Origin of the sequence: Variovorax raffinosi (assembly GCF_051216615.1) — a bacterium.
Lineage (GTDB): Bacteria > Pseudomonadota > Gammaproteobacteria > Burkholderiales > Burkholderiaceae_C > Variovorax.
The window spans coordinates 1-55,370 of record NZ_JBPJZR010000001.1; the positions used below are offsets into that span (position 1 = coordinate 1).

General features: G+C 66.5%; 54 protein-coding genes (1 of these 54 running past the window's edge). 22 read left to right on the forward strand and 32 right to left on the reverse strand.

What is annotated here, in order from left to right; translation table 11 throughout:
- Positions 1-111: 111 nt before the first annotated feature.
- Positions 112-492 carry a DNA-binding protein gene (locus ACSFB7_RS00005; protein WP_435465863.1) on the reverse strand — a complete coding sequence of 127 codons (381 nt, stop codon included), beginning with the start codon at positions 490-492 and terminating at the stop codon, positions 112-114.
- A 480-nt stretch (positions 493-972) separates the two neighbouring features.
- Between ACSFB7_RS00005 and ACSFB7_RS00010 the strand changes: the two genes are divergently transcribed.
- The gene (locus ACSFB7_RS00010; protein ID WP_435465865.1) at positions 973-1,482 is read left to right on the forward strand and encodes a hypothetical protein; all 510 of its coding nucleotides are present in this window, start codon (positions 973-975) and stop codon (positions 1,480-1,482) included.
- A 246-nt stretch (positions 1,483-1,728) separates the two neighbouring features.
- Here ACSFB7_RS00010 and ACSFB7_RS00015 read toward each other — a convergent pair whose 3' ends face one another.
- The 7 genes from ACSFB7_RS00015 to mltG all read right to left on the reverse strand — a co-directional run bounded on the left by ACSFB7_RS00015 (position 1,729) and on the right by mltG (position 7,000).
- The gene (locus tag ACSFB7_RS00015) at positions 1,729-2,214 is read right to left on the reverse strand and encodes a DUF2726 domain-containing protein (RefSeq protein WP_435465867.1); all 486 of its coding nucleotides are present in this window, start codon (positions 2,212-2,214) and stop codon (positions 1,729-1,731) included.
- 134 nt (positions 2,215-2,348) lie between these two features.
- Positions 2,349-3,029 (reverse strand): ankyrin repeat domain-containing protein, encoded by a 681-nt coding sequence (locus ACSFB7_RS00020; protein ID WP_435465869.1) that lies wholly within the window; start codon positions 3,027-3,029, stop codon positions 2,349-2,351.
- On the reverse strand, positions 3,026-3,832 hold the full coding sequence (locus ACSFB7_RS00025) for a TatD family hydrolase (RefSeq protein ID WP_435465870.1): 807 nt from the start codon (positions 3,830-3,832) through the stop codon (positions 3,026-3,028). The genes ACSFB7_RS00020 and ACSFB7_RS00025 overlap by 4 nt, the downstream gene beginning before the upstream one ends.
- A gap of 84 nt (positions 3,833-3,916) precedes the next feature.
- A complete protein-coding gene (locus ACSFB7_RS00030; RefSeq protein ID WP_093240048.1) occupies positions 3,917-4,297 on the reverse strand; it encodes a PilZ domain-containing protein in 381 nt (126 codons plus the stop codon).
- Positions 4,294-5,313, reverse strand: a complete 1,020-nt coding sequence (locus tag ACSFB7_RS00035) for a DNA polymerase III subunit delta' (RefSeq protein ID WP_435465873.1) — start codon at positions 5,311-5,313, stop codon at positions 4,294-4,296. The genes ACSFB7_RS00030 and ACSFB7_RS00035 overlap by 4 nt, the downstream gene beginning before the upstream one ends.
- Entirely contained in the window at positions 5,310-5,981 is a 672-nt protein-coding gene (gene tmk / locus ACSFB7_RS00040; protein WP_435465875.1) for a dTMP kinase, read from the reverse strand. The genes ACSFB7_RS00035 and tmk overlap by 4 nt, the downstream gene beginning before the upstream one ends.
- Positions 5,978-7,000, reverse strand: coding sequence for an endolytic transglycosylase MltG (mltG, locus tag ACSFB7_RS00045; RefSeq protein WP_435465877.1), 1,023 nt, complete (start codon positions 6,998-7,000; stop codon positions 5,978-5,980). Before mltG ends, tmk begins: the two co-directional genes overlap by 4 nt.
- 135 nt (positions 7,001-7,135) lie before the next feature.
- Between mltG and ygfZ the strand changes: the two genes are divergently transcribed.
- Positions 7,136-8,062, forward strand: a complete 927-nt coding sequence (ygfZ, locus tag ACSFB7_RS00050) for a CAF17-like 4Fe-4S cluster assembly/insertion protein YgfZ (RefSeq protein ID WP_435465879.1) — start codon at positions 7,136-7,138, stop codon at positions 8,060-8,062.
- A gap of 441 nt (positions 8,063-8,503) precedes the next feature.
- The gene (locus ACSFB7_RS00055) at positions 8,504-9,403 is read left to right on the forward strand and encodes a hypothetical protein (RefSeq protein WP_435465881.1); all 900 of its coding nucleotides are present in this window, start codon (positions 8,504-8,506) and stop codon (positions 9,401-9,403) included.
- A 26-nt stretch (positions 9,404-9,429) separates the two neighbouring features.
- Here ACSFB7_RS00055 and ACSFB7_RS00060 read toward each other — a convergent pair whose 3' ends face one another.
- Both ACSFB7_RS00060 and ACSFB7_RS00065 read right to left on the reverse strand, forming a co-directional pair.
- The gene (locus tag ACSFB7_RS00060; RefSeq protein ID WP_435465883.1) at positions 9,430-10,305 is read right to left on the reverse strand and encodes a YbgC/FadM family acyl-CoA thioesterase; all 876 of its coding nucleotides are present in this window, start codon (positions 10,303-10,305) and stop codon (positions 9,430-9,432) included.
- On the reverse strand, positions 10,302-11,267 hold the full coding sequence (locus ACSFB7_RS00065; protein WP_435465884.1) for an alpha/beta hydrolase: 966 nt from the start codon (positions 11,265-11,267) through the stop codon (positions 10,302-10,304). Before ACSFB7_RS00065 ends, ACSFB7_RS00060 begins: the two co-directional genes overlap by 4 nt.
- 143 nt (positions 11,268-11,410) lie before the next feature.
- Between ACSFB7_RS00065 and ACSFB7_RS00070 the strand changes: the two genes are divergently transcribed.
- From ACSFB7_RS00070 to ACSFB7_RS00080, 3 genes are all read left to right on the forward strand, one after another.
- Complete coding sequence (locus ACSFB7_RS00070) at positions 11,411-12,547, forward strand: iron-containing alcohol dehydrogenase (RefSeq protein WP_093240065.1); 1,137 nt, start codon at positions 11,411-11,413, stop codon at positions 12,545-12,547.
- A gap of 164 nt (positions 12,548-12,711) precedes the next feature.
- Positions 12,712-13,410 carry a CC0125/CC1285 family lipoprotein gene (locus ACSFB7_RS00075; RefSeq protein WP_435465887.1) on the forward strand — a complete coding sequence of 233 codons (699 nt, stop codon included), beginning with the start codon at positions 12,712-12,714 and terminating at the stop codon, positions 13,408-13,410.
- Positions 13,411-13,420: 10 nt separating this feature from the next.
- Complete coding sequence (locus tag ACSFB7_RS00080; RefSeq protein ID WP_435465889.1) at positions 13,421-14,467, forward strand: S1C family serine protease; 1,047 nt, start codon at positions 13,421-13,423, stop codon at positions 14,465-14,467.
- A 14-nt stretch (positions 14,468-14,481) separates the two neighbouring features.
- Here the strand turns inward: ACSFB7_RS00080 and ACSFB7_RS00085 are convergent, their stop codons facing one another.
- From ACSFB7_RS00085 to ACSFB7_RS00095, 3 genes are read right to left on the reverse strand one after another with little or no spacing between them, the layout of a single operon-like run.
- Positions 14,482-14,781: a YciI family protein gene (locus ACSFB7_RS00085; RefSeq protein WP_435465891.1), complete on the reverse strand. Its 300-nt coding sequence runs from the start codon at positions 14,779-14,781 to the stop codon at positions 14,482-14,484.
- A gap of 33 nt (positions 14,782-14,814) precedes the next feature.
- The gene (locus tag ACSFB7_RS00090) at positions 14,815-16,224 is read right to left on the reverse strand and encodes a sensor histidine kinase (RefSeq protein WP_435468030.1); all 1,410 of its coding nucleotides are present in this window, start codon (positions 16,222-16,224) and stop codon (positions 14,815-14,817) included.
- Positions 16,217-16,903: a response regulator transcription factor gene (locus ACSFB7_RS00095; RefSeq protein ID WP_435465893.1), complete on the reverse strand. Its 687-nt coding sequence runs from the start codon at positions 16,901-16,903 to the stop codon at positions 16,217-16,219. The genes ACSFB7_RS00090 and ACSFB7_RS00095 overlap by 8 nt, the downstream gene beginning before the upstream one ends.
- 191 nt (positions 16,904-17,094) lie before the next feature.
- Here ACSFB7_RS00095 and ACSFB7_RS00100 point away from each other — a divergent pair, with 191 nt between their 5' ends.
- From ACSFB7_RS00100 to ACSFB7_RS00120, 5 genes are read left to right on the forward strand one after another with little or no spacing between them, the layout of a single operon-like run.
- On the forward strand, positions 17,095-18,246 hold the full coding sequence (locus ACSFB7_RS00100; protein ID WP_435465895.1) for an efflux RND transporter periplasmic adaptor subunit: 1,152 nt from the start codon (positions 17,095-17,097) through the stop codon (positions 18,244-18,246).
- The gene (locus tag ACSFB7_RS00105) at positions 18,239-21,334 is read left to right on the forward strand and encodes an efflux RND transporter permease subunit (protein ID WP_435465897.1); all 3,096 of its coding nucleotides are present in this window, start codon (positions 18,239-18,241) and stop codon (positions 21,332-21,334) included. Before ACSFB7_RS00100 ends, ACSFB7_RS00105 begins: the two co-directional genes overlap by 8 nt.
- 16 nt (positions 21,335-21,350) lie before the next feature.
- On the forward strand, positions 21,351-22,883 hold the full coding sequence (locus ACSFB7_RS00110; RefSeq protein ID WP_435465899.1) for an efflux transporter outer membrane subunit: 1,533 nt from the start codon (positions 21,351-21,353) through the stop codon (positions 22,881-22,883).
- Entirely contained in the window at positions 22,880-23,251 is a 372-nt protein-coding gene (locus ACSFB7_RS00115) for a RidA family protein (RefSeq protein ID WP_435465901.1), read from the forward strand. The genes ACSFB7_RS00110 and ACSFB7_RS00115 overlap by 4 nt, the downstream gene beginning before the upstream one ends.
- Complete coding sequence (locus ACSFB7_RS00120; RefSeq protein ID WP_435465903.1) at positions 23,248-23,619, forward strand: hypothetical protein; 372 nt, start codon at positions 23,248-23,250, stop codon at positions 23,617-23,619. Before ACSFB7_RS00115 ends, ACSFB7_RS00120 begins: the two co-directional genes overlap by 4 nt.
- 11 nt (positions 23,620-23,630) lie before the next feature.
- Here ACSFB7_RS00120 and ACSFB7_RS00125 read toward each other — a convergent pair whose 3' ends face one another.
- The 5 genes from ACSFB7_RS00125 to ACSFB7_RS00145 all read right to left on the reverse strand — a co-directional run bounded on the left by ACSFB7_RS00125 (position 23,631) and on the right by ACSFB7_RS00145 (position 30,070).
- Complete coding sequence (locus tag ACSFB7_RS00125) at positions 23,631-24,611, reverse strand: tripartite tricarboxylate transporter substrate binding protein (protein WP_435465904.1); 981 nt, start codon at positions 24,609-24,611, stop codon at positions 23,631-23,633.
- Between the two features lie 105 nt (positions 24,612-24,716).
- Positions 24,717-25,790: a patatin-like phospholipase domain-containing protein gene (locus ACSFB7_RS00130; protein WP_435468032.1), complete on the reverse strand. Its 1,074-nt coding sequence runs from the start codon at positions 25,788-25,790 to the stop codon at positions 24,717-24,719.
- Positions 25,791-25,827: 37 nt separating this feature from the next.
- On the reverse strand, positions 25,828-28,203 hold the full coding sequence (locus ACSFB7_RS00135; RefSeq protein WP_435465905.1) for a Tex family protein: 2,376 nt from the start codon (positions 28,201-28,203) through the stop codon (positions 25,828-25,830).
- Between the two features lie 80 nt (positions 28,204-28,283).
- Positions 28,284-29,267, reverse strand: a complete 984-nt coding sequence (locus tag ACSFB7_RS00140) for a sensor histidine kinase (RefSeq protein ID WP_435465906.1) — start codon at positions 29,265-29,267, stop codon at positions 28,284-28,286.
- Positions 29,268-29,275: 8 nt separating this feature from the next.
- A complete protein-coding gene (locus ACSFB7_RS00145) occupies positions 29,276-30,070 on the reverse strand; it encodes a LuxR C-terminal-related transcriptional regulator (RefSeq protein WP_435465908.1) in 795 nt (264 codons plus the stop codon).
- Positions 30,071-30,452: 382 nt separating this feature from the next.
- Between ACSFB7_RS00145 and ACSFB7_RS00150 the strand changes: the two genes are divergently transcribed.
- From ACSFB7_RS00150 to ACSFB7_RS00185, 8 genes are all read left to right on the forward strand, one after another.
- Positions 30,453-31,145, forward strand: a complete 693-nt coding sequence (locus ACSFB7_RS00150; RefSeq protein ID WP_435465910.1) for a hypothetical protein — start codon at positions 30,453-30,455, stop codon at positions 31,143-31,145.
- A gap of 76 nt (positions 31,146-31,221) precedes the next feature.
- Positions 31,222-32,148, forward strand: a complete 927-nt coding sequence (locus ACSFB7_RS00155) for a hypothetical protein (RefSeq protein WP_435465912.1) — start codon at positions 31,222-31,224, stop codon at positions 32,146-32,148.
- A 16-nt stretch (positions 32,149-32,164) separates the two neighbouring features.
- A complete protein-coding gene (locus ACSFB7_RS00160; protein ID WP_435465914.1) occupies positions 32,165-32,503 on the forward strand; it encodes a hypothetical protein in 339 nt (112 codons plus the stop codon).
- 82 nt (positions 32,504-32,585) lie between these two features.
- A complete protein-coding gene (locus tag ACSFB7_RS00165) occupies positions 32,586-33,080 on the forward strand; it encodes a hypothetical protein (RefSeq protein ID WP_435465916.1) in 495 nt (164 codons plus the stop codon).
- A 114-nt stretch (positions 33,081-33,194) separates the two neighbouring features.
- Complete coding sequence (locus ACSFB7_RS00170; protein ID WP_435465918.1) at positions 33,195-33,503, forward strand: GIY-YIG nuclease family protein; 309 nt, start codon at positions 33,195-33,197, stop codon at positions 33,501-33,503.
- Entirely contained in the window at positions 33,500-33,940 is a 441-nt protein-coding gene (locus ACSFB7_RS00175) for a MarR family winged helix-turn-helix transcriptional regulator (RefSeq protein ID WP_435465920.1), read from the forward strand. Before ACSFB7_RS00170 ends, ACSFB7_RS00175 begins: the two co-directional genes overlap by 4 nt.
- Before the next feature lie 62 nt (positions 33,941-34,002).
- Positions 34,003-34,575, forward strand: a complete 573-nt coding sequence (locus ACSFB7_RS00180) for a DUF2239 family protein (RefSeq protein ID WP_435465922.1) — start codon at positions 34,003-34,005, stop codon at positions 34,573-34,575.
- On the forward strand, positions 34,572-35,987 hold the full coding sequence (locus ACSFB7_RS00185; RefSeq protein WP_435465924.1) for an MATE family efflux transporter: 1,416 nt from the start codon (positions 34,572-34,574) through the stop codon (positions 35,985-35,987). The genes ACSFB7_RS00180 and ACSFB7_RS00185 overlap by 4 nt, the downstream gene beginning before the upstream one ends.
- A 27-nt stretch (positions 35,988-36,014) precedes the next feature.
- On the opposite strand, the gene ACSFB7_RS00190 is transcribed toward ACSFB7_RS00185, so the two are convergent.
- Positions 36,015-36,491 carry a VOC family protein gene (locus ACSFB7_RS00190; protein ID WP_435465926.1) on the reverse strand — a complete coding sequence of 159 codons (477 nt, stop codon included), beginning with the start codon at positions 36,489-36,491 and terminating at the stop codon, positions 36,015-36,017.
- 145 nt (positions 36,492-36,636) lie between these two features.
- On the opposite strand from ACSFB7_RS00190, the gene ACSFB7_RS00195 reads away from it, so the two are divergent.
- Complete coding sequence (locus ACSFB7_RS00195) at positions 36,637-37,986, forward strand: serine hydrolase domain-containing protein (RefSeq protein WP_435465928.1); 1,350 nt, start codon at positions 36,637-36,639, stop codon at positions 37,984-37,986.
- Positions 37,987-38,002: 16 nt separating this feature from the next.
- On the opposite strand, the gene ACSFB7_RS00200 is transcribed toward ACSFB7_RS00195, so the two are convergent.
- The 4 genes from ACSFB7_RS00200 to ACSFB7_RS00215 form a co-directional block, all read right to left on the reverse strand.
- Complete coding sequence (locus ACSFB7_RS00200) at positions 38,003-40,420, reverse strand: TonB-dependent siderophore receptor (protein ID WP_435465930.1); 2,418 nt, start codon at positions 40,418-40,420, stop codon at positions 38,003-38,005.
- Between the two features lie 116 nt (positions 40,421-40,536).
- Complete coding sequence (locus tag ACSFB7_RS00205) at positions 40,537-41,586, reverse strand: FecR family protein (protein ID WP_435465931.1); 1,050 nt, start codon at positions 41,584-41,586, stop codon at positions 40,537-40,539.
- A gap of 108 nt (positions 41,587-41,694) precedes the next feature.
- Positions 41,695-42,213 (reverse strand): RNA polymerase sigma factor, encoded by a 519-nt coding sequence (locus ACSFB7_RS00210; RefSeq protein ID WP_435465933.1) that lies wholly within the window; start codon positions 42,211-42,213, stop codon positions 41,695-41,697.
- Positions 42,214-42,316: 103 nt separating this feature from the next.
- A complete protein-coding gene (locus tag ACSFB7_RS00215; protein ID WP_435465935.1) occupies positions 42,317-42,655 on the reverse strand; it encodes an antibiotic biosynthesis monooxygenase in 339 nt (112 codons plus the stop codon).
- Positions 42,656-42,744: 89 nt separating this feature from the next.
- Here ACSFB7_RS00215 and soxR point away from each other — a divergent pair, with 89 nt between their 5' ends.
- Positions 42,745-43,218 (forward strand): redox-sensitive transcriptional activator SoxR, encoded by a 474-nt coding sequence (gene soxR / locus ACSFB7_RS00220; RefSeq protein ID WP_435465937.1) that lies wholly within the window; start codon positions 42,745-42,747, stop codon positions 43,216-43,218.
- On the opposite strand, the gene ACSFB7_RS00225 is transcribed toward soxR, so the two are convergent.
- Genes ACSFB7_RS00225 through ACSFB7_RS00245 form a run of 5 tightly spaced genes read right to left on the reverse strand, consistent with a single transcriptional unit; the run spans position 43,215 to position 49,152 of the window.
- A complete protein-coding gene (locus ACSFB7_RS00225; RefSeq protein ID WP_435465939.1) occupies positions 43,215-44,036 on the reverse strand; it encodes an amidohydrolase family protein in 822 nt (273 codons plus the stop codon). The two genes, soxR and ACSFB7_RS00225, sit on opposite strands and share 4 nt — an antisense overlap.
- Before the next feature lie 40 nt (positions 44,037-44,076).
- Entirely contained in the window at positions 44,077-45,078 is a 1,002-nt protein-coding gene (locus ACSFB7_RS00230; protein ID WP_435465941.1) for an NAD(P)-dependent oxidoreductase, read from the reverse strand.
- 40 nt (positions 45,079-45,118) lie between these two features.
- Positions 45,119-46,159, reverse strand: a complete 1,041-nt coding sequence (locus tag ACSFB7_RS00235; protein WP_435465943.1) for a LacI family DNA-binding transcriptional regulator — start codon at positions 46,157-46,159, stop codon at positions 45,119-45,121.
- A 41-nt stretch (positions 46,160-46,200) separates the two neighbouring features.
- Positions 46,201-48,111: a TRAP transporter large permease gene (locus ACSFB7_RS00240; RefSeq protein ID WP_435465945.1), complete on the reverse strand. Its 1,911-nt coding sequence runs from the start codon at positions 48,109-48,111 to the stop codon at positions 46,201-46,203.
- Positions 48,112-48,117: 6 nt separating this feature from the next.
- The gene (locus tag ACSFB7_RS00245; RefSeq protein ID WP_435465947.1) at positions 48,118-49,152 is read right to left on the reverse strand and encodes a TRAP transporter substrate-binding protein; all 1,035 of its coding nucleotides are present in this window, start codon (positions 49,150-49,152) and stop codon (positions 48,118-48,120) included.
- 170 nt (positions 49,153-49,322) lie between these two features.
- Between ACSFB7_RS00245 and ACSFB7_RS00250 the strand changes: the two genes are divergently transcribed.
- Complete coding sequence (locus ACSFB7_RS00250) at positions 49,323-49,832, forward strand: HD domain-containing protein (RefSeq protein ID WP_435465949.1); 510 nt, start codon at positions 49,323-49,325, stop codon at positions 49,830-49,832.
- Between the two features lie 323 nt (positions 49,833-50,155).
- On the opposite strand, the gene ACSFB7_RS00255 is transcribed toward ACSFB7_RS00250, so the two are convergent.
- The 4 genes from ACSFB7_RS00255 to ACSFB7_RS00270 form a co-directional block, all read right to left on the reverse strand.
- Positions 50,156-51,634: a flavin-containing monooxygenase gene (locus ACSFB7_RS00255; protein ID WP_435465950.1), complete on the reverse strand. Its 1,479-nt coding sequence runs from the start codon at positions 51,632-51,634 to the stop codon at positions 50,156-50,158.
- A gap of 12 nt (positions 51,635-51,646) precedes the next feature.
- Complete coding sequence (locus ACSFB7_RS00260) at positions 51,647-53,257, reverse strand: MFS transporter (protein ID WP_435465951.1); 1,611 nt, start codon at positions 53,255-53,257, stop codon at positions 51,647-51,649.
- Between the two features lie 160 nt (positions 53,258-53,417).
- Positions 53,418-54,047, reverse strand: coding sequence for a PqiC family protein (locus ACSFB7_RS00265; protein WP_435465952.1), 630 nt, complete (start codon positions 54,045-54,047; stop codon positions 53,418-53,420).
- Positions 54,044-55,370: the 3' portion of a PqiB family protein gene (locus ACSFB7_RS00270; protein WP_435465953.1), read on the reverse strand. The gene runs 338 nt beyond the window's last position; only the last 1,327 of its 1,665 coding nucleotides appear in the window; its start codon lies beyond the right edge, outside the window; it ends in the stop codon at positions 54,044-54,046. Before ACSFB7_RS00270 ends, ACSFB7_RS00265 begins: the two co-directional genes overlap by 4 nt.

Here is a 55,370-nt window from a genome sequence, read left to right on the forward strand (position 1 = left end):
GGACCCACCGAGGCATCCAACCTATAGTTATTCACAGTTGGCTCCTAGCGGAACCAGCTCCAGCCCCTGGTCAATGTTCGATTGGCACCGCTGATCACGATTGCACTGGCGCTAACACGCTTCACTTGCGACGACCTGAGCGTCGACCACCGAGCGATTGGCATCAAGGTTGGCTCGTATGGCGACCTCTGTCGCCGCTGCCCATAACTGCTGAAACGACACAGAGACTCGATACATCGCTTCGACCATCGCCGCAGGAAGGGTGTCGATGTCGGTGTCGGTGTCCGGCTCGCCAGGCAGCCGCAAGCGCTTTCCCAGGTTCGCGTACCACCTGTTTAACATTGGTTGAACGGTATTCGGTGAGCCTGTGCCCAATTCGACTCGAACCCGTTCAGTGGTCGGCCTCTCCTGGTTGCGCAGCAATCGGTCCGCCGCATCCCACACTTCCTGTTCTGTGACACCGCGACGACGTGGCTGCACTCGAGCGTTCATAACTGCCTCCGTTCTGAATCGACATACGCGCCAATAAACCAAAGCGCAAAGCGCTGACCCCTTTCATGCTCAATCAATCCTACATAACAAGAGGAGGGGGCGTTAGTTGGAATTGGTGGTCTGCAACACTCTCGACTTATTGTTAGGACACCAAAAAGTCTTGATGGTATGAATCGTCTGAGCGCGTATGAAGTCAAGCGCTGAAAGTGTTCAATCCAAGGCTCCCGCGTCGTCGGATGGTGAGAGTCACCATCTGCACGCCAGTCGGCGGTCGAGTTGCTGCGAGAGGTCAACAATGAGCCAGGCCGAACTTACTGACCAAGAGAAAATTGAATTGATGCGCGAGCAAGTGGCAGCCTGCGCCGTTTCGATGCTTGCCGAGGGGCTTGTACCGACAACTATGGAGATCCGGAGGAGGCTAGGGGGGGAAGCGTCGAACAGGTACGGCTCCACCTACAAGAATGGATGTCGCGTTCGAGCATGCTATTCAAGCAAGCGGCGGAAGATATGGCTCTGAACGCGCAACGGGATGCGCTCGAGCGGACGCTCGAAAGGATGACGGCCGTTCAGAAGGATATTCAAGTAACCTTTGCCGCGCTCAAGAACACCTTGAAACTCGACATGGCTGCAATCCTCGAGGGGTTGCGGGCTGAACGTGGAGCCTGGGAACCGCTGCTCGCTGCCATTCAGGGGCTGAGTACGCGCACGGAAGCGGAATGGAAATCGTTGGAGCAAAGAGCGCAGGGAGAGTCTTGGAAGGCGATCGAGGCCGAGTGGAAAAAAGTCACAGTCGTTAAGGCTTGGTATGCAGCTCAAGAGCGAACGCACATATTTCTGTCCAAGGATCCAGTGCTTGCGGAGGTAGCACAGGAAGCCGCTAGGCATTTCAGAGAGAAAAATAGGGAAAGCTCAAAACCTGCTGACGAGAATTCACGAGAAAGTTCAGTATCCACTCCTGAAAATGCGCGGAAAGAGCGTCGAAGTTCATAAGCGGCCGCCGCTTCGGCAGGTTCTTAACTTTAGCGTCCGAATTTAGCGAGTTCTATTGCACCTGCTGTCTGCTCACTTTCAGCACGAGAGCGCTTGAAGCCGTGCGCTTGAGGGCAGGGTGCGCAGTCATCCGCGCAGCCACGTCACAAGCGCCCAAGCAATGCAAGTGGGGATTTGATTTTACATAATGCACATTGTGTTATCCAAATGGATAGGCCGAGCGAGATCCCAGCCTCCCATTCGCCATCACCCCAAAGGACTCACCGAAGCCAACGAAGGATCGAAATCGGCCTCGACGCGACCAATGTCTGGAACCCGTTGATATCGCAGCACGCGGTATCCAGCCTCCGTCAGCAACGCATCGCGTTCCGCATCCCGCTGCGACGTACCTGTCCGGCTTTTCTTGTCTCCAAGTTCGATCACAGCCACGACCTTGAATGCCCGGTCGCACACGACAAAGTCAGCAATCTTGCGGCTGAACGTGCTGCGTGCCGCACGTGTGCGGGCCGTGAGCAACGCGCCGAAGCTGACCTGTGGAAGCACCACCAAGTCAGGCAGCGTTTGCACCAACCGGTTGTACATGGCTTGCTCGCGCGCCGTGAGCGGCGGTCGGGCCTTGGGCCTGTCGACAAAGCCACCGCTGCTGTTTTGCGCCGATCTTTTCCTGGCGACCACTGCGAACACAAGCAGTCCGGCAACCAGCAAAAAGACCATGAATAGAAACGTATTCATCTCTGCTTCTCCTTCTCTGCAGAGTCTCGCACGAGTGCAAAGACGCCCTTTTCTCGCGTCTCGCCGGACGCGTCGGGGCGATGAATTCAGCGCTCAACGCGCAGGCAAATCTCCAGTGATCGAGTCGGCAAAACTCACCACTTGCCGTCCTTCGGCACGGCCTTGGGCGCATTGGCTCTTGCCGTAGCCGCGGCCGTGATCATTGCAGCGGCATCCGGCCGATTCGCCTTGTTCGCGAAGTCGACAGCGGTCATGCCGAGCTGGTTCTTCATCGTGATGTCCGCGCCTTCGTCCAGCAGCAGCTTCACGGCATCGCTCGATCCGTACATCGCGGCCATCATCAGCGGCGTGGTGCCGTTGGGCGATTGCGCGTCGATGAAGGCGAAGTTCTCGAGCAGCACCTTCATGATGGCCAGTTGGCCACTGGTGGCCGCGTAATGCAGCGGCGTCCAGCCCGTCTTGTTGACGGCGGCATCGCGCTTCAGCAGTTGGGCGACCAGGTCCTGCTGGCCTTTGATGGCGGCCAGCATCAGCGGGGTTTCGTCCTTGGCGTCGGCCAGGTCAACATCGGTCTGTGGCGACTCCAGCAACGCCTGGATGGCCTTCGGCGACGGCTCCCGCAGCGCGATGAGCAAGCCGGTCTGGCCATGTTCGTCACGCGTATTCGGATCGAAGCCGCGCTTGAGCAGGCTGCGCACGCCGCTGCCGTTGTCGCCACGCACGGCGCGGAAGAAATCCTCGAACGAGCCTGCGTGCGCTGCAAAAGATGCAGCAATGACAACAAGATAAATTGACTTCTTGAAGTAGTTCTTCATGATTTGACGTCCCTGAACAAAGTTTCGAAGTTGTCGCTCGTTGCCTTGGCGATGTCCTCTACGGGGACTTTTCGCAGCTCGGCAATCTGACGCGCCACGAAGGGCACGTACGACGGATTGTTGGTCTTGCCACGGTACGGCACAGGCGCCAGGTAGGGGCTGTCCGTCTCGATCAGCATGCGGTCGAGCGGCACAAAAGCGGCCACGTCGCGCAGGTCCTGAGCCTTCTTGAAGGTCAGGATGCCCGAGAACGAAATGTAGAAACCCAGGTCGAGCGCCGCACGCGCGACCTCGGCGGTTTCGGTGAAGCAATGGAACACGCCGCCTGCTGCGTTGCCGGCGCCGTCCTCGCCCTCCTCTTTCAGGATCGCCAACGTGTCGGCCGACGCCTCGCGGGTGTGGATGATGAGCGGCTTGCGCGTCTGCTGCGCCGCGCGGATGTGGACGCGGAAGCGATCGCGCTGCCATTCCATGTCCGCGATGCTGCGGCCGCCCTTGCGCTCTTCCATCTGGTAGTAGTCGAGACCGGTTTCGCCGATGGCGACCACGCGGGGCCGGGCCGACAGCCGCAGCAGGTCTTCGACGCTGGGTTCGGCGATGTCTTCGTTGTCAGGGTGCACGCCCACGCTGGCCCAGAAGTTGTCGTAGCTGGCGGCCAGGGCCTGCACGTCATCGAATTCTTCGAGCTTGGTGCAGATGCAAAGGGCCCGGTCGACCTGCGCGGCGGCCATGGCGGCGCGGATCTGCGGCATCTGGTCCGCGAACTCGGGAAAGGTCAGGTGGCAATGGGAGTCGGTGAACATCGGAAATGGTGTGGTGCGCGGCGCGCACGCCTATGGGAGGCCGCGCCGTGTACGGAGTTCCGCGTCACGAAGACGGCAGAGAACTCAAATGGTCTGGGTCGGGCGGTCGGAGGCCATGGAGCCACCCAACGCAGTCTCGATGCGCGCCTTGAGCTGGCGCGACTTTTCGTCGGACGGAAAACGGATGCCCACGCCGGGCGCCCGGTTGCCTGCGGCACGTGCCGGCGTGATCCAGGCGACCTTGCCGGCCACCGGGTAACGCTGCGGGTCTTCAGGCAGCGTCAGCAGCACGTACACGTCGTCACCCAGGCGGTACTCGCGCGAGGTCGGAATGAAGATGCCACCCTCGGCAAACAACGGGATGTAAGCCGCGTACAGCGCGCCTTTTTCCTTGATGGCGAGCTGGATGACGCTCGGCCGGGCGGGCGTGGGGGCGGATGCAGCAGGGGCGACAGGTTGGTTCATGACGGGCGACGAGCGGCTGAGTTTAGGGTGCTTCGCGCTTCGCTCACAAGCGCTTCCAGCATGAGGCCCGCATTGAACGGGTGTTCCGCGGTCCTCGCGGCATTCGCGAGCGACTTCGACCAGCGCGCCAGCGCAAGCCGTGACGGCGCCGCAGGCAGATCCGCGGCATCGAAAAAACGGGGATCGGCACCGTTGCCGACGGCCATCAGGTCATGGCAGAGCTTTTGCAGCGCACCGACAGCCTGCGCCGGCGCGTGATCAGCCAGCGCGCCCACGTCGCCACGCGTCATGGCCTTCGGCAGCAAGGACCAGGCCTTGGGCGACTGGCCCGAACGTGCCAGCCGCAAGGCATCGCTGGGGCGGCCACCGGCGGCGCGCAACAGAGCGGTCGCATCCGCAGCGGGCACGTCTTGCGCCACGAGCCACGCTTCGGCCTCGGCGGTCTCGGGCCACGGCAGCGTGAAACCCAGGCAGCGGCTGCGAATGGTCGGCAGCAATTGCCAGGCGGCCTCGCTGGCCAGCACGAAACGCACGTCGCCGACCGGCTCTTCCAGCGTCTTGAGCAGCGCGTTCGCGGTGATGTTGTTCATGCGCTCGGCCGGATACACCAGCACCACCTTGCCTCGGCCGCGCGCACTGGTGCGCTGGGCAAAGCCGACCGCGTCGCGCATCGCCTCGACGCGGATCTCGCGGCTGGCCTTGCGTTTCTTGTCGTCGATGTCGGCCTGGGCCTTCTCGTCGAGCGGCCAGCCGAGTTCGCCCATCGCGACTTCAGGCATCAGCACGCACAGGTCGGCATGGGTGCGGACCTCGATGGCGTGGCAGCTCGGGCAATGGCCGCAAGCGGCACCGCCCTCTTCCGCCGGCTGCTCGCACAGCCACGCGGCGGCGAGCGCCAGAGCGAGTTCGTATTGGCCGATGCCCGACGGACCTTGCAGCAGCCAGGCATGGCCGCGCTGGCGCAGCAGTTCCGCCAGCGGCTGGTGCAGCCAGGGAGAAAGTGCCGGAATACTCATCGGGCCGCTCCGCCCAACGGCGCCAGCATGCCGCGCGCCACCAGCGCGGTTTCGACCTGCTGCCAGACCTGGTCACGCGCCTGGCTGGCGTCGATGCGCACAAAGCGCTGCGCATCGGCGGCCGCGCGCGCCGCATAGCCCTGCGCCACGCGGCGGAAGAACTCGACCGGCTGCGCCTCGAACTTGTCGGGCACGCGTGCGCCGGCCAGCCGCTGCGCCGCGATTTCCGGCGCAAGGTCGAACCACAAGGTGATCTGCGGCTGCAGCAATTCCGACGCGGGCAGCGACGCCCTGCCCGCCTGCGCCCATTGCTCCAGCGTCGACAGCACGGCTTCGTCGAAGCCGCGCCCCGCGCCCTGGTAGGCAAAGGTGGCATCGGTAAAACGGTCGCACAGCACCACGTCGCCGCGCGCCAGTGCCGGCTCGATGACCTGCACGATGTGGTCGCGCCGCGCGGCGAACACCAGCAGCGATTCGGTCAGCGGGTCCATCGCCTCCTCGAGGATCAGCCCGCGCAGCGTTTCGGCCAGCGGCGTGCCGCCCGGTTCGCGCGTGCGCACGACCTCGCGGCCCTGCGCCCTGAACAGCGCTTCGAGCGCATCGAGGTGGCTCGACTTGCCCGCGCCGTCGATGCCTTCCAGCGTCAGAAACAGGCCGTTGTCACTCATTGGTTTGCCTTGGGTTTGGAGTCGCCGCCACCGCGCTGGTAGCGGTTGACCGCACGATTGTGGTCGTCGAGCGAGCTGCTGAACTGGCTGGTGCCATCACCGCGCGACACGAAATACAGCGACTTGCTCTGCGCCGGCTGCACCGCCGCCAGCAGCGCGGCCTTGCCGGGCATGGAGATCGGCGTGGGCGGCAGCCCGCCGCGCGTGTAGGTGTTCCAGGGGGTGTCGGTCTGCAGGTCTTTCTTGCGCAGGTTGCCGTCGAAGGCCGTGCCCATGCCGTAGATCACGGTCGGGTCGGTCTGCAGCGGCATGCCGATGCGCAGGCGATTGGCGAACACGGCAGCGATTTCCGCACGGTCATTGGCCTTGCCTGTCTCCTTTTCGACAATGCTGGCCAGAATAAGCGCCTCATCGGCCGTCTTGATCGGCAAATCGGCGGCCCGGGCTGCCCAGGCGGCTTCGAGCTTCTTGTCCATGGCCCGCATCGCGCGCTGCAGCAGGACGATGTCGGTCGAGCCTTTGGAGTAGGTGTAGGTGTCCGGGAAGAAGCGCCCTTCGGGATGCACGCCCGGCTTGCCGAGCTTGGCCATCAGGGCTTCGTCGGTCAGGCCCACGCTCTCGGGCTTGAGCTGGTCGGCCTTGGCGAGCGCGGCGCGCACCTGGCGGATGTTCCAGCCCTCGACCAGCACCAGACTGCGCGTGGCCTCTTCGCCGCGCACCAGGATGTTGAGCAGCAGCTTGGGTGTGACGCCGCGTTCCAGTTCGTAGCTGCCCGCGCGCATCTGGCGGTCTTGCCCCGACACGCGGAACCACAGGTAGAGCAATTGCGGCTGCACGTCGACACCCGCATCGGCCACTGCCTGCGCAATGCCGCGCGGCGTGGTGCCGGGTTCGACCGACAGATCGACGCTGGGCGCCGACAGCTTCAGGGGCTGGTGCACCCACCAGAGGCCACCACCGCCAAGCGCGAGCGCGACAAGGGCGGCGAGCAGGAAAAGCGTGAGGAAAAAGCTGCGCACGAGTCCGATAGGAAGTTGGGGGAAACGGGAGAAAAGAAAGAGCGTCCGGGGACAGAAAAAACGGCGGCCCTGCGGGCAACAAGGAGGGAGCCCCTGCCGCCCCGAAGGAACAGGCCCGGCCATGATAATTCAGCGATGACCACAGTCGTTCTCAATGGGGTGACCGCCCTCTCCCACCTCGGCGTGATCCGCGCCGAAGGCCCCGATGCCGCCAGCTTCCTGCACGGCCAGCTCACACAGGACTTCTCCCTGCTCGGCGCCACCGAGGCGCGATTGGCCGCGCTGTGCACGGCCAAGGGCCGGGTCATCGCGAGCTTCATCGGCATCCGGCCGCAGCCCGAGCTGATCCTGCTGGTGTGCAGCCGCGACATCCTCGCCGCCACGCTCAAGCGCCTGTCGATGTATGTGCTGCGCGCCAAGGTCAAGCTGACCGACGCCACCGAACAGTTCGCATTGCATGGCCTTGCAGGCACCGCACTGACAGCCAACGGTCTTGATGCCGCCACGCCGCCGGGCAAGCGCACGGCCATCGGCGACGACATCAGCGCGGTGTCGCTGTACCCGGCAGACGGCGTGCCGCGCGCGCTCTGGATCTCTCCGGCCGGCCATGCAGCGCCTGTCGGCCCGGCGATCGACCTGGCCTTGTGGCAGTGGAGCGAGGTGCGCAGCGGCATCGTCACGCTGACCACGCCGGTCATCGAGGCTTTCGTGCCGCAGATGATCAATTACGAGTCGGTGGGTGGCGTCAACTTCAAAAAGGGCTGCTACCCCGGCCAGGAGATCGTGGCGCGCAGCCAGTTTCGCGGCACGCTCAAGCGCCGCACCTATCTCGTGCAGGCCGATGCGGCGCTGTCCGCCGGCCAGGAAGTCTTTGCCGCCAATGACGCCGAGCAGCCCGTGGGCACCGTCGCGCAATCGGCGCCCGCTCCTGATGGCGGCTGGGCCGCGCTGATCTCCATACAGATCGCGGCGCTCGAAGCCGGTGGCCTGCGTGCTGGTGCGGCCGATGGCGCATCGCTCACAGTTGAGCCGCTGCCCTACGCGTTGCTCGAAGACATCTGAGTTTTTCGCCACGCTGACACGTGACCGGGGCGGGATTCGGGTTCATTCAGGGCGAGTGCGAATGACACCGGGTGCTCCCCTCCGCGAATGTCCCCCGGGGCGCTACGCGCCCCTCCTCCTTTATTTCGCTGCGGGGAGCACCCGGCGTCATTCGCACTAGGGCACGCGGCTGGTGAATCGCTGATCAACCAGCGCTCTGTCCAACGCTCACGTCGATGCGGGGCTCTTTTTCGCGAAATAAAGGAGGAGCGAAGCGGGGGACATTCGCGAAAAAGAGCACCGTGTCGGCGGGAGCGTCGCCCTGAACAGCAACGCCTCCAAACGACCACGTGGCGCCATCCAAAAAAGATGGCGCCATTTTTTTTGCGCGTCGTTTAACCCCGCCCGCGTCGCTGCCCCGTAGAAGCCTGCATCGATCAACTCCTGGCAAGGAAGACCTCCATGAAGCGCAGACTCTTTTCCACCGTCCTGGCACTCACTGCGTTGTCGGCCGCCGCGGACAGCCCGGCCCGGCCCTACATTCCGCAGTCGCCCTCGGTCTCCATCGGCATGCTGATGCAGATCAGCGTGGTCGACCGCAGCAGCGGCGCCGAGCTGCCGATCTACCTCCATCGCGGCGAGTACTGGGTGGCTGGCCGCCCCGGCGCGCGCTACGCGATCCGGGCCCGCAACGTGGTCGACGAACGCGTCATGGCCGTGATGTCGGTGGACGGCGTGAACATCGTCACCGGCGAAACCGCAGGCGTCGGGCAGAACGGTTATGTCTTCGGCGGGCGCGAGCGCAGCGACATCACGGGCTGGCGCAAGAGCGATTCGCAGATCGCGGCCTTCCAGTTCGCATCGGCCGGCAACTCCTACGCCAGCCGCACGGGCCGCCCCGATGACGTCGGCGTGATCGGTGTCGCGATGTTCCGCGAGCGCCGGCCCGAGCCGCCACCGCCGCAGATCGCGCCCTACTCGCGCCGCGGCGACTATGGCCCCGATCGCGAGCAGCGTGAGCCTTCATCGATGGCCGATGCGCGCGCCAAGTCCAGCGCCGCCGAGCGTTCGGCCGCCGCCGAAGCGCCCGCGGGCGAATTGGCGCGCCAGCAGGCGCCCAGCCCGAGCCTGGGCACGGCCCATGGCCGCCGCGAGAACTCGTATGTCGGCAAGACCACCTTCGAGCGCGCACAGTCGACGCCCGACGATGTGGTCCGCATCCGCTACGACAGCCGCGAGAACCTCATCGCCGCCGGTGTGATCCCGCCCGCGCCCCCGCCGCGCTGGACACGTCCTGCCAACCCGTCGCCCTTCCCCGGCTCGGACCCCGGCTACGTGCCGGACCCACCCCGCCGCTACTGAAGAAGAAAAGAAGATGCGGGCTTAGCTCAGCGCAGCGCGCGGCGCATCTCGATGTGCGGGATGCCGGCTTCCTCGAAGCCGTCGCCGTGCGGCGCATAGCCCAGCCGCGCATAGAAGCGCTCGGCGCTGCGCTGCGCATTCAGCGCCACCTCGCGGTCGCCGCGTGCCCGGGCCGCTTCTTCCAGTACCTTCATCACGGCGGCGCCATGCCCGCCGCTGCGCAGGTTGCGGTGCACCGCCACGCGGCCGATGTGCGAGACACCGTCTTCAGCGGCCAGCAGCCGCCCCGTGGCGATGACCTGCCCGAGCCGGTTGCGGGCCACCGCATGCAGCACGACCGCATCGTGTGCGTCCCACTCCATCGGTTCGGGAATGTTCTGCTCTTCGATAAACACTGCGCGCCGCAAGGCGCCCGCGCCTTCGCCCAGCGTGTCCCAGCTTCCCGTCTCGACGGTACGCATTGGCTCGCCGGCCTCGAAGCCCATGAGCGCATCACGCAAGGCGGCCGGCACGGGCTTGGAAGTCTGCGTGGTCGGGTCGGCAAACACATAGACCAGCTCGCAGCCGACCAGGAACTGGTCTTGCCGGAACAGCCCGCCCTCGAACGTCATCGACGAATTGCCGATGCGCGCACACCGCATGCCCACGTCGATCACATCGTCCATGCGCGCCGACCCGCGAAAGTCGATGGTCGCCTTGCGCACGTACAAGTCACCGCCCAGCGAGTGCATCGCCTCTTCGTACGGCAGCGCCATCGCGCGCCAGTAGTCCGAGATGGCCGTGTCGAAGTACATCAGGTAGTGCGCGTTGAAGACGATCTTCTGCATGTCGACTTCGGCCCAGCGCACGCGCAGGCGATGGAAGAAACGGAAGTCCTTGCGTTGAGGTGTGGTGTCGGTCATGGGTTCAATGCTTCCTTCAGAGCCAGGGCCGCGTCGTTCTGCGCCTGCAGCGCCTCGGGGATTGCGCGGCCCATCTTGATGAATTCGTGGATCACGCCACGGTAGATTTCGAGGTCGACCTGCACGCCGGCAGTGCGCAGCTTGTCGGCATACGCGATGCCTTCGTCCACCACCGCATCGCATTCGGCCAGGCCGATCCAGGCGGGCGCGACGCCATCGACGTCGTCGGCCAGCAGCGGCGCGAATCGCCAGTCGTCGCGGTCGGCCGGCGTGCGCACGTACTGGGCGAAGAAGAAATCGATCATGGCCTTCGTCAACAGCGGGCCGTTGGCGTGGCGAAGGTGAGAGGCCGTGTCCTGGTGCGCGGTGGTGCCGGGGTAGATCAGCATCTGCAGCGCGAGCGGCAGGCCGGCATCGCGCGCGAGGATGGCGCACACGGCGGCCAACGTGCCGCCGGCGCTGTCGCCGCCCACCGCCAGACGACTCGAATCGAGGCCGAGGCTTGCGCCCTCCTTCGCGATGAACTGGAAGGCGTCCCACGCATCGTTCGACGCCGTCGGAAATTTGAACGCGGGCGCCAGCCGATAGTCGACCGACACCACCGCGCAGCCGCTCTTGTGGCTCAGCACGCGGCACAGCGTGTCATGCGTGCGGATGTTGCCGACCGTGAAGCCGCCGCCATGAAAGTAGATGAGCACCGGCAGCACGTCCGACGACGGCGCATAGAGCCGCGCAGGTATCGCGAAGCCGTCGCGCGCGGCGATGCTGAAGTCTTCGATGCGCGCCAGCTCGGGCTTGGGCACTTCAAGCACGCCCGCGCCTTTTTCGTACGAGGCCTTGGCCTCGTCGGGCGTGAGCTGGTCGAGCGTGGGATGGCCGGCGCGCGCCATGCGCTCGACCACGCTGGCCATCTTCGCGGTGAGCGGCGGCTGTGCCGGTGTCGTTGGAGGATTCGTCGTCATGAGAACTGAAAGTGCATCTGCGCCATTGCGTCCCACGGTGTGCCGGGCGCGACAGCGGCAAGGGTTTTGTTCATGTGCAAGACTGCCCCTGCTTGTTAGATTTGGGTGGTCAGCAATCGTACTGCCCCAGGCACCCCCACCTCATGGCCCTCATCCAATACCTCACCCAGATCCAGTTCGAATTCGGCGCCATCAAGCTCCTGTCGAGCGAATGCGCGCGCATCGGCATCAACCGCCCGCTGATCGTGACCGACGCCGGCGTGCGCGCGGCCGGCGTGCTGCAAAAGGCGCTCGATGCCATTGCCGATCTCGAAGTCTCGGTGTTCGACCAAACCCCCTCCAACCCGACCGAAGCGGCTGTGCGCGCCGCCGTCGAGCTGTACCGCAGCGGCCGCTGCGACGGGCTGATCGCCGTGGGCGGCGGCTCCGCCATCGATTGCGCCAAGGGCGTGGCCATCGCGGCCACGCATGAAGGCCCGCTCAAGACCTACGCCACCATCGAAGGCGGCTCGCCACGAATCACCGAACGCGCGGTGCCGCTGATCGCAGTGCCCACCACCAGCGGCACCGGCAGCGAAGTGGCACGCGGCGCCATCGTCATCGTCGACGACCACCGCAAGCTCGGTTTTCATAGCTGGTTTCTGATGCCCAAGGCCGCCATCTGCGACCCCGAACTCACGCTCGGCCTGCCGCCCCGGCTCACGGCCGCGACCGGCATGGACGCCATCGCGCACTGCATGGAAACCTTCATGTCGGCCGCCTTCAATCCGCCCGCCGACGGCATCGGCCTCGACGGCCTGGAGCGCGCCTGGGGCCACATCGAACGCGCGACCAAGGATGGCAGCGACCGCGAGGCGCGCCTGAACCTCATGAGCGCGTCGATGCAGGGCGCCATGGCTTTCCAGAAAGGCCTGGGCTGCGTGCATTCGCTGAGCCACAGCCTCGGTGGCGTCGATCCACGCCTGCACCACGGCACGCTCAACGCCCTCTTCCTGCCTGCGGTGATCCACTTCAACGCAGGAGCGGAATCGGTGCAGAAAGAACAGCGCCTGCAGCGCATGGCACAGGCCATGCACCTCGACTCGGCCGGCGACCTGGGCGACGCGATCCGCGACATGAATGCCCGCCTGGGCCTGCCCAAGGGCCTGGCCGAAGTCGGCGTCACGCCCGCGCTGTTCGAGCAGATCATCGACGGCGCCATGGCCGACCACTGCCACAAGACCAATCCGCGTCTTGCCTCGCGCGACGACTACAGGGCGATGCTCGAAGCGTCGATGTAGGCGGCTGCCCGCGCCGCCCGTGGCGCATGGCGGGGTGTGGGTCAGCTTCCCGTAAGGGCGCGCGTCATATTTTCATACGTTGAACCGGTCCCGCTGGGGCCTGCGGTCCATCGTCATGAGGGCTGCGTGAGCTGCATCCAATCGACAACAAGGGAGACCACGCCATGGGGGGAGGAATCACGCGCCGCGCGTTCCGATGTGCGATCTTGTCCGTCCTGGCGCTGGGCGCTCTGGTGGCTTGCGGCACCACACCGTATGGGCCGCGAGGCCTGACCGGTGGGTACGTGGAGACGCGCGTGGCCGACGACACCTACGTCGTGGCATTCCACGGCAACGGCAAGACGTCCGGCGACATGGTCTGGCGCTACTGGATCTACCGTTGCGCCGAACTGACCCGGCAAAAAGGCTACGAGCTGTTCACGCTCGCGCCCGACAAGGCTGCGACCCAGCCCACCGGGAACGGCTTGACCCTCATGACGCTCGAAGCAGCGCAAGGCGACCCGCCGACGCCTCCGGACCTGCTCAAGGGCGGTGGCGGCAGCAGCGGTGGGAGCACTCGTTCCGTGTACATCCCGAGCTATGCGGGAGGTGGCGGCACCATCACGAGCTGGCATGCGAGCGCGACGATCAAGATGTTCCGCAACGCGAGCGAAGCCGGCGCAACCTATGCGCTGCGTGCCAGTGCCGTCCTCGACATCCTGAAGCCCTACGTTGCCAGCCAGGGCCGCAGCGGCGCGCCCTCCAGACAAGACTTGATCGAACGCACCGTGGCCACGCCGCTTCCCGAAGCGGCAGGGTCCGCGTCGGCGAAGCGACAGGAACCGGTCCAGATGAAGGACCTCGACGGCCTGATTCATCCATAGATCGAATGCCATGCAGATGCAGCGACGCAGCCCCATGAAGAACTTCCCGCGATACCGGGCCGCGCTCGGCCTGGCGGCCCTGGCCCTCCTGCCGGTGCTTGCCCGCGCAATGCCTGCCGAAGAACTGTTCAGGCGCATCTCCCCGTCTGTCTGGGTCGTGCGCCCGCTCGACGCCCAGGGCAAGCCCCTGGGCACAGGGAGCGGCGTGGTGATCGAGCCGGGGCGACTCGTCACCAACTGCCACGTGCTTGCGAAAGCGGCAGCGATCCAGGTGAAACACGAGAACGTGAGTTTCCAGGCCGAGTTGGAGTTTCCGGACACCGAGCGCGACCTGTGCTCGATCAAGGTGGCGAACTTCAGCGCACCGGCCGTGCAGATTGCACCGCTAGACACGGTGAGGGTCGGGCAAAAAATCTACACCATCGGCACGCCGTTCGGCCTCGAACAGACGATGAGCGACGGCCTTGTTTCCGCACTGCGCCGAGGCCGGGATGGCGCCGTCGAGAACATCCAGATCTCGGCGCCCATCTCGCCCGGATCGAGCGGGGGCGGCTTGTTCGACGAACAGGGCCGGCTGGTGGGAATCACCACCTCGGGCCTCTCGGCGACTGCCGGCAACGCCCCTGCCCAGAACCTCAATTTCGCCCGACCGGCCCAGTGGATCTTCGATCTGCCTGAACGCGGCCGCCTCGCCCTGGCCTCCTACAAGAAACCGGCCAGCACGGCCGTGGCATCGGCCGCAGCATCGGCGCCTGCCGTCGCAGGAAAACAGCATCTCGATGCGCCGATGATCGTCAGCAAGACCTGGAGCTATCCGCACCCGCGCGATGAGGCGACCTTCGGCACTGTCGAAATGACGTTTTCGACCTCGCGCGTGCATGCGAAGAATGCCAAGTCAAGCGCCGACGGCACATGGGAAATTCGTGACGACACCCTGTGCGCGAACCTGAACTCTCCGGGCTGGGGGCGCCTGTGCTTCTATCTGGTGAAGAACGGCGACGACATGCAACTGGTGAACGCTTCCAACGGCATCCGTTCGAAACTGACGGTTCGCTGAAGGCTGGCAATCCCTCAGGGCGCGCTGAACCAGTCCTGCGCCCAGGCCTGGTGCTTCACGGGCTGGAACTCGTTGAACGTGAAGCTGGCGAGCTTCTCGGTGTTGAACGGATCTTCGGCAAAAAATGCCTGCAATGCCTCCAGTGAGGCGGCACGGGCCAGAAGAAAACCGCCGGTGGCCGGCACCTTCGGTCCGGAGCACAACAGCAAACCGGCGTCGTAGCCCAGTTGAAGATAGGCGCGGTGCGCGGGCACCGATTCCTGGATGCGCGCCAGCGGCTCGAGGTAGTTGATTTCGACGATGAAATGCTTCATGGGCCTTGCGATGCAACCGCCATGCCAGCAAGCTCACCGCGCCAACGGCAACCTCATGTCGAAGCGCGCACCACCGCCAGTTTCATTCGCCGCCTCGATGCGCCCGCCGTGCCCATGCACCACTGCCTGCGACAACGCCAGCCCGAGCCCGAGTCCCGGCGTCTTCTCGTCCGAGCGCGCCACCGCACCCCGGTAGAAGCGCTCGAACAGATGCGGCAGATCGTCGCTGCGAATACCGGGCCCGCGATCTGACACGCTGATCACCGCCTCGTTCGCCTGCGCATCGGCGCGAAGGCTCACGCGCACCGTGGTGTCGGGCGGTGAAAACTTCAGCGCGTTGTCGAGCAGATTCGCCAGCGCCAGGCTGGCCGCGCCACGTGCCACCCGCGCGGCCACAGGCGGCGCGGGCTCCAGCAAAAGCGTCAGATGCCGCTCCCGCGCCATCGGCTCCAGCCGGCGCACCGCCTCTTCGGCCAGCACGTTGAGCGAAACCGTCTCGGCGGCATCGCGCTCCTGTCCTGCATCGAGGCGGGCCAGCACCAGCAGCTCTTCGACCAGCAGCGTGAGCGACTCGACCTCTTCGAGCGAGGAATGCAGCGTCTCCACATAAGCCGCCGTATCGCGCGGCCTGCGCAGAGCCAGCTCGAGTTCGGTGCGCAGCCGGGACAGCGGCGAGCGCAGCTCGTGCGAGGCATCGGAGGTGAAGCGGCGCTGCGCCTCCATGCCGTCCTCGATGCGGCCCAGCATGTCGTTGAGCGTATCGACCAGCCGCCCGATCTCGTCGTTCGTGCCCGGATGCGGCAGGCGCTCGCCCAGGTTCGCGTCGCCGATGCGGTGGGCCTGCTGCACCACGTCGTTGATGGCGCCGAAGGCCCGTCGCGTGATCAGGGCGCCCGCCGCGCCCAAAGCCAGAAGCAACGCGCCGCCCAAAATAAGAAAAAGCACGCTGGCCATCGCGACGGTGCGGTTCACATCGTCCAGCGAGCCGGCCACCTGCACCGCCAGCAGCGACGGCCGGCCCGGCACGGGCACCGAGACCATGCGGGTCGGCTCCTCGCCGAAGCCGTTGAGCGTCTCGAACACGGTTTCGCCGGCAGCAAGCCGGTTGCGCAGCACCTCGGGAATGGGCAGTTGCGCCTCGCCCAGGTTGGCGCTGCGCGCCAGCACGCGACCATCGGCATCGACGATCTGCACCAGCCGGTCGAGCCGCACGAACGACGGCGCGCCGGGGCCGGGCGGCGCCTCGTGCACGATCACCGTGTCGCCGTCCCCGGCGGACAGCAGCATGCCCATCTCGGTTTCGGCCAGCGCCAGCAGCGCCGCGTCGAGTTCGCGGTGCACGTTGCGCGAGAACACGAGGTACGAGCCGAAGGCGGCAATCGCCATCACGACCACGATCACGCTGACATGCGCCAGCGCCAGCCGCCTGCGAAAACTAAGCATGGCCATCGTCGGCCAGCGCCAGCCTGAAGCCGCGCCCGCGCACGGTCTGGATCAGCGGCACGGCCGGCGGCGCATCGACCTTGCGGCGCAGGTTGCCGATGTGCACGTCGATCAGGTTGTCGATGGCGATGAGGTCGTCTTTCCACACCTGCTCGGCCAGCCGCGAACGGCTCACCACTTCGCCGGCCTGCCGCAGCAGGATCTGCAGGATCGCGAATTCCTTGTGGGTCAATTCCAGCACCGCGCCGCCGCGCACCACGCGCTGGCTGAGCGGGTCCAGGCTCAGGTCGGCCACGGCCAGCACCACCGGCCGCATGATTTCGGAGCGGCGCAGCAAGGCGCGCACGCGGGCCAGCAGCTCGTCAAAAGCGAAGGGCTTGGTCAGGTAGTCGTCGGCGCCGCTGTTCAGGCCGGTCACGCGGTCGGCCAGGGCGTCGCGGGCGGTGAGCATCAGCACCGGCGTCTTGCAGCCGCGCTGGCGCAGGTCGCGGCACAGCGTCAGGCCGTCCTTGCCGGGCAGCATCCAGTCGAGCACGATCAGGTCGTAGGCAATGACGAAGGCTTCCTCGTCGCCCTCCTCCGCCGTGTGCACGACGTCGACGACAAAGCCTTCTTCCTGCAGGCCCCGGGCCAGCAGGCGCGCGGCCTTGCGGTCGTCTTCGATCAGCAGAATTCTCATGAAGGTGGATGATGCCGCCCCTTCCTGACGGCAGGCCCGCGATTCTGAAGATCCTGAAGAAAACTTCAGGATTTCTTGGGACGTTCTTCAGTCGTGTCTTCGTATTCTCGATCCGGGGCGACGGGGCGGGTCAAGGGCATGGGAAGGCATTCCGTGCGCGGCGCGTCCGGCTCCAACGGATGCCGCATGCGATGAAAAAATCCCTCTACCAGATGACACCGGCCCGCGTGGTCTTCGGCGTGCTGACCTGCGCGGCGCTGTGCGTCGACTCCTTCGGCGACGGCGCCCATGCCGCCACGGTCGCGGCCGCCACGCCCGCGCCGATGGTGGTGCGCCAGGGCAACCGCCTGACCATTCCCGCTGGCTCGCCGCTGCGCGACCGCCTGCTGGTCGCCACGGTCGGGACCGAAGCCACGCCGCACGACGTGAGCCTGCCCGCCACGGTGGAAGCCAACCCGGCCAACACCGTCAACATCCTGCCGCCGCTGACGGGCAAGCTGATCGAGCTGAAGGTGCGCCTGGGCGACACAGTCAAGCGCGGCCAGGTGCTGGCCACGATCACCTCGCCCGACCTTGCGCAGGCCGTGGCCGACGCGCAGAAGGCGCGCGACGCGCTCGACCTGGCGCAGCGCGCGCTGGTGCGGGCACGCGGCGTCAACGAGACGGGCTCCAACGCGACCAAGGACGTGGAAGCCGCCCAGAGCAGCGTTGCGCAACAGACCGCCGAACTGCGCCGCACCGAGACGCGGCTGCGCAGCCTTGGCGCCGATGGCGCCGGTGCGCAGGCCGGGCAGTCGCTGAAGATCATCGCCCCGACCTCGGGCACGATCACCGCCCTGAACGGGGCCGTGGGCGCCAACCTGAACGACCCCAATGCGGTGCTGATGACGGTGTCGAACCTCGAATCGGTCTGGGTCACGGTCAACGTGCCCGAGAGCGTGGTGGGCGCGGTGGCGCCGGGGCAGAACGCGGTGGTCACGCTGGCCGCCTACCCGGGCCGCAGCTTCACCGGCAAGGTCGGCTTCGTGAGCGCGGTGCTCGATGCGGACACGCGCCGCGCCCGCGCGCGCATCGTCTTTGCCAACCCTGAGGGCCTGTTCAAGCCCAACATGTATGCGACGGCCGTGCTCGGCGTGCCGCAGGCCGAGCAGCCGCAGGTGCCGGCCTCGGCGCTGCTGATGAACAACGACAGCGTGAGCGTGTTCGTCGAGGCCGCGCCGTGGACCTTCGTGCGGCGCATGGTCGAGCTGGGCCGCGAAGACGGCGACCGGGTCCGCATCCGCAGCGGCCTGGCCGCAGGCGAGCGCGTGGTGGTGCGTGGCGGTGTGCTGCTGAATGATTAATCTAATCATCACCCAGTTCTTTCGCCGCAGGCACCTGGCCTGGGCGATGTCGATCGCGCTGGTGCTGTTCGGCGCCTGGTCGTGGACCCAGATGACGGTCGAGGCCTACCCCGACCTGGGCGACGTGACGGTGCAGGTCACGACGCAGGTCAACGGCCTGGCCGCCGAAGAGATCGAGCAGCAGATCACCACGCCGCTGGAGCGCGCGCTGAGCAACACGCCGGGGCTGGCCTCGATCCGTTCGAGCAGCACTTTCGGGCTGTCGCTCATCAACCTGAGCTTCAAGGACGGCACCGACGACTACTTCGCGCGCCAGCGCGTGACCGAGCGCATCGGCCAGGTCAGCCTGCCTTTGGGCGCGCAGCCGGGCCTGGGGCCGGTCGCGGGGCCGGCCGGCGAAATCTACCGCTACACGCTGGAGTCGGACACCAAGAACCTGATGGAGCTGTCGGAGATCCAGCGCTGGAAGGTGATTCCCGCGCTCAAGCAGGTCGCGGGCGTGGTGGACATCAACAACTTCGGCGGCTTCACCAAGGAGTTCCAGCTCGAACTCGATCCGGCCCGCATGCAGAAGTACGGGCTGGTGCTGAACGACGTGGTCACGGCCATCAACAACAACAGCGCCAACGCGGGCGGCGGGCGCATCGCGCGCGGCGACCAGAGCTACGTGGTGCGCGGCATCGGCCAGATCCACACGCTGGACGACCTGGGCACGGTGGTGGTCACGCAGAGCAGCGGCTCGCCGGTGCTGGTGCGCGACCTGGGCCGGCTGCAGTTCGGCCACCAGGAGCGCGGCGGCATCCTGGGCAAGGACACGAACCCCGACACCATCGAGGGCATCGTGCTGATGCTCAAGTACGAGAACCCCTCGCGCGTGCTCGAAGGCGTGCACAAGAAGATCGACGAACTGCAGGCGCAGCTCGCGCCCATGGGCGTGAAGATCGTGCCCTACATCGACCGCGACGACCTGGTGAAGCTCACGGTCGACAAGGTCACGCACACGGTGCTGGAAGGCATGGCGCTGGTGTGCTTCGTGCTCATTCTTTTCCTGGGCAGCCCGCGCAGCGCGGTAGTGGCGGCGGTGGCGATTCCGATGTCGCTGGTCACGGTGTTCATCGTGATGCACTTCACCCGCATGCCGGCCAACCTGTTCTCGCTGGGCGCGATCGACTTCGGCATCATCGTGGACGGCGCCATCGTGGTGATGGAAGCCATCCTGCGGCGGCGCGAGGAAGAACCCAACGCCACGCTGACCGAGGGCAACATCCTCGAGACCGTGAGCCATGTGTCGGGGCCGATCTTCTTTGCCACGCTGATCATCATCACGGCCTACTTTCCGCTGTTCGCCTTCGAGCGCGCGGAAGGCAAGCTGTTCAAGCCGATGGCCTTCACCGTGGGCTATGCGCTGGTCGGTGCGCTGCTGTGCGCGCTGACGCTCATTCCCAGCCTGGCCTACATCGCGCTGCGCAAGCCGAGCAAGCCCTTCGTGAACAAGCCGCTGGTGTGGCTTACCGGTGCCTACCGGCGCGTGCTGAGCCACCTGCTGAACGTGCCCGCCATTGCCTATGGTCTGAGCGCGCTGGCGCTGGCGGCCGTGCTGGTGCTGGGCGCGACCGCCGGGCGCGAGTTTTTGCCCGACATCGACGAAGGCGCACTCTGGCTGCAGGTGCAATTGCCTTCGGGCTTGTCGCTCGACAAGGCCAGCGAGATGGCGACCGAGATGCGCCACGTGCTGCTCGAATACCCCGAGGTGTCCTACGTGGTGACCCAGCTCGGGCGCAACGACGACGGCACCGACCCGTGGACGCCCTCGCACATGGAAGTGCCGGTGGGGCTGAAGCCCTACGGCGAGTGGCCCGCCGGTGTGAACAAGGCGGCCTTCGTGCGCACGCTGACCGAGCGCTTCGCGAAGATGCCGGGCTTCGACGTGGGCATCAGCCAGCCGATCATCGACGGCGTGAACGACGCGGTGGGCGGCGCGCACAGCCCGCTGGTGCTGCGCATCTATGGCGACGACCTGAAGGAAAGCCGGCGCATCGGCAACCAGATCGTCGAGCTGCTGGGCACGGTGCGCGGCACGGCCTCGGCTTCGCTGTTCCAGGAGCCGCCGATTCCGCAGGTGGTGATCCAGCTCAACCGCGAGGCGGCGGCGCGTTTCGGCGTGAATGCGAACGACGTGGCCAACCTGATCCAGACCGGCATCGGCGGCGCGCCGGTGATCACCGTGTACGCCGGCAACCGCACCTACAACGTGTCGGTGAAGCTGCCCAAGAGCGCCAAGGGCAACACCGAAGCCATTGGCGCGCTGCTGCTCAACAGCTCCAGCGGCGCCAAGGTGCCGCTGTCGCAGGTGGCCGACATCCGGCTGCAGACCGGCGAAAGCACCATCTCGCACGAGATGAACGAGCGCCAGATCACCGTGCGCGTGGACAACCGCGACCGCGACCTGGCCTCGTACCTGGTCGAAGCGCAGGAGCGCATCGGCAAGGAGATCAAGTTCGACGCCACCAAATTCCGGCTGCAATGGGCTGGCCAGTTCGAGAACCAGCAGCGGGCGCAGGCGCGCCTGGCGGTATCGCTCGCGGTCGTGGTGGCAATCATGGCGGTGCTGCTGTTCTTCCAGTTCGGCAAGATCCGGCAGGTGGTGCTGATCCTGGGCGTGGTGCCGATGGCCATGCTGGGCGGGCTGATCGCGGTGCACGTGGCGGGCGAAACGCTCAACGTGGCCACGGCGGTGGGCTTCATCGCGCTGTTCGGGGTGTCGATACAGAACGGGATCATCATGGTCGCCAACTTCCGGCGCGTGCGCGGCGAAGGGCTGGAGCTGCAGGCCTCTGTGCTCGAAGGCGCGGCCGAGCGGCTGCGGCCGGTGCTGATGACGGCGACCGTCGCTTCCATCGGCATGCTGCCGGCGGCACTGGCCACCGGTGTCGGCACCGACGTGCAACGCGGGCTGGCGACGGTGGTGGTCGGCGGGCTCGTGGTGTCCACGCTGCTGACGCTGTTCATCCTGCCGACGCTCTACTTCGCGCTGGAACGCTTCTTCGAGCGCAAGGGCTGGGGCAACCGCTCGCGCCGCGACCGTTAAAGACAAGGTCCATTCCATGACAACAAGAAGCTTCGTGCCCGGCGCCGCGACGGCGGTCGCAACCGGCATTGCGTTGCTGCTGAGCGGCTGCGCGGTCGGCCCCGACTACGTGCGGCCGCCGCTGGCCCTGCCCGCGCAGTACACCGCCGCGCCGCCCGCCACGCAGGAGGCCGAAGGCGTGCCGCTGGCGCGCCTGTCGCCCGACCTCGATGTGCCGGCGCAATGGTGGCAGGCCTTTCGCTCCGAGCCGCTGAACGCACTGGTCACGCAGAGCCTGGCCGGCAACCCGACCATCGAAGCGGCCGATGCCGCGCTGCGCGTGGCGCGCGAGAACGAGGCCGCCAACCAGGCCGCGTTCTGGCCAAGCGTGGCGCTGAACTACGCACCCACGCGTCAGCGCGTGGCAAGCGCGGTGGCAAGCCCGGTGTCGTCGAACGCGAACCTGTACACGCTGCACACGGCGCAGGTGACGGTGTCGTACACGCCCGACGTGTTCGGCGCCACGCGCCGGCAGGTCGAAGGCGCGCAGGCGCAGAGCGAGCAGCAGCGCTTCCAGGCATTGGCCGCGCGGCTTTCGCTCAGCAGCAACGTGGTGGCGGCTGCCATCACCGAAGCCTCGCTGCGCGCGCAGCAGCGCGCCACGCTCGCGATCATCGATGGGCAGAAAGAGATGCTGCAGGCCTTCCGCAAGCAGCAATCGCTCGGGCAGGTGGCGCTGGCCGATGTCGACACGCAAGAAGCCTCGCTGGCCGCCACCGAAGCCACGCTGCCGCCGATCGACAAGCAACTCGCGCAGCAGCGCAACCTGCTCGCCACGCTGGCCGGCCGCTACCCCAGCGAAGGCGTGGCGGCGCACTTCGAGCTGGATGCACTCCAGTTGCCCAACGAACTGCCGCTGACGCTGCCGTCCACCCTGGTCGAGCATCGCCCCGACGTGCGCGCGGCCGAGGCGCAGTTGCAGGCCGCCAGCGCCGGCATCGGCGTGGCCGTTGCGGCGCGCCTGCCCAACGTGACGCTGGGCGTGAATGCCTATGGCTCGTCGGCCTACACGCTGTCGCAGCTCTTCAAGTCGTCGTCGCTGTTCTGGACGATTGCCGGCAGCGTGACGCAGCCGCTGTTCGACGGCGGCGCGCTCAAGCACCGCGAAGCCGCTGCCCGCGCCTCGTTCGACCAGGCCGCGGCCCAGTACCGCGCCACCGTGCTGGCCGCGTTCCAGGACGTGGCCAATACGCTCGAAGCCATCGACGCCGACACCCGCGCGCTGCAAGCCGCCATCAAGGCCGAGCGCACCGCGTCGCAAAGCCTCGCGCGCACCCGCAAGCAGGTGCAACTGGGCGATGCGAGCGCACTGTCGTTGCGGCTGGCGCAGCAGGCCCAGCAGCAGGCGCTGCTCAACCTCGTGCAGGCGCGCGCGCTCCGGCTGACCGATGCGGCCGCCCTCTTCCAGGCGCTGGGCGGCGGCTGGTGGAATGCGCCGGCGGACAGCGTGGCCGCCGCTTCTGCCTCACACTCATCCATCGCAACTGCATCGAAGTCCACATCGCCATGAACATCATTCGCCACGAGATGGGAGCGCGCTTCAGCGAAATGGTGGTCGTCGACCTCGGCACGGCACGCCTGCTCTACCTGTCGGGCCAGGTGGCCGAGAACCCCTCGCTCGACATCACGGGCCAGATGCGCGAGATCCTGAACCACATCGACGGCATGCTCGCCACGCAAGGCGCCACCAAGAAAGACCTGGTGAGCGTGACCATCTACCTGCGCACCGTGGGCGACTACGCCGCAATGAACTCGGTGTGGGACGAGTGGGTGCCCGCAGGCCACACGCCGGCGCGCGCCACGGTGGGCGCCAAGCTGATCGACTCCGAGTACCGCGTCGAGATCCAGGCCACCGCCGCGATCGGACCGGTGCCATGACCAGCACGGGACGGGTCGTCATGCTGTGGGCGTTGGCGCTCGGCGGCTGCACGGCCATGGACGCGCATTCCTTCGATCACTCGGCCGGCTGGCGGGCCGCGCAGGTCGTGAGCGTGGGGCAAGCCGGCGAGCTGGCCAGCACGGTCGACCGCGATTGCGGCGCGGACGGTGGCGCCACCGCGCCTTATGCCGTCGTGCGCTATCGCAACGGCGGGGTGCACACGCGCTCGCTGGGCACGGGGCGCTGGCCTGCGGGTGCCGGGCCGAAGGTGGGCGACGCGGTGCACGTGAACATCCTCGATTGCGCGGCGCCGCTGGCGCTGGCGGATCAGAAGCGAAGCGCCTCCGGCACGCCGCCGCCACACTGAAGCTGGGCGCGTTACTCGGCTTTCACACCCGCCGTGCGGATGACCTTGCCCCACTTGGCGGTCTCGGCGGTGATGAAGGCGTCGAACTCCTCGGGCGTGCTGCCGGCCGGAATCGTGCCCATGGCGTCGAGCCTGGCGCGCGTGTCGTCGCTTCGGATGATGCGCGCCACCTCTTCCGACATGCGCTTGACGATGTCGCGCGGCGTGCCCGCCGGTGCCAGCATGCCGGCCCAGGTGCTGCCGGTGAAGCCCGCGAAGCCTTGCTCCACGAAGGTCGGCACGTCGGGCACGGCCGGCAGGCGCTTGTCGCCCGCAACGCCGATCAGCCGCACCTTGCCCGCCTTGGCCTGGTTGATGAGGCCGGTGGGTGCGTCGAAGAACAACTGGATCTGCCCGCCCATCAAATCCGTCAGCGCGGGCATGGCGCCACGGTACGGGATGTGGATCATGTAGGTCTGCGTGAGCGACTTCCACAGCTCGGTGGTCAGGTGCGCGGCCGAGCCGTTGCCCGATGAGCCGAAGCTCACCTTGCCCGGATTCGCACGCGCGTAGTCGATGAGTTCGCGCGCGGTCTTGAACGGTGCATTGATGCTGACCGCCGCCAGCAAGGGCGAGATGCCCATCAGCGAAACGCCCACAAGGTCCTTGTTCGGGTCATAGGGCAGCTTGGGATACAGCGTGGTGTTGGCCGCATAGGCCGCGATGACGACGCCGAAGGTGCTGCCGTCGGGCGCGGCCTTGGCGATGGCATCGACGCCGATCAGGCTGTTGGCGCCGGGCTTGTTGTCGACCAGCACCGGCTGGCCCAGCCGCGTCTGCAGGCCGATCTGCACCAGCCGCGCCATCTGGTCGGTGAAGCCGCCCGGCGTGTAGGGCACGACGATGCGGATCGGCTTGCTCGGCCATGCGCTTTGCGCGAAGGACGGAAGGGCAAGGCTGGCCGCTGCGGTGGCGAGCGTGAATCGGCGGCGGGTCAGCGTGGCGTGAGGCATGGTGGTTTTGGTGTCTTCGTTGCTTCTGAATGGATCGAACCATTCTCGAAGCGCCACCTGCGCCGCCCGTTCAGGGTTTGCCCGGCGGCATGCGCTCTTGGCGACTCAGAGCGGAAGAACTTCGGGCGCGCGCCCGTTGGCAAGCCAGCCTTCGAACTCGTCCGACAGCCGCTGCGCCTCGCGCGTGGCCCGGCTCCAGGCCGTGATGCGCGCCTGCGCATCGTTGGCGAAGCGGATGAAGTCCTTGCGGTCGGGCAGCTTGCCGTTGGGCAGCGACTTCACCCATTCCGAGTCGGGCGCGAGCACCACCATGCGGTCGAGAAAACCGGTGGACTTGTGGCGCCAGCGCAGGCCCTTGTCGAGCCAGCCCGGCACCACCGCCTTTTGAAAATGCGGATACAGCACGATGCCGTCGTCGGCCGGCTGGTAGTCAAGATGCAGGTGGTAGTCGGTGATGCCGCCGTCCCAGTAGGCACCGCGCGGCGCGCCCGGAATGTCGTGCACCGCCGCCAGCAAGAACGGAATGGAACACGAGGCCTGCAGCACCATGTTGAAGTTGGCCTGGCTCAGCGCGTGCTGGCGCGTGCGGAAATCCTTTGTGCCGAAAGGCAAGGCCGCGCCGGGCGTGGAGAACACGCAGCGCTCCAGCCAAGCGCCCAGGCTCTTGCGGTGCAGGCTGTTGCTGGCAAAGGCGCCCAGGTAGCCGACGGGCGTGCGCGCCCTGCCCTCGCGCCCGAGGATGTGGCGCCCGCGCGAGGTCACCACATGCAGGCGATAGCGCGGGTGGTTCAGCACCTCGTCGATGCGCCCGCCGTAGAAGTCTTCGAGGCTCTGCGCAAAGCGCTCGCTGAGCTGATGCGGGCTGAGCCGCTTCTGCCCCGGCGGCACCTCGAACTGCTGGCGCACGTAGTCGTGCTCGAAGCGCTGGAAGGCGGTTTCCGGGTCCGACAGGCAGGCCGTCGAGAGCCGCCAGGCGCCGATCGACGCGCCCACCAGATGCACCTGCTGGCTCGACTGCGTGAGCCAGCGGCCGAAGATGAAGCGGTCGAGCGGCCCGAGGATCAGGCCCTTGGGCCCGCCCGCCGCACCGGGGATGGTGCGGATGTCCTGCGGGCGCAGGCCGTGCTGCTCGATGTGCTTGCGGGCCGTGGGCCCGGCGTAGATGCGCAGTGCTTTCATCATGCCGGGGGGCTCAGCAAGAACCGTGCATCACGGCTTACTTGCGCAGCCCTTGCAGCTTGGCGAAGGCGCTGGCCATCTGGCCGGCGGGTTGCGGCGAGTTGTCGCGGCGCGGTTGCTGCTGCTGGCCACGGCCTGCGCCTTCAAAGCGGTTGTCGCGCGGGCCGTCGCGGCGCGCGGGCGCTGCGTCGAGCTTCATCGACAGGCCGATGCGCTTGCGCGCCACGTCCACTTCCATCACCTTGACTTTGACGATGTCGCCGGTCTTGACGACTTCGCGCGCGTCGTTGACGAACTTGTGGCTGAGCTGGCTCACATGCACCAGGCCGTCCTGGTGCACGCCCAGGTCGATGAAGGCGCCGAACTGGGCCACGTTGCTCACGGTGCCTTCGAGGATCATTCCTTCGACCAGGTCCTTGATGTCGTCCACGCCGTCGTTGAAGCGCGCCACCTTGAAGTCGGGGCGCGGGTCGCGGCCTGGCTTTTCGAGTTCGCCCAGGATGTCCTTGACCGTGATCACGCCGAACTTCTCGTTGGCGAACAGCTCGGGCTTGAGTGTCTTGAGCATTTCCGCGCGGCCCATCAACTCGGCGATCGGCTTGCCGGTCTTGACGATGATCTGCTCGACCAGCGGATAGGTTTCAGGGTGCACGCCGGTCACGTCCAGCGGATCAGTGCCGCCGCGAATGCGCAAAAAGCCAGCGCTCTGCTCGAAGGCCTTGGGGCCGAAGCCGGTCACGTCTAGCAGTTGCTTGCGGGTGGCAAATGCACCGTTCGATTCGCGCCAGCGCACCACCGCCTTGGCCACGCTGGCCGACAGGCCCGAGACGCGCGACAGCAGCGGCACGCTCGCGGTGTTGAGGTCCACGCCCACCGAGTTCACGCAGTCTTCGACCACCGTGTGCAGCGTGCGCGTGAGTTCGCTCTGGTTCACGTCGTGCTGGTACTGGCCCACGCCGATGCTCTTGGGGTCGATCTTCACGAGTTCGGCCAGCGGGTCTTGCAGGCGGCGCGCAATGGACGCGGCGCCGCGCAGGCTCACATCGACGTCGGGCATTTCCTGCGAGGCGAATTCGCTGGCCGAGTACACGGATGCGCCCGCCTCGCTGACGACGACCTTGTCGACCTTGATCTCGGGCGCGCCGGCCTGTTCGGCCATCTTGGCCAGCAGCTTGATGAGGTCGGCGGCCAGCTTGTCGGTTTCGCGGCTGGCGGTGCCGTTGCCGATGGCGATGAGGTTCACGCCGTGCTTGGCGCACAGCTTGCCGAGGGTATGCAGCGAGCCTTCCCAGTCCTTGCGCGGTTCGTGCGGGAACACGGTGGCGGTTTCGACCAGCTTGCCGGTCGAATCGACCACGGCCACCTTCACGCCAGTGCGGATGCCCGGGTCGAGCCCCATCACGACGCGCGGGCCGGCGGGTGCGGCCAGCAGCAGGTCACGCAGGTTGTCGGCAAACACCTTGATCGCCACTTTTTCGGCGTCTTCACGCAGGCGGGTGAACAGGTCGCGCTCGGTCGACAGCGCGAGCTTCACGCGCCAGGTCCAGGCCACGCACTTGCGGATCAGGTCATCGGCCGGGCGAGCCGCATGGCTCCAGCCCAGGTGCAAAGCGATGCGGCCTTCGGCCACGCTGGGCTTGCCCGGTTCGGGCTCGACCGGCAGCACCAGCTTGGCGTCGAGGATGTCGAGCGCGCGTCCACGGAACACGGCCAGCGCGCGGTGCGAGGGCACTCGGCCGATGGGCTCGTCGTACTCGAAGTAGTCGCGAAACTTGGAGATGTCGGCGTTGTTCTCGTCCTTGCCGGCCATCAGGCTGGACTTGAGCAGGCCTTCGGTCCAGAGCCATTCGCGCAGGCCCTGCACCAGCGCCGCGTCTTCGGCCCAGCGTTCGGACAGGATGTCGCGCACGCCGTCGAGCACCAGGGGCACAGTCGAAAAATCAGGGCCCGGCTTGCCGTCGTCCAGCGTGGTGGCGGGCTGCAGGAAGGCCTTGGCTTCCACCGCCGGGTCGAGCATCGGGTCGGCCAGCAGCTTGTCGGCCAGCGGCTCGATGCCGAATTCGCGGGCGATCTGGCCCTTGGTGCGGCGCTTTTGCTTGAACGGCAGGTACAGGTCTTCCAGTTCCTGCTTGGTCGGCGCGAATTCGATCGCGGCGCGCAGCTCTGCGGTGAGCTTGCCCTGCTCGTCGATGCTCTTGATCACCGCCGCGCGGCGGTCTTCGAGTTCGCGCAGGTAGGAAAGGCGGGCCTCCAGCTCACGCAGCTGGATGTCGTCCAGGCCGTCGGTGGCCTCCTTGCGGTAGCGGGCGATGAATGGAACCGTGGCGCCCCCGTCGAGCAGTTCGATGGCGGCCTTCACCTGATGCTCGCCAACCTTGATTTCGGCGGCAAGCTGGCGAATGATTTTCTGCATGTCTTGAGCGCGTCCCTGGCAAAGCGCGGGAGTTTGCCATAGGCGCGAGCCGGCCCCGTCCGGGTGGCCCGGCGGGCGTGTTACAGCATGCTTTCGGACTCGGGCGGCACGCTGGCCAGCAGTGCTTCAGGGCACGGTATTAGCAGGCGGATGCACAGGCCGTGCGGCGCGAAGTCCATGACCGCCAGCTCCCCGTGCACGGCGTCGGCCCGTGAACGCATGCTGCGCAGCCCCTTGCCCAGATGTTCGGTTGCCGGCACGGCGGCCGAGGTCTGCAGCCCGCGCCCGTTGTCGCGCACCTCCAGCACCAGTCCGTGCGCGCCGCGGCCTTGCGGGCCGAAGTGCAGCTCGACGCGGGTGGCGTGCGAGTGGCGCAGCGCGTTGGACAGGGCTTCCTGCGCCACCCGGCAGATCTGCACGGCGGTTTCGGGCGGCAAGGGGCATGTGTGGGCTGCGGTGGGGATGTGCCATTCCAGGGCGATGCCGAGCCGGTCGAATGCCGGCTGCAGCCGGTAGCGCAGGTGGCCCAGCCTTTCGACGACGCTGGCGGAGGTCTGGTCGTCCAGGTCGTCCACCGTCATCTGCAACTCGAGCAGGCAGTCCTGCAGCGCCATCGACAGCCCGTCGGGCTCGGTGGATTTCTTCGGATCCTGGCTGGCCAGCAGCGCCACCAGCCGGGAGCCCACGCCGTCATGCAGGTCGCTGGCGATGCGGCGGCGCTCCTGCATGACGGCCTGCACCTGCCGGTAGCGCGCCACCCGGCGCTGGGAGACGTACCAGATGCTCACGACCATGCACAGCACCACCACGTTGACGCACTGCAACGCCCAGAAGGTCACCGGCATGTCGTGCGCAAGCACCGTGATGGCCGAGGTGGCCCGGATCACCTGCGCCGTCACCGGCGTCAGGTGCAGCGCGGCGGCCAGCCCGATCCAGGTCAGCATCCGCCGGCGCGAGACGCGCGGCCACAGCCAGCTCAGCAGCACGCACCACGAGGCGATCGACAGCCACACGTACTGGTCTTCCAGAAAGTGCGGCAGATGAAAGACTTGCGGCGCGAACATGGCATGGCCTACAGAAGACCCCGGTGCGATGCGAAGCTCACGGCCTGCGCCCGGGTGTGGGCGTGCAGCTTGCGGTAGATGTTCTTGACGTGTGCGTTAACCGTCTGGGCGCTGATGGTGAGCTGCAGCGCGATCTCTTCGGTTACGTACCCCGTCGCTACAAGTCGCAACACTTCGCGCTCCCGTGCCGACAGCGTCGCCTTGCTGTCCGGCGGGCGAACCGGGTTCACGTTGGAGCGCTTGTGGTCCAGGTGAACGAGCAGCCGGCGCGCCAGCCGCGGGGTGATGGCGGCACCGCCGTTCACCACCTGCAGCACGGCCTGCGCATAGCTCTGGAACCACGCGTTCTTGACGAGGTAGCCGGAGGCGCCCAGCTCGAAGGCATGCAGCACCTGGGGTTCGTCTTCGAGCGCGGAGATGACGATGATTTCGGCCGCGCTGCGGTGCTTCTTGGCGTCTTCGATCAGCTCGAAGCCGCTGCCGTCGCCCAGCCGGATGTCGACCATGAGCACGTCGAACTCATGTTGCATCAGGAGACGCCGTCCTTCGCGCAGGGTACCGGCCTGCCCTTCGAGCTGAATGCGCAGATCGCTCAGCAATTCCTGGGCGATGACGCGACGCACGAAAGGGTCGTCGTCCACCAGCAAAACGCGCACTGGCTTGGTCTGTTGACCGGTCAGGAAATCAGGCCATGGGAGCGTGTCGGCAGACGGCGCAAGCAGCCCGCCGAACTGTCCGGGGTTGGAAAATTTTCTAGCCCCGCTTCCGATGTCTGTCAATGAAATGTCGAGTTCGCTTTCCATTTCAGCCCCTTTGTGACAAACGAATCACCGTGTTCGTGACCAAAAGTTAATTCATTTCTACTCAGATTCCGAGTTTCTGATTTTTTGATTACTTTGGTTGCATTTTGTTGCTACTCACTTTCTATGTCCATCGAAAGTTGTAGTTTTCGTCGCGGTTACCGCATGGGAAAGCGGTCTGCTGAAAGCCCGCCGAGGGGCCTTATCCAGTCCTTTCGCCATAGCCTCGCACTACCCAGCCTGAGGCATTTTTTGTTTGCCACTCGACGCTGAAACTTCATCCCGGTCGCCACGGAAACATTTCATTCCGCGTTCACTGACCGTTAGCTGATGGCCGGATTCCCCCGGCGATCAGGTTTGTTTCACACACTTTCGAGGAAGCATCATGAAGAAGACTCTTATCGCGATGGCAGTGGTTCTGGTCGCCGGCGTTGCCTCGGCAACTGTCAGCAGCACGGCCCTTGCCGCTACCAGCACCACGACCGGTTCCTCCAGCTCTGCAGGTTCCGTGGCCGCCAGTTCAGGCACGGGCAGCGCGTTGAGCTACAACGCGGCCACGTCCAGCTCGTCGGCCAACGCCAATGCGTCAGGCGGCGCCTTCGCCGTCCCGGGCTTCGCCATCGGCGGTGCAACGGCTGGCGGTTCGGCGACCACCACCGGCAAGGTGACCAGCGTGGCTGCAACGACGGGCAACGGCGTCGCAGCGGGCGGAGCCAACGCCTCGGCCAATGCGGGCGCGGCAGCCAATGCCAACTACAGCGCTGGTGGCGCGACCCACGTGAGTGGCAGTGCAGGCGGCGCGGCCGGCTCCAGCACCAACAACACGGCTGCAACAGCCTCGGGTCCTGGCGGCGGTCTTGCGGTGGTGACGCGGACCTCGACGACGACGTCGGGCTTCAACGCATCGTCCGGCGCCATCAACGGGCCGATCAACGGCACCACGACGTCGGCGACGGCGGGCTCGACCGGCGGCTCCTTCGGCGTGACCAACATCCACTTCGGCAATGCCGGTGGCTTCAGCAACGGTGGCGGCACCGGCGGCCTGGCTGGCGCTGGCGCAACCGCATCGGCTCCCTGAGCGAGACGGCCCCGGTTGTTGTACTCAGAAATGGGGAGGGGCCCGCCCCTCCCCGGCATCCAAAGGAGTTGAGAACATGAAAAAACTTATTGTCCTGACCTTGCTGGGCTTGTCCGCGGGTGCCGTGATGGCGCAAACCACGGCGGGCGGTGCCAACAACCAGTCACAGAGCTCAGCCACCACGTCAGCCCAAGGCAACAGCCAGGCCGTGAACTTCAACACCAACACCCCTGCAGACACCCGGTCGACGTTGAACCAGAACGTCAACAACACGGGCGCCACGACGAGCACCGTCGACTACCAGGGCAGCTACACGATCAAGAACGTGCCGTCGGTCAACGGGCCCAACCTGACCACCAGCAACGACACCTGCATGGGCAGCACGAGCGCCAGCGCCAATGGGCCGGGTGTCGGTCTCAGTTTCGGCACCACCTGGACGGACGAGCACTGCAAGCGCCTGAAGATGAGCCGCGAGCTGTGGAACAAGGGCATGAAGGCAGCCTCGCTCGCGATGGACTGCATGGACCCGGCGGCCCAGGCGGCCCTGGAGATGACGGGCACGAAATGCCCGCAATCGATGACCCTGGACGAACGCACGAGCGCCTACGGACCGCAGGCTTCGGCAACAGGCGCCGCGCCGCCGGTCGCTGCACGGCCCGCACCGCCGGTTGCCGCCGTTGTGCCGCCACCGGCTCCGGTTGCCCCGGTCGCGATGGTGCAGCCGCCCGTGGCCGTGCCTGTGGTCGCCCCCGCGCCAGCGCCGTTGCCGCCACCGCCCGCGCCGATCGCCCAGGCAGCGCCCGCGCCGCAGCCGGTGATGCAACCCGTGGCCGCCAGCGTGCCAGTGGAAGACGCACCGGCGGCAGTGACGATGCCCGTTGCCAGCGCCACGGTGGCGCCCATCGATGCGAAGGACCTTGAAGCCGCCCGCGTGACGCGCCTGCTTTCAGAACCGGTCGGCGACATCGCGACGGCACCGCAGGCAACGGCTGTCCCGCAATGACCGCAAGGAGTCCATGATGACCATCAGGACCGTACTCCTCTGGATGGCGGCTTGTTGCGTGGCAACGGCTGCGGCCGCGGCAGTGGCCGCGGCGCCATCCCCCTACAACCTGCGTGTCGAACGCATGAACATGGGCAGCGGCCTGCAGAACGCCAACGGCACCGAGAACGCCCAGCCGGTCGGCGACTACGGCGTGTGGCACGTGCCGCAGTACATGCCAGGCTTTCCGACGGCAGCGACCATCTGGCCGCGCGTCGTCATCCTCCAGTGCGTCAGCGACCTTTGCAACGGCTACGAGCTGACACCTGAACTGGGACGCGGCGAATACCTGTTCTTCCGGCCAGCCGGAAAGTAGGTAGCGCAGGCCACGCGCGCCGGGCGGCAGCCAATGCCGCTGTGGCCGCGCGTTGCCGTACCCTTGGCGCATGACACCTTTCATGCGCGCCCTGCGTGCCCTGATCCGCGCCATCGCCACCGTGGTCCTCGTGCCCTTCCTGCTTTTCGAGGAATGGGGATGGGGGCCATTGGCCGCGCTGATGGCGCGACTGTCCCGCCTGCCCCTGTGGGCGCGCCTCGAAGACCGGCTGCGCAAGCTGCCGCCCTGGGGCGCACTGCTGGCGTTCTTCGTGCCGATGCTCCTGCTGCTGCCGGTCAAGCTGCTGGCCCTTTTCCTCTTCGGCCGTGGACATGCCGCCAGTGGCGTGACGGTGCTGGTGCTGGCCAAGCTGGTCGGCACGGCCATCGTGGCGCGGATCTTCCAACTGGTCGAAGGCCCGCTGATGCGCATCGGCTGGTTCGCCCGCTGGTATCCGCGCTGGAAAACCTGGAAAGACCATGTGCTGACGCGCGTTCGCCAGAGCCGTCCATGGCGCGTGGTACGAGCGCTCAACCGGCGCGTCGTCCGTGGATGGCAGCGCTTGAGGGCCGGCTGAGACTCTTATTTTTACCCGGGTATATTGCAAATTCAATTTAACCCGGGTAATATTTGAGGCATGAACCTGCCTCAAGAAACACGACGCGCCCTCACAAAGACATACAAGGAGACGGTGCGCCCTGCCGGCGTCTTCGTCATCCGCAACATGCTGGACGGCCGCGTCTACGTGGGCGGCAGCCTCGACATCGAAGGCGCCATGAACCGCGCCCGCTTCGAGCTGAACCAGCGCTCTCACCGCAACAAGGCGCTGGGACGCGACTGGGCCACGCACGGCGCGGCGCATTTCAGCTTCGAGGTGATAGACAGGGTCAAGGAGCGCGACGATCCGGCCTTCGACCGCAAGGCCGAGCTTGAAAAGCTGCTCCTGCTGTGGAGTGAAGAACTCCAGTGCACCGGCGTGAATGGATACAACACGCCATGAGCATCGACGCACTGGGCTTTTGCCTCCACCTCAGCCGCGCCCATGCCAGCCTGACCCTGAAGCTCGACGAAGACCTCGGCGCCTTCCACGGGCTGAACTATGGCGACTTCACCCTGCTCCACCTGCTTGCGCAATCCAACGATGGCCGCATGCCGATGGCCGATCTCGCGCGCCTGCTCGGCCTGTCGATGTCGGGCCTGATCCGCAAGATGATCACGCTCGAAAAAATCGGGCTGGCCGAACGCGAGGCAGCACCTGGCGAAGACGGCCGCCGCTTCGCGGCCATCCGCTCTGGTGGCAGGCAACTGGCGCAGGAAGCGCGCATCACCGTCGAGGCCATCTGCGCAAAAGCGCTGCGTCCGCTGGACCCGCAACGCCTGCCGGAAATCGACGCCGCGCTCGTCGCACTCTGCGGGCAGGACGCTTCGCACACCTGAGCGCGCCAACGGGTAGATTACGCACCTCGTTTCGCCCGGCCCCTAAAAACAGAACATCCGCCATGTCACCAGACGACCCTGTTACCACCCTGACCGCCTTCGCCGGTTTCCGGCGCATCGCGCACGGCACCAAAGCCGAAGTGCTTGCCCAATTGCGCGAACTCGGCGACACGCCGTCCTGCCTCGTGTTCGACGACCAGACCGGCGCGCAGCTCGACCTCGACCTGCGCGAGATGCCCGATGCCGACGCGCCCCACGCCGGCCACGAACACCGCGACGAAGCACCGCGCGGTGTCGGCAGGCCCAAGCTGGGCGTGGTCGCGCGCGAAGTCACCCTGCTGCCGCGCCACTGGGACTGGCTGGGCCGCCAACCCGGCGGCGCCTCGGTCGCGTTGCGCAAGCTGGTCGACGACGCGCGCCGCGTGCACGCCGACCGCGACACCGTGCGCACGGCGCAAGAAGCCACCTACCGCGTGATGACCGCGATCGCGGGCAACCTGCCCGGCTTCGAGGAAGCCACCCGCGCACTGTTTGCCGGCGATGAGCAACGCTTCGGCAATCTCATCGAGCCCTGGCCCATCGACCTGCGCGCCCATCTGCAAAAACTGTCTGCCCCCGTCTGGAGCCGTGCATGAGCGCAACCCCTGAATCCACCAGCACCGGCAAGAGCGGGCTGCAAGGCGTGCCCGTGGCGCCCGTCGGGGCCGCGCGTCCGCTGTGGAAGGTTTTTCTTTTCTTCCTTGCACCGATGCTGCTCAGCAACATCCTGCAATCGCTGTCGGGCACGCTCAACAACATCTATGTCGGGCAGATGCTCGGCGTGGGCGCGCTGGCGGCGGTGTCGAGCTTCTTCCCGGTGATGTTCTTCTTCATCGCCTTCATCATCGGCCTGGGCGCCGGTGCGTCGGTGCTGATCGGCCAGGCCTGGGGCGCGCGCGATGTCGCCAAGGTCAAGGCCGTGGCCGGCACCACGCTCACGGTGGGCATCCTGATGGGCCTGGTGATCGCGGTGTTCGGCGGCGTCTTCACCACGCCGATGCTGGCCATGCTGGGCACGCCGCCCGACGTGCTGGCCGACTCCACGCGCTACGCCCGCATCATGCTCATCGCGATGCCCGGCCTCTTCCTGTTCCTGCTGTCCACCGCCATGCTGCGCGGCGTGGGCGACACCGTCACGCCGCTGTTCACGCTGGTCATCTCCACGCTGATCGGGCTGATGGTCACGCCCGCACTCATTCGCGGCTGGGGTGGCCTGCCGCAACTTGGCGTGGCCAGCGGCGCCTGGGCCACGGTGGTGGCCTTCGTGGTGGCCACGTTGTGGCTGGGCTTCCGGTTGCGCCATCGCAAGAGCCCGCTGGCGCCCGACGCCGAGTTCTTGCGCAACATGCGCATCCAGCCGCAGTTGCTGAAAGCCGTGCTCCGGATCGGCGTGCCCACCGGCGTGCAGATGATCGTGGTGGCGCTGGCCGAAGTGGTGCTGCTGTCGATGGTCAACAGCTACGGCTCGAACGCCACGGCCGCCTACGGCGCAGTGAACCAGGTGGTGGCGTACGTGCAGTTCCCCGCGATCTCGATTGCCATTGCCGCATCGATCCTAGGCGCGCAAGCCATCGGCGCCGGCCGCGCCAACCGCCTCGGCGCCATCGCCAAGACCGCGATGCTGATGAACCTGGTGCTGACCGGCAGCCTCGTGCTGCTGGGCTACCTGTTCTCGCGCCACCTGATGGGCTTCTTCATCACCAGCGCGCCGGTGATCGAGATCGCGCAGACGCTGCTGCACATCATGCTGTGGAGCCTGGTGCTGTTCGGCATGGCCGCGGCGCTGTCGGGGATCATGCGGGCCAGCGGCTCGGTGCTGGTGCCCACGCTGATCTCGGTCTTTTGCATCCTCGGCGTGGAAGTGCCGGTGGCGTATGCCATGAGCCACCGCTTCGGGCTGGACGGCATCTGGATCGCCTACCCCGTGACCTTCGGCACGATGCTGCTGCTGCAGACCGCGTACTACCAGCTGGTGTGGCGCAAGAAGGCGATTCACCGACTGGTGTAGCCGCCACATCACGGCAGCGACGGCGCATCACGCGCCGTCGAAGGCCTTGCGCGCCTCTGCGATGTCGAGCTTGACCATCTTCATCATCGCCTGCATCGCGCGGGCGGCCTTGGCCGGGTCCTTGTCCTGGAACATCTCGATCAGGCCGTCGGGAACGATCTGCCAGGACACGCCGTAACGGTCGGTGAGCCAGCCGCACTGCACCGGCTGGCCGCCGCCTTCGAGCAGCTTGTTCCAGTAGTTGTCGACCTCGGCCTGCGTCTCGCACCGCAGGTACATCGAGATGGCCGGGTTGAACTTGTACTGCGGCCCGCCGTTGATCACCATGAACTCCTGCCCCTGCAACTCGAAGATCGCGGTGAGCAGCGAGCCCTTCAGGCTGGGGTTGGTGTCGCCCCAGAGCAGTTTGTCTGTCATGCGCGAATTCGGAAAGATGGCGGTGTAGAACTTCAGCGCGTCTTCGCCGTTGCCGTCGAACCAGAGGCAGGGAACGATCTTTTGCATGGGGTGTCCTTCGCTTGGATGATGAACCTGAGAGTTCAGTATCAAATCGCGGGCCGGCCCTTGTCAAGCCGCGCGGCGGCTGTCAGGGAGAAGTTCCCATGGGACATGGCGGGCCACAATGCCCGTTCACTCCTGTGCCATCACCATGCTCGCCACCCTCCAAAGCAGCTTCAGACGCAACGCGGTCATGCTCGCGGGCCTCGTCGCCTTCGCAGCGCATGCGGCCGGTGCGGCCGACACCGCGACCTTTCCCGATGCTGCCGCCAGCGACCCCGCCGCACTCGGCTGGATGACCGGCTCGCCCCCGCCCGCCGACCGCACGCTGCGCTTCGACGACGGCAGCTATTTCCGGTTCCCCGCGATGCGCTGGAGCGTGTCGAACTTCCGCCAGTTGATGCCGACCGTGAACGTCTCGCGCGGCCTCGGCGCGCCCGTCGCCCTGCCCTCGGCCTTGCGCAAGGACATCGACGCGCTCAGCTTCACGCCGCTCGGCGCAACGGCGCCCATGAGCTGGGAGCAATCGCTCGCCGCCACCTACACCGACGGCATCGTGGTGCTGCACCGTGGGCGCATCGTCTACGAACGCTACTTCGGCGTGCTGAAGGACGACGGCCAGCATGGCGCCATGTCGGTCACCAAGTCGGTGGTCGGCACGCTCGGCGCGATGCTGGTGGCCGAAGGCAAGCTCGATGCCGGCAAGCAGGTGGCCGAGTACGTGCCCGAACTGGCCAAGTCCGCCTTCGGCAACGCCACGGTGCGCCAGGTGCTCGACATGACCACCGGGCTCAAGTTCAGCGAGGACTATGCCGACCCGAACGCCGAAGTCTGGGCGCATGCGCAGGCCGGCAACCCCTTGCCGAAGCCCAAGGACTACACCGGCCCGCGCAGCTACTACGAGTTCCTGCAGACCGTGCAACCCGAAGGCAAGCACGGCGACGGCTTCGGCTACAAGACCGTCAACTCCGACGTGCTCGGCTGGGTGATCGCGCGCGCCACCGGCCGCAACGTGGCGCAACTGCTGTCCGAACGCATCTGGCGCCGCCTCGGCGCCGAGCAGGATGCCTACTTCACCGTCGATTCGATCGGCACGCCGTTTGCCGGCGGCGGCCTGAACACCGGCCTGCGCGACCTCGCGCGCTTCGGCGAAATGCTGCGCAACGACGGCCGCTTCAACGGCCAGCAGATCGTGCCCAAGGCCGCGGTCGACGACATCCGCCGCGGCGGCGACAAGGCCGCCTTCGTCAAGGGCGGCTATCCGCTGCTGAAGGGCTGGAGCTACCGCGACATGTGGTGGGTCACGCACAACGACCACGGCGCCTACATGGCGCGCGGCGTGCACGGCCAACGCATCTACATCGATCCGAAGGCGGAGATGGTGATCGTGCGCTATGCCTCGCATCCGGTGGCCGGCAACTCGGCCAACGATCCGGTCACGCTGCCGGCCTTCGAGACGCTTGGGCGGCACCTGCTGATGCAAGGCCGGTCGGTGCGCTGAAGGCCCGCGCAGGCGGTTACCAGCGGTACGTTGCCGTGGCGGTCACGGTGCGCGGATAGCCGTAGTAGCAGTTGCCATAGCCGCAGTTGGCGATGTAGTTCTTGTTGGTGAGGTTGCGCAGATTCAGCGCCAGGCTCCAGTGGTCGATGTCGTAGCCGAGCATGGCGTCGAGCACCGTGGACGCGGGTACCTTGTTCGGCGCCACCGACTCGCCATCGCCGCGGTTCGTGCCGGTGTAGCGCGCACCCAGCCCGACCTTCAAGCCGTTGGCGAAGCGGTAATCCGCCCACACCGACAGCCTGTGGCGAGGCACGGCCGTGGCCTGCTTGCCGATCTCGCTCGGGTTGCTGCTGGCCGTGACGATGGCCCGGGGCGTGTAGCTGTAGGAGGCCGTGAGGTTCATGCGCGACACCAGCTCGGTCGTGGCTTCCAGCTCCAGGCCGCGCACCGAGATCTCACCCGTCTGCTTGGGCACGGACTCCTGGTTGAAGCTGATGTAGTTCTTGCGCCGCAGATCGAAGATGGCCGCGCTGTAAAGCTCCTTGCGGCCAGGCGGCTGGTAGCGGATGCCCGCTTCGTACTGCCGGCCGCTTTCGGGCTTGAACGGATCGCGCGAGACCGGATCGATGGTCGCGGTCGGCGCGAACGACTCCGAGTAGCTCAGATACGGTGCCCAGCCGCTCGGGTGCAGATAGACCAGGCCCGCGCGGCTTGTGAACTTGTGGTCCTTGATGCGGGTGTCCGAGCCGTCCAGCCGGCTGTGCACGTTGCTGTCGGCGCTGTCGTAGCGGCCGCCGAGCGTCAGCGTCCAGCGGTCGCCCCACTTGATCTGGTCCTGCAGGTACAGGCCGGTCTGGCTCAGGCGGCTGATGCCGTCGAAGTACGGGGCCGCCTCCTTGACCCAGCCGCCGTACGCCGGCGCGTGAACGCTGAGCGGCGACGCGCTGCCGCCGCTGAAGGTGATCTGGTCGATGCGGGTGCGCTGGTAGTCCAGGCCGACCAGCACCTTGTGCTGCGTGTCGCCCAGCCGGAAGTCGGCCTGCGCCTGGTTGTCCAGGGCCACGGCACCGATGTTCTCGCGGCTGCCGAAGCTCCTTCTCGACAGGATCTGGAAGTTGGCCGGGTCCGTCGCGCTGTCGGGATTCACGGTCAGGAAGTTGGACGCCTGCACGCTCCGGTAGTCCATTTTCTGGTGGGCGTAGCGCGCGTTCTGCCGCACGGTCCAGGTGTCGTTGATGCGATGCTCGAACTGGTAGCCGATCATTTCCTGGTCCTGGTTGAAATGATCGAACCAGGGCTCGCCCGTGAACAGCGACGAAGGAATGTAGGTGCCGATCCTGGTCGGCTCCAGCGAGCCGACCTTCGGACGTGCGCGGGTGTAGACCCCGCCGCGGGTGCGGCTGAACTGCGAGAGCAGCGTCAGCGTCGTATCGCTCGACGGTTTCCAGGTGAGCGACGGCGCAATGTAGGTGCGGTCATCCGCCTCCTTGGCGGCGGGCAGTTGCGCGTCGCGCAGCAGGCCGGTGATGCGGTAGAGCACCTTGCCGTCGGCATCCAGCGCACCCGCGAAGTCGCCCGCGACCTGGCGGCGCGCGCGGTCACCAACCTGCAGTTGCAGCTCGCGCACCGGCTCTGCCGTCGGGCGCTTGCTGACCACGTTCACCACCCCGCCCGGACCGCTCATGCCGTACAGCACCGACGAGGGGCCGCGCAGCAGTTCGATGCGCTCGGCGCCGTAGTTCTCGGTGCGCCACACGCCCCAGGTGCCGTTGTTGCGCAGCGGCAGGCCGTCGAGGTAGAAGCCCGGCGAATAGGCGTCGAAGCCCCGCAGCGAGATCCAGTCGTAGCGCGAATCGGCGCCGTAGGTCGTGGTCGAGACGCCCGGCGTGTAGCCCAGCGCATCCTTGAGGTTGGTGGCGCCGATGGCCTCGATGCGGTCGGCCGTGATCACCGAGATCGACTGCGGCGTCTCGATGATCGGCGTGTCGGTCTTGGTGCCTGTGGCGCTGCGTTTGGCCAGGTAGCCCTGCACGCGCCCCGTGGCGCTTTCTTCGCCATCGGCCACCACAGTGACGGCCGGCAGCGTCGATGTGCCCGACGCCGCGGGCGCCGTCTTGATCACGGCGGCGTTGCCTTCCATGGTCGCGGCCAGCCCGCTGCCGGCGAGCAGGCGGTCGAGCGCCTGGCGCGGCGTCAGGCTGCCGGAGATGGCTGGCGCGGTCTTGCCGGCCACCAGGCTCTGCTGCACGACAAGCTGGATGCGGGTCTGCCGTGCCCAGTCGTTCAGCGCCTCGGCCAGCGGCTGGGCGGCAATGCTGATCTGCAGCGGTACGCCGGGCGGCGTGCCCTGGCTCTGGGCGCGCAGCGGTGCACTCGCCAAGGCGAGTGCAATGGCCAGGGCCAGCGGCGCCGGCGTCATCTTCAAGCGGTTCATCAACGTCTTCCAGTTAGAGAATACAAATGGTTCTTATCTGGCTGACGCACGAGCTGCCGGAAATACGGTAACCCTGGTTAAAAATTTGTGGCCCCGTCGCTTTCGGGGCGCGCTGGCTAAGGCGCCGGCACGATCTCGGCGACCGGCCCGTCGCCCTTGAGCCGCACGGGCAAGGCGCTCCGCAACGCGCGCCGCAGGGTACGTGCGTCCCGAGGATCGAAGGTGCCGCTCAGGCGCAGTGCGGCCACGGCCGGGTCGTGCACCACGAGGCCGGTGTTGCCGTAGCGCTCCAGCTCGGCCAATGCGCGCGCCAGCGGCGTGTCGACAAAGCTCAGCCGGTGCTCGCGCCACGGCGCGATGCCGTCGCCGGGAACGGCCGATACGGCGGCCAATGCGCCCTGCGGATCGCTTTCCACCTGCTGGCCGGCCGTGAGGAAGACCGCGCTTCCCAATGACGCGACGGAGGGCTCGCCCCAACTGCCGTCCGGCGCCCTCTCCCTCCGCGTGACCCGCACCTTGCCCTCTTCCACCGACACGCGCGCGCCCTCGGCACCCGCAATGCCCGGCGTGTGCCGCACCGCGAAACGCGTGCCGACCACGCGCACATGCAGCGGCCCGGCCAGCACATCGAACGGACGCCGCGCATCGGACTGCACCGCAAACACCGCCTGCCCGTCGATCAGCCGGACCTCGCGGCGCTCGCGGAAATAGCGCACCTCCAGCCGCGTGGCGGTGTCCAGCCGGAGCACCGTGCCATCGGGCAACGGCACTTCGAGTTGCTGCCCGCGCTGGGTGCCGAAAGCCTGCATGAACACCGGCTGCGCCTGCAGATGGCTCCACCCCAGGTAGCTGCCACCGGCGACCACGCCCGCGGCGGCCAGCGCAAACGCCGGCTTCAGGAAGCTGCGCCGCGTGGGCGCGTTCTGGTTCCCCGCAAAGCCCTCGCGCCAGGTCGCAACCGTCTCCGGTGAAATCGCGTCGAAGGCTTTCCAGCGCGATTCCCATTGGCGGTAGGCATCGGCGTGTTGAGGGTCCGCGCCGATCCAGTTCCGGAAAAGCCGCTCGTCACGCGTGCTCCATTCCTCGCGATGGCGGCGAACGAACCACTCCAGCACCTCCTGGCGCAGGCGCGATGCTTCTTCCGACGGTGGCAACGATGGGGTCATGGCTCGGCGAGCTCTCCTATGGATGTAGACGCGCGAGCGGTGCAAAACCCTGTAGCGGGTCTCGTGGGTGCACCGTGTCGCTCGCGCGTTCGCTCTTGTAGTTGTCGCTCATCGCCCGGCGCCGTTCGCCTCGTCCAGGCACGCCCAGCATGCATCCATGGCAATGCGCAGTTGCATCTCGACCGTGCGAACCGAAATGCCCATGCGCTGCGCGACTTCCGCGTAGGAAAGGCCGTCGAACTTGTAGAGCACGAAGGCCTCGCGGCAGCGCGGAGGCAATCGGTCGATGGTCGCAACCATAGCTGCCAGCCCCTGTCCGGAAGAAAGGATGGTGTCGGGCTCGAAGGTCGAAGGGCCGATGCAGTCGTCGAGTTCAACCGCGTCCTCTTGGGGCCCGGGCCCGGCTCCGTCGAAGCCGGCGCGCACGCCGGTGCGGCGATGGTGGTCGGTGACCAGGTTGCGGGCCGTGCGATAGAGCAGCGCACGCGGATCGCGCACCACGCTGCCCGTGCGCTGCGCCTCGTACACGCGCACATAGCTCTCCTGCGCCAGGTCGGCCGCGGTGGCGCGGTCGGACACCTTTCGGGAGAGAAAACTCAGCAGTTCGCGGTAATAGCGTTCGAACACAGGCGCAGCACAGCCGGGAAAGGCTGGTCGAAGTCCAGGGGCAGGTTGGCTTCGACACGCGTGGCTTACCTGATGAGATTCAGAAAACGGGAAGCGCCGATTATCAGGCCACGCCGTAGAAGCCCAGGTCGGAGCGCACGCCCGCGTTCTTCGTGAACGCGACAGGATCAAACCCTTCTTCCGCAAACTTCTGCTTCACGAACACCGCTGCGGAGGCCACGGCCTCGGCGTTCGCCCACTCGACCATCGTCACCACGTTGAACTCGCCGGTGCCGCCGGTCTGGTTCAGCACGTGGGTGCGCAGGCAGCCCGGCAAGGTGCGCAACGTCTGCTGAACGCGCTGCATCTGGGCGACGAACGCCGGCAGCACGTCGGTAGGCACGACGAACTTGTCGATGCGAAAAACTGGGGCGGACGAAACGGCGGTGGGTTCATTCGACATGGCAATTCCTTGTTGAGAAATGCGCCTCGGGTTCGGGCGCTGAAGGTATTCTCAAACCTCAAGCAAAGTTGAGGTCAAGAGGTTTTCTCATGAACGTTGCACTGCAAGAGGCCGGCATCTCCCCCGTGCTCACCGTCGGCGAAGTGGCCCGCCGCAGCGGCGTGCCGGTGTCCACCCTGCACTTCTACGAAGCACAGGGGCTGATCAGCAGTTCGCGCACGCCGGGCAACCAGCGCCGCTATGCACGCACCATGCTGCGGCGCGTGGCCTTCGTGCGCGTGGCGCAAAGGGTAGGCATTTCGCTTGCCGCAATCGGCGCGGCACTGGCTACCCTCCCCGCGACGGATGCGCCCAGCCGGGCAGACTGGGCGCGGCTGTCCGCCGCGTGGCGGGCCGAACTCGATGAGCGCATGGCGCAGTTGAAGAAGCTGCGCGATACGCTGGACGACTGCATCGGCTGCGGCTGCCTGTCGATCGACCGGTGCAAGCTGCGCAACCCGCTCGACAAGCTCGGCGCCGAAGGCTCGGGGCCGCAGCGCCTGCTGGTCGGGCGCGCTGACTAAAAGCCGTACAGCGCGGCCGGGTTGTCCACGAGGATGCGGCGGCGCGTGTCATCGCTCGTCGCCCACGAGAACAGCAGGTCGTACAGCGGCACGTTCGCCGGCACCGGGTTGCGTCCCGGGTGCGGCCAGTTGCTGGCCCACAGGCAGCGCTCGGGAAACTTCTCGGCCAGCGTGCGCGCCAGCAGGCTGACGTCGTCATAGCCGGGCGCACCGGTCTTCGAGGTTTCGTACGGCGCCGACAGCTTGATCCACACGCGCCCCGAATCGAGCACGCGCAGCAGCGACTGGAACGACGGATGCGACGGCGCCACCGGCTCCAGGAACTTGCCGTTGTGATCCAGCACCAGCCGGCACGGCAGGCGCTTGAGCACCTCTTCGTGTTCGGGCATCGTGCGGCCGTCGAGCTGCAGGTTGACCATCCATTCGGCATTGGCCAGCCGCGCGGCCATCGGTTCGAGCGACTCCCAGGCCAGCACGCCGCCGATCATCATGTAGCGCACGCCGCGCATGCCACCGGCATGCAGGCGCGCAATCTCTTCATCGCTCACTTCGGGCGCGACCAATGCAATGCCGCGCGCCGAATCACCGAACTGCGCCAGCGCATCGAGCGTGCAACTGTTGTCGAAACCGTAGCCGGTCGGCTGCACGACCACCGCGCGGTCGATGCCCAGCGGCTCTTGCACCTGTGCCCGGTAGGCCGACACCGGCGAATGCGGCGGCACCCACGCCACGTTGGGAATCAGCGGAAAGCGGTCTTCGTAGATGTGGACGTGGCAGTCGCAAGCGCCGGCGTAGCGCGTGTTCAGGGTCGGTTCCATGGAGCGTCTCTTCGAGTTGTTGTGATGTCGGTCGGATCGGTCAGTCGCGTGCGCCGTAGGCCTGCCGCCAGCGCCGGGCCTCGGCCGCATTGACCGCGCCCTTGGGCGCCCTGCCCTGAAAAATCTCGGCCAGTTGCGACACGGTTTCCATCGCCTGGTGTTCGACGGCCGGCGGCGTGAGCCCACCGACGTGCGGCGATGCGATCACGCGCGGGTGCACCGCCACGCGCGGCGACGGCATCTGGTCGGGCGCGCGGCCCACGTCCAGCGCGCAGCCGGCGATGGTGCCGGCGTCGAGCGCGGCGAGCAGCGCGTCTTCGTCCACGAGGTTGCCGCGCGCGGCATTGATGAAGAAGGCATGCGGCTGCATCGCGGCGAAGGCCTTCGCATTCATCATGTTCTCGGTCGCTTCGGTGGCGGCCGCGAGGCACACGACGAAATCGGACTGGGCCAGCAATTCATCGAGACCGACCTGCGCGAACTCCGCGCGGCCGGTTGCGGTGTACGGGTCGTGCACCACGATGCGCATGCCCAGCGCCAGCGCGATGTCGCACAAGTAGCGGCTGATCTGGCCGAAGCCGATCACGCCCAGCGTGCTGCCGCGCAACTCGCGCCCCATCACCGGCACCACGGGCTGGCCCGCGTGATACAGCGCGGTCGATGCGCTGATGTGCCGCCCCAGATCGATCATTGCGCCCACGATCCATTCGGACACCGACGCGATGAAGCCCGCGCTCGCCTGCGTGACCAGCACGCCGTGCCGGCTGGCCGAAGCCACGTCGATGTTGCGGATGTCGATGGCACAGCGCACGAAGGCCTTGAGCTGCGGCAGCGCGGCGAACAGCGCTTCGTCGCCCACCGTCTGGCGGTAGGAAATGATCGCATCGCAATCACGCGCCAGCTCCGCCAGTTCGTGCGACGACAGGTCGGTGTCGGTCGGGTTGAAGCGCACCTGCGCGATGGCCTGCAGGGCGGCGATGGCCCGGTCGCCGAAATAGGAAGCGAGCTTGCTCTGCGGATGGCTGACGAAAACCGTGGTCATGAAAAAACGACTTTGCTCACAAGAAGAAAAAAGAAGGGGTTCAAGCGCGCGGCGGCGCCACCGAATCGCGCGCCACCAGCGTGGGCGCAAACACGAACTCCGATGTCGGCATCGACGGATCGGCCAGCCGGCTCATCACCCGCTCGACCATCACCTGCGCCATCTCGGGCACGGGCACGCGCACCGAGGTCATGGCCGGGTGCATCAGCATCGAGAGAAAAACGTTGTCGATACCGACGACCGACACGTCCTGCGGCACCGAAAGGCCCGCATCGCGAAAGCCCGCCATCAGGCCGAAGGCCAGCAGGTCGTTGACGCCCACCACGCCCGTGGGCCGCTCGGCCGAACCGGCGAGTTGGCTGGCCTGCATGCGGCCCAGCTCGCTCATCATCGAGTCGCCGTACTCGTCCACCGGCAGGCCCTCGATGACCTGCGCGCTGCCTTCGAGGCCCGCGCTCTTTGCCGCCACCAGAAAGCCGTTGATCTTCTCGTTCCGGCTCATGGTGCGGCCCGAGGGCGTGACGAAGGCCAGCCTGCGGTGCCCCTGCTCGATCAAATGCGCGGTCGCGATGCGCGACGACTCGAAGCTGTCGACCGTCACATGGTCGATGACCGAAGGCACGCCCGGCGTGGCGCGCCGGTCGTAGCTCACCACCACCAGCCCGCGCTCGGCGGCGGCTTCCACATGCTGCTCGTCGATCAGCGACGAAATGATGATGACGCCGCGCACGCCGTGCGCCATCAGGTCCTCGAAGAAATGCGCCTCCTTGCCGGCATCGCGGTACGTGTTGCCGATCATGATGCGAAAGCCGTAGCGCTCTTGCGCCAGGCTTTCGACCTCGCGGGCAATGAAGCCGTACATCGGGTTGGCCATCGAGGGCACCAGCAGGCCGATGAGTGGCGTGTGCCCGGTCTTGAGCTGCCGTGCCGAAGTGTTGGGCCGGTACTTGAGTTCGCGGATCGCGGCCTCCACGCGGGCCAGCGTCTCCTTGGCCATGCGGTCGCCGCGTCCGTTCAACACGTTCGACACGGTGCTGGTTGAAACCCCCGCCCGCTGGGCGACGTCACTGATTCTGCTCACGGAATCTTTCCTGTTCTATCGATGTCTGTCTCTTGGGTCGATCACAACCCCACGCGCATCGGCAGCCACGTGGAGAACGCCGGCACGAGGACCAGCACCACGAGGGTAACGAACAACACCGCAAGGTATTTCAACATCGGCCGGGCCACGTCCTTCACCTGCGTGCCGGTGATGGCGCAAGTGGCAAACAGGCCCAGGCCCACGGGCGGTGCGAACAGGCCGAAGCCCATGGCAATGACCATCACCGTGCCGAAGTGCAGCGGGTTCACGCCGAGCTGCGAAGCGATGGGCGTGAGCAGCGGGCCGAAGATGATGAGCGCGGGCGCGCCTTCCAGGATGGCACCGAACACGATCATGATGAGCACTGACAGCATCACGAACATCGTGCTGCCGTACGAATGCGCAAAGCCGATCATGAACTCCGACAGGTACTGCGGAATCTGCTGGATCGTGAGCGCAAACGACAGGCTCGACGCCGCCGCCACGATGAAGAGAATGCCGCCGGCCATCGACGCAGAACGCACGAAGAGCCGCGCCACCGACTTCACCGTCAGCTCGCGAAAGGCCAGCCAGCCCACCACCAGCGCGTAGATCACCGCGAAGGACGACACCTCGGTCGAGGTCGCGATGCCCGAGGTCACGCCCTTGCCGATCATGGCCACCATCACCAGCGCCACCAGCGCGCCGCCGAGCAGGCGGAACATCGGCGTGCGCACGTCGAAGGCCTCGTCGGGGTTGATCTTGGTGCCCACGTAGATGGTCACCGCCGCGAGCGACACGGCCATCACCACCGCCGGCACCAGCCCGGCCATGAACAGCCCGGCAATCGAGATGTTCGCCACGAAGCCCATGATGATCATGTTGATGCACGGCGGAATGGTCTCGGCCATCACCGCGGTGCAGGCCAGCAGGCCGGCTGTTTCGTTCGGGTCCTGCCTGGTCTTGCGCACGGCCGGCATGATGATGCCGCCCACCGCCGCGATGTCGGCCAGCTTGGAGCCCGACACGCCCGAGAAGAAGGCAGTGGCCGTGATGGTGATGAGCCCCAGCCCGCCGCGCAGCCGCCCGAACATGCGCAGCAGCAGTTCGATGAGCCGCGACGACATGCCGTTGGCCTCCATCAGCAGACCGGCCAGCACAAAGAACGGAATGGCCAGCAGCACGTAGTGGTCGGTGCCCGCCATCACCTGCTGCGAATAGACCAGCATGGGCAGCGACGGGTCGGCCATGAAGAACACCAGCGACGACAGCGCCAGCACGAAGGCGATGGGCATGCCCAATGCCATGCCGCCGACGAAGCCGGCGGTGAGCAGCGCCCATGGCGGGATCGCGTGGTCGGTCATGAGCGTGTTCCATGCCACCACCGCCGCCGTGAGCGCGATGCCCACGCCCAGCGTGCCCCACACCCGGCGCGACGGGCCGTTGACCGCATTGGCCAGCCCGAACAGCGTCATGAACAGGCTGCCGATGGTCACCGGGTAAACGTAGATCCACTGCGGCAGGCCGATCGATGTCGTCATGCTGTACGAGTCGACCAGCAGTTCGCACGACGAAGCAAAGAGGCTCGCCGACACGCCCACGATGATCCAGCTGCCCAACTGGATCAGCGCCGGCTGCCAGCGCGCCGGCAGCATGCCGCGGAACAGGTCCACGCCCACGTGCTGGCTGCGCGCGAGCACCGTGGCCGCGCCGAAGAACACCTGGATGACCATCAGCGCGCGCGCCACCTCCTCCGCCCAGTCGAAGGGGTCGTGCAGGAAGTAGCGAAAGATCACCGAGATGAAGACCACCACCACGTCGATGGCCAACACCACGCCGGCCAGGTATTCGGTGACGCGCATCAGCCAGGCCAGCCAGCGACCCGAGGCATGGCTGACATCGAAGCCCAATGCGGGCGACAGTGCGAGTGGCTGCATCGATGGGGCGCCGGGTGAAATCGAAAGGCTCGACATGGCGGCTCAGGCCCGCGCGGCGTTGATGGCGGCAAACAGCGGCCCCGTTTCCGGGTACTGCTTGGAGAAGCTGGCCCACAGCCGCGTTTCCATTTCCTTGCGGACCTGGTCGCGCTCGTTCTTCGCCATGGGCGTGAACACGATGCCCAGCTTCTTCAGTTCCTCGATGGCCTGCAGTCCTTTTTGCGTGCCGATCTCGCGCTGCTGCAGCGTCGAGTCGTTGGCGGCCTTCATGAAGGCCGGGCGCAGCGTGGCGGGAATCTTGTCCATGGCGCGCTTGCCGGCAATGCACACCATCGGGCTGAACAGGTGCTCGGTCATCCAGCAGTACTTGACGACCTCGTTGAGCTTGCTTGCGAGCACCGTGGCCGCATCGTGCTCGAAGCCATCGACCACGCCCGTCTGCGCCGCCATGTACAGCTCACCGAAGGAAATGGGCGTGGGGATCGCGCCCATGATCTTGAAGGTCTCGATGAAGGCCGGCGTGGGCAGCACGCGCAGCTTGACGTTCTTGATGTCGGCGAGCGACTTCACCGGCTGCTTGGTGTACACGTTGCGCGCGCCGTAGTGCGCGCCCCAGGTGACGACCTGGCAGCCGGTGCTCTTGACCAGCATGTCATTGAGCTTGGCGCCCACGCCGCCGTCGAGCGCGCGGGCCGCATGCTCGTAGCTGTCGAACACATAGCCCAGGTCGAGCATGCCGAGCTGCGGCGTCACCGTGGCCCAGATCGACGAGCCGGTGAGCATCATGTCGATGGAGCCCACCTTCACCTGCTGCACCACGTCGCTTTCCTTGCCGAGCTGGTTGTTCGGAAAGTAGTCGATGCGGATCTGCTCGCCCACCGCCTTCTTCAGGTTGGCCTGCATCAGCTGCGACCAGGCGAAGTGCGACGAATTGAGGTCGGCCACGTGGGACGACGACAGGCGCAGCACCACGGTCTTGCCCTGTGCGGCGGCGTTTTGCGAAAGGCCCGCAGTCGCCATCGCAAGCGACAGCGCGGACGATGACTGGACGAACTGGCGGCGTGAAATCGGGTGCATTGTGTTGTCTCCTGTGGGTCGATTGCCCATTTGTGGCTTGTTTGGTGGAACGATTTACTGTATCGATACACAAGAACTCGGACAATGCGTTTTTGGTAGGTGTTTTCCTTCGTAAACAAGGTAAAGACCACCGTGTGCAAAGGCAGAATGGAAAAAACCAATGGATGCCCATGACCACCTCGACACCTGAAGCCGCCCGCGCCTATGCCATCGAAATGCATGGGGACCAGAAGTACGGCGTGCATCCGTACGTGCATCACCTCGACGCCGTGGCCGCCCTGCTCCAGCCGTATGGCGCGCAGGCGCAGGTCATCGGTTTTTTGCACGACGTGGTCGAGGACACCGACGCCACGGTGTCGAATGTGCAGGAGCGCTTCGGCGATCTCGTGGCGCGCTGCGTTTCGCTATTGACCGATGCGCCCGGTGCCAACCGCAAGGAGCGCAAGGCCAAGACCTATGCGGCTTTGGCTCTGGTGACTGGTGACGAAGAGTTGGCGCTGGTGGTCAAGGCGGCCGACCGGCTGGCCAATGTGCGTGCCTGCGTGGCGGATGGTCATCGCGCGCTGTGGGAGACCTATCGCGGCGAGCACGCGACCTTTCGGGCTGCTGCGTTTCGTCCGGGGCAGTGTGATCCGTTGTGGGTTGAACTCGACGGGCTTCTGTTGGCGTGGCCGGCGTAGGGGCTGTTTGTTCGTTGTGCGTTCGGGTTCGGGTTCGGGTTCATTCAGGGCGAGTGCGAATGACACCAGGAGCTCCCCTCCGCGAATGTCCCCCGCTTCGCTCCTCCTTTATTTCGCTGCGGGGAGCACCTGGTGCCATTCGCACAGGGACACGCTGCTGGTGAATCGCTGATCAACGACTGCCCTGTCCAACGCTCACGTCGATACGGGGCTCTTTTTCGCGAAATAAAGGAGGAGCGAAGCGGGGGACATTCGCGAAAAAGAGCCCCGTATCGGCGTGAGTGCCGCCCTGAACAGCAGCGCCAAACCGTGCTCTCACTTGCTCATGATCGAGCAGCGGGGTTTGAGAACGCCATCACCCCATCGTTCACCGTCCCGAAGCGCAAGCTCATCAGGTCGCGCGCGTAGTTCTGGTACAGCCGCCACGGCGCATGCGAGCCCTGCTTCGGAAACTTGCCGATCGAGCGCTGCACGTAGCCTGAAGAAAAGTCGAGCCACGGTTCAGCCACCAACGCGGGGCCGGTGTTGCGCGGCATGCATTGCCGCCAGCCGTGCTTGTCCATGTGGTTGAGCACCCGGCAGACGTACTCGCAGGTCAGGTCGCACTTCAGCGTCCACGATGCATTCGTGTAGCCGAACGACGAAGCCAGGTTCGGCACGTCGCTGTACATCATCCCCTTGTAGTTGAAGGTCGCGGCCGGATCGACGGGAACGCCATCGACGTCGAGCGCAATGCCGCCCAGCACCTGCAGGTCGAGCCCGGTGGCGGTGACGATCAGGTCGGCCTCCAGTTCCCTGCCCGACTTCAACCGGATGCCGCTCGGCGTGAAGGTGTCGATGTGGTCCGTCACCATCGACGCACGGCCGGCGTTGAGCGCCACGAACAGGTCGCCATCGGGCACGAGGCACAGCCGCTGGTCCCACGGGTTGTAGCGCGGCGTGAAGTGCGTGGCAATGTCGTAGTCGGGCCCGAGGGCCTGCCGCACGCCACCCAGAATCATCTGCTTCGCGCGCTCCGGCTTGCGACGCGAGAGACGGAAGAACAGCATGCTCAACAGCACGTTCTTCCATCGCGTGATGCCGTACGCAAGCTTGGCCGGCAGATGGCGCCTAAGTCGATTGGCAATCGGGTCTTCGGCCGGCCGCGACACCACATAGGTGGGCGAGCGCTGCAGCAATGTGACATGCGCGGCGGTCTTCGCCATCTCGGGCACCAGCGTCATCGCGGTGGCACCACTGCCGATCACGACCACGCGCTTGCCTGCGTAAGACAGGTCTTCGGGCCAGTGCTGCGGATGGACGATGCGGCCGGTGAAATCGGCGATGCCCGCGAACTCGGGCGTGTAGCCAGCCGTGTAGTTGTAGTAGCCGCTGCACATGAAAAGGAAGTTGCAGCTCATGCGGACCGGCTCGCGCTCGGGGCCACGCTCCACGTCCACCCACCAACGCGCCTCGGCCGTGGACCACGAGGCGCGCACCACGCGATGGTTGAAGCGGATCTTCTGGTCGATGCCATGGTCCTTCGCGGTCTCGCGGACGTACTTCAGGATCGACGGGCCATCGGCAATCGCCTTGGCCTGCGTCCACGGCCGGAACGAATAGCCCAGCGTGTACATGTCGGAGTCCGAACGGATGCCCGGATAGCGGAACAGGTCCCAGGTGCCCCCGCTGCGCTCGCGCCCTTCGAGGATCGCGTAGCTGCGGCCGGGGCAATTCACCTGGAGGTGGTAGGCGGCGCCGATGCCTGAGAGGCCGGCACCGACGATCAGGACGTCGACGTGTTGTTGTAATTCTTCCTGCACCGATATGTCTCCTCAGTTGTTGTTGTCTGTCGCGCTTTCTCTTGCGGCGGGCTGCCCCCGGATCATCCACCACGCACTCACCGCACTGAGCACCGCCAGCCCCGCACTCAGCAGCATCACCCACCGAAAACCCGCCACGAACGATTCGGCCACTGCCCGCTTGACGGCGGCTGCAGTGGCCGCATCCACACCCGGCGGCATCGCCGCGCCGGCGAGCTTGCTGCGCTCGCCTTCCAGAAACGCCGCGACCTGCACCGACGCGCCCATCTCGCGCAGGCTGTGCGCCAGCGCTGCATCGAAGGCCCACGCCATGACCGCGCCGAACACTGCGATCGCGAGCACAGCCGCCGCACGCGATACCGCGTTGTTCACGCCCGAGGCCACGCCTGCCATCTCCGACCCGACCGCGTTCATGACGGTGGTGGTCAGCGGTGCCACCGTCACCGCCATGCCCAGGCTGAGCACCACCACGGCCGGCAGGAAGCCGCTCCAGTAGCTCGCGCCTACGCCCGGCACTGCGAACAGAGCAAAGCCGACGGCGGCGATCGACGGTCCGATCACCAGCGGCATGCGCGGCCCGAAGCGGTCGACCAGTTGCCCGGCCCAGCCCGAGAGCGCGAACATGATGAAGATGAACGGCAGCAGCGCCGCACCCGCCACTGTGGCCGAGTAGCCCTGCACCTGGATCATGTTGAGCGGAAAGAAATACAGCCCACCGCCCAGTGCGGCGTAGAGCAGCAAGGTCAGCAGGTTCGCGCCGCTGAAGTTGCCGATGCGCAGCAGCGAAAGCGGCAGCATCGGCGTGCGCACCCGTCGCTCGACCGCGATGAAACCCGCGCTCCCCACGACACCGATGGCCAGCGCCGCGAGCACTGCGGGCGAACTCCAATGCTGCGTGGGCGCCTCGATGAAGGCATAGACGATGCCGCCCAACCCGGCCGTGGCCAGCAGCGCGCCCCATGGGTCGAGGCCGCCGCTGGCAGAGGCACCCCGGCTCTCGGGCACGTGGCGCCAGACGATCCACAGCACCAGCAGCGCCATCGGCACGTTGATGAGAAAGGCCCAGGTCCACGAGAAGTGATCGACCAGGAAGCCGCCGAGCACCGGGCCCACGGCCGCCGTGATGCCGCTGAAGCCCGACCATGTGCCGATGGCCTTGCCTCGTTCCTTTTCAGGAAAGGCGGCGCTGATGAGCGCCAGGCTGCCGGGCACCAGCAACGCGCCGCCGATGCCCTGCACTGCGCGCGCGGCAATGAGTTGCTGCACGGTGCCTGCGAGCGCGCAGGCCACCGATGACAAGGCGAAGATGCCGACGCCGATCGCGAAGATGCGTCGGCGCCCGTAGTGGTCGCCCAGTGCGCCGCCCACCAGCAGCAATGCGGCGAGCAGCAAGGCGTAGGACTCGACCACCCACTGCGCCTGGAAGGCAGTGGCGTGCAGATCGGACTGGATGGCGGGCAGTGCGACATTGACCACCGTGCCATCGATGAAGGCCATGCTCGACCCGACGATGGCCGTGGCAAGAACCCACGGCTTCGAGACTTCGGGGCAGGCGTTCTCTTGCGGCCCGGCAGCATGCAGGATCAGCGTGTCGTCGCAGGGCGCCTTGCCGATCTGTGCCATGTTGCCGGGCTCCGATCTATCTAGTCGGTTTGGGTCTGGCTCCTTCCCCCTCTGGGGGAAGGTTGGGATGGGGGCAGCGTCCAACTGGGTGCCGCGCCGCGTTTTGCGCCGTCGTGCCCCCACCCCTGCCCTCCCCCAGAGGGGGAGGGAGAAAGATTCTTCAGAGCGCGCATGTCGTGGCGGTCGGGTTGGCCCGTGCCGCGCTCACGCTGCGCGCCATGGCCGCGGCAGCCGTCGCCGTCACACGCTGGGCGCCCTGCGCCACAGCATCCATGCCGCCGCCCACAGCCTCGCCGAGCCTGAGCTGGCAAATCACCGTGCGTGCCTCGTCGGAGCGCCGCAGCGTCCAACTGAAATCGGCATCGACACGCCCGCCGTCCACCGCATCGAACTGACGCAGTTGTACGGCGATGCGCCACACCGGCTGCGATGTCTGCCGGCCGCCCTTGGTCACGTCGAGCGCGCCGAGCCGTCCCGCGATGCCGCCCGAGAGCGCATCGCGCAGCTCGTCCTCGAAGGACGAGGCCCAGCGGTGCTGCTCCAGCACTTCGACCTGCACGCTGCCGTTGGGCTGGCGCACCACCATCTGCGGCCGGGCGAGCCGCTCGGGCACTGCCACCGGCGCCAGCTCGATGTAGAGCGGCGTGGCGCTGGCCAGTGTCGATGGCGCGGCGTCGGCGGCGACCACCGGGCTGGCGAGCGTGTAGTAGCTGTCGGGCTTGCTCGCGCAGCCTGCGAGTGCGATCAGGGCGGCGGCCACGGCGCCGCATGCGAAGGTCTTCTTTTTCATTTCTTGTCGTCCGGTTTGCCGCGCAGCAGCGACTCGGGGTGGCGTTCGAGGTAGTCGGTCAGGATGCGCACCGAGCCAGCGGCGCGCGTCAGCTCGCGCAAGGTCTGGCGCATGTCCTGCTGCAGGGGCGAATCGTCGGCCAGCGTGCGTTCGGCCGTGTTGACGGTCTTGCGCACGTCCTTCATGGCCGCGGCCAGCTCGGGCGTCACGTCGCTGTTGATGCGGTTGACGGTCTGCTCGGTGGCGGTCAACGTCTTGTTGAGCGTGGCGAGCGTGGTGCGCAGGTCGCCCGCGATCTGCTCGTAAGGCACCTTGTTGAGCTTGGTCGCGATTTCCTGCACCTGCGACTGGATCTCGTCGAGGCTGTTGGCCATCGTGGGCAGCTCGATCGGGTTCTTGCTCAGGTCGATCTTTGCCGGCGGCGCCTTCGGGAAGAAGTCGAGCGCCACATACACCTGCCCGGTCAGCAGGTTGCCGTTGCGCAACTGGGCGCGCAGGCCCTTCTCCGCCAGGAAACGCAGCCGCTCCTGCTGGCTGGTGCGCGATTCGACGCCGCTTTCGCCGGCGCGGCGGCGCAGGCGGTCGGGGTAGACCTGCACCAGCACCGGCATGCGGAACTCGCGCTCGGCGCGATCGAACTCGACGCCGATCGACTTGACTTCGCCGATCACCACGCCACGGAAGTCCACCGGTGCACCCGGCGTGAGGCCGCGCAGCGACTGGTTGAAGTACATCAGCAGCGTCTGCGAAGGACCGTCGGGCTCCTTCATGGCGGTGGCTTCGTCCTGCGCGAGCGTGAACGAGGCGTTAGTCTTGGCCAGCGGGCCCATTGCGTCGTCGGGCGCCTGGAAGGCGATGCCGCCGAGCAGGATGGTCGCCAGCGACTGCGTGCGCAGCGTGAAGCCGCTGGCGCTCAGTTGCGCGTCGATGCCGCTGGCCTGCCAGAAGCGGGTGTTTATGCCGACGAACTTGTCGTACGGCGCATTGATGAAGACGCGGATCGTCACGCCGCGGCCGTCGCCGTCCAGCTCGTACGCGGCCACCTGCCCGACCTTGACGCGCCGGAAGTACACCGGCGAGCCCACGTCGAGCGAGCCGACATCGTTGGCGCGCAGCAGGAACTGCTGGCCCGAGTCGTCGCGCGTGACGATGGGCGGTGTTTCGAGCCCGGTGAATTCGCCCGAGGTTTCCTTCGACGCGCCGGCGTCGGCGCCGATGTACGCGCCCGACAGCAAGGTGCCCAGGCCCGAGATACCCGAGGTGTCCAGGCGCGGTCGCACCACCCAGAAGCGCGAGTCTTCGGCGGTGAAGCCCTCGGCGTCC

Bases quoted from the DNA above. Each gene is read 5' to 3' on its own strand.
- tmk (WP_435465875.1), bottom strand. From the start codon at position 5,981: ATGAGTGACAACGGCCTGTTTCTGACGCTGGAAGGCATCGACGGCGCG.
- ACSFB7_RS00195 (WP_435465928.1), top strand. From the start codon at position 36,637: ATGCTCGCCACCCTCCAAAGCAGCTTCAGACGCAACGCGGTCATGCTC.
- ACSFB7_RS00250 (WP_435465949.1), top strand. From the start codon at position 49,323: ATGACCACCTCGACACCTGAAGCCGCCCGCGCCTATGCCATCGAAATG.
- ACSFB7_RS00120 (WP_435465903.1), top strand. From the start codon at position 23,248: ATGACCAGCACGGGACGGGTCGTCATGCTGTGGGCGTTGGCGCTCGGC.
- soxR (WP_435465937.1), top strand. From the start codon at position 42,745: ATGAACGTTGCACTGCAAGAGGCCGGCATCTCCCCCGTGCTCACCGTC.
- ACSFB7_RS00145 (WP_435465908.1), bottom strand. From the start codon at position 30,070: ATGGAAAGCGAACTCGACATTTCATTGACAGACATCGGAAGCGGGGCT.
- ACSFB7_RS00245 (WP_435465947.1), bottom strand. From the start codon at position 49,152: ATGCACCCGATTTCACGCCGCCAGTTCGTCCAGTCATCGTCCGCGCTG.
- ACSFB7_RS00100 (WP_435465895.1), top strand. From the start codon at position 17,095: ATGAAAAAATCCCTCTACCAGATGACACCGGCCCGCGTGGTCTTCGGC.
- ygfZ (WP_435465879.1), top strand. From the start codon at position 7,136: ATGACCACAGTCGTTCTCAATGGGGTGACCGCCCTCTCCCACCTCGGC.
- ACSFB7_RS00230 (WP_435465941.1), bottom strand. From the start codon at position 45,078: ATGACCACGGTTTTCGTCAGCCATCCGCAGAGCAAGCTCGCTTCCTAT.
- ACSFB7_RS00015 (WP_435465867.1), bottom strand. From the start codon at position 2,214: ATGAATACGTTTCTATTCATGGTCTTTTTGCTGGTTGCCGGACTGCTT.
- ACSFB7_RS00115 (WP_435465901.1), top strand. From the start codon at position 22,880: ATGAACATCATTCGCCACGAGATGGGAGCGCGCTTCAGCGAAATGGTG.
- ACSFB7_RS00030 (WP_093240048.1), bottom strand. From the start codon at position 4,297: ATGAACCAACCTGTCGCCCCTGCTGCATCCGCCCCCACGCCCGCCCGG.
- ACSFB7_RS00200 (WP_435465930.1), bottom strand. From the start codon at position 40,420: ATGAACCGCTTGAAGATGACGCCGGCGCCGCTGGCCCTGGCCATTGCA.
- ACSFB7_RS00150 (WP_435465910.1), top strand. From the start codon at position 30,453: ATGAAGAAGACTCTTATCGCGATGGCAGTGGTTCTGGTCGCCGGCGTT.
- ACSFB7_RS00135 (WP_435465905.1), bottom strand. From the start codon at position 28,203: ATGCAGAAAATCATTCGCCAGCTTGCCGCCGAAATCAAGGTTGGCGAG.
- ACSFB7_RS00265 (WP_435465952.1), bottom strand. From the start codon at position 54,047: ATGAAAAAGAAGACCTTCGCATGCGGCGCCGTGGCCGCCGCCCTGATC.
- ACSFB7_RS00075 (WP_435465887.1), top strand. From the start codon at position 12,712: ATGGGGGGAGGAATCACGCGCCGCGCGTTCCGATGTGCGATCTTGTCC.
- ACSFB7_RS00080 (WP_435465889.1), top strand. From the start codon at position 13,421: ATGCAGATGCAGCGACGCAGCCCCATGAAGAACTTCCCGCGATACCGG.
- ACSFB7_RS00105 (WP_435465897.1), top strand. From the start codon at position 18,239: ATGATTAATCTAATCATCACCCAGTTCTTTCGCCGCAGGCACCTGGCC.
- ACSFB7_RS00185 (WP_435465924.1), top strand. From the start codon at position 34,572: ATGAGCGCAACCCCTGAATCCACCAGCACCGGCAAGAGCGGGCTGCAA.
- ACSFB7_RS00010 (WP_435465865.1), top strand. From the start codon at position 973: ATGCTATTCAAGCAAGCGGCGGAAGATATGGCTCTGAACGCGCAACGG.
- ACSFB7_RS00025 (WP_435465870.1), bottom strand. From the start codon at position 3,832: ATGTTCACCGACTCCCATTGCCACCTGACCTTTCCCGAGTTCGCGGAC.
- ACSFB7_RS00090 (WP_435468030.1), bottom strand. From the start codon at position 16,224: ATGCTTAGTTTTCGCAGGCGGCTGGCGCTGGCGCATGTCAGCGTGATC.
- ACSFB7_RS00180 (WP_435465922.1), top strand. From the start codon at position 34,003: ATGTCACCAGACGACCCTGTTACCACCCTGACCGCCTTCGCCGGTTTC.
- ACSFB7_RS00175 (WP_435465920.1), top strand. From the start codon at position 33,500: ATGAGCATCGACGCACTGGGCTTTTGCCTCCACCTCAGCCGCGCCCAT.
- ACSFB7_RS00055 (WP_435465881.1), top strand. From the start codon at position 8,504: ATGAAGCGCAGACTCTTTTCCACCGTCCTGGCACTCACTGCGTTGTCG.
- ACSFB7_RS00110 (WP_435465899.1), top strand. From the start codon at position 21,351: ATGACAACAAGAAGCTTCGTGCCCGGCGCCGCGACGGCGGTCGCAACC.
- ACSFB7_RS00165 (WP_435465916.1), top strand. From the start codon at position 32,586: ATGCGCGCCCTGCGTGCCCTGATCCGCGCCATCGCCACCGTGGTCCTC.
- ACSFB7_RS00155 (WP_435465912.1), top strand. From the start codon at position 31,222: ATGAAAAAACTTATTGTCCTGACCTTGCTGGGCTTGTCCGCGGGTGCC.
- ACSFB7_RS00260 (WP_435465951.1), bottom strand. From the start codon at position 53,257: ATGGCACAGATCGGCAAGGCGCCCTGCGACGACACGCTGATCCTGCAT.
- ACSFB7_RS00020 (WP_435465869.1), bottom strand. From the start codon at position 3,029: ATGAAGAACTACTTCAAGAAGTCAATTTATCTTGTTGTCATTGCTGCA.
- ACSFB7_RS00160 (WP_435465914.1), top strand. From the start codon at position 32,165: ATGACCATCAGGACCGTACTCCTCTGGATGGCGGCTTGTTGCGTGGCA.
- ACSFB7_RS00085 (WP_435465891.1), bottom strand. From the start codon at position 14,781: ATGAAGCATTTCATCGTCGAAATCAACTACCTCGAGCCGCTGGCGCGC.
- ACSFB7_RS00225 (WP_435465939.1), bottom strand. From the start codon at position 44,036: ATGGAACCGACCCTGAACACGCGCTACGCCGGCGCTTGCGACTGCCAC.
- ACSFB7_RS00060 (WP_435465883.1), bottom strand. From the start codon at position 10,305: ATGACCGACACCACACCTCAACGCAAGGACTTCCGTTTCTTCCATCGC.
- ACSFB7_RS00005 (WP_435465863.1), bottom strand. From the start codon at position 492: ATGAACGCTCGAGTGCAGCCACGTCGTCGCGGTGTCACAGAACAGGAA.
- ACSFB7_RS00125 (WP_435465904.1), bottom strand. From the start codon at position 24,611: ATGCCTCACGCCACGCTGACCCGCCGCCGATTCACGCTCGCCACCGCA.
- ACSFB7_RS00095 (WP_435465893.1), bottom strand. From the start codon at position 16,903: ATGAGAATTCTGCTGATCGAAGACGACCGCAAGGCCGCGCGCCTGCTG.
- ACSFB7_RS00215 (WP_435465935.1), bottom strand. From the start codon at position 42,655: ATGTCGAATGAACCCACCGCCGTTTCGTCCGCCCCAGTTTTTCGCATC.
- ACSFB7_RS00205 (WP_435465931.1), bottom strand. From the start codon at position 41,586: ATGACCCCATCGTTGCCACCGTCGGAAGAAGCATCGCGCCTGCGCCAG.
- ACSFB7_RS00065 (WP_435465884.1), bottom strand. From the start codon at position 11,267: ATGACGACGAATCCTCCAACGACACCGGCACAGCCGCCGCTCACCGCG.
- ACSFB7_RS00140 (WP_435465906.1), bottom strand. From the start codon at position 29,267: ATGTTCGCGCCGCAAGTCTTTCATCTGCCGCACTTTCTGGAAGACCAG.
- ACSFB7_RS00070 (WP_093240065.1), top strand. From the start codon at position 11,411: ATGGCCCTCATCCAATACCTCACCCAGATCCAGTTCGAATTCGGCGCC.
- ACSFB7_RS00130 (WP_435468032.1), bottom strand. From the start codon at position 25,790: ATGAAAGCACTGCGCATCTACGCCGGGCCCACGGCCCGCAAGCACATC.
- ACSFB7_RS00035 (WP_435465873.1), bottom strand. From the start codon at position 5,313: ATGAGTATTCCGGCACTTTCTCCCTGGCTGCACCAGCCGCTGGCGGAA.
- ACSFB7_RS00240 (WP_435465945.1), bottom strand. From the start codon at position 48,111: ATGTCGAGCCTTTCGATTTCACCCGGCGCCCCATCGATGCAGCCACTC.
- ACSFB7_RS00190 (WP_435465926.1), bottom strand. From the start codon at position 36,491: ATGCAAAAGATCGTTCCCTGCCTCTGGTTCGACGGCAACGGCGAAGAC.